51 protein-coding genes (2 of these 51 cut by a window edge) are annotated in these 56,910 nt (G+C 65.4%); 23 read left to right on the top strand and 28 right to left on the bottom strand.

Annotated features, from left to right (window positions below):
* From FXN65_RS08935 to FXN65_RS08925, 3 genes are all read left to right on the top strand, one after another.
* Positions 1 to 579 carry the 3' portion of a LysR family transcriptional regulator gene (locus FXN65_RS08935; RefSeq protein WP_151132729.1) on the top strand. Its footprint begins 366 nt before the window's first position, so only the last 579 of its 945 coding nucleotides appear in the window; its start codon lies beyond the left edge, outside the window; the stop codon is at positions 577 to 579.
* Between the two features lie 88 nt (positions 580 to 667).
* Positions 668 to 1,858, top strand: coding sequence for a sodium/glutamate symporter (gene gltS, locus FXN65_RS08930; RefSeq protein ID WP_151132728.1), 1,191 nt, complete (start codon positions 668 to 670; stop codon positions 1,856 to 1,858).
* Positions 1,859 to 1,860: 2 nt separating this feature from the next.
* Positions 1,861 to 3,339 carry a TAXI family TRAP transporter solute-binding subunit gene (locus FXN65_RS08925; protein ID WP_151132727.1) on the top strand — a complete coding sequence of 493 codons (1,479 nt, stop codon included), beginning with the start codon at positions 1,861 to 1,863 and terminating at the stop codon, positions 3,337 to 3,339.
* 91 nt (positions 3,340 to 3,430) lie between these two features.
* Here the strand turns inward: FXN65_RS08925 and FXN65_RS08920 are convergent, their stop codons facing one another.
* Positions 3,431 to 4,126, bottom strand: coding sequence for a lipopolysaccharide kinase InaA family protein (locus tag FXN65_RS08920; RefSeq protein ID WP_151132726.1), 696 nt, complete (start codon positions 4,124 to 4,126; stop codon positions 3,431 to 3,433).
* Positions 4,127 to 4,350: 224 nt separating this feature from the next.
* Here FXN65_RS08920 and FXN65_RS08915 point away from each other — a divergent pair, with 224 nt between their 5' ends.
* Positions 4,351 to 4,695 (top strand): cupin domain-containing protein, encoded by a 345-nt coding sequence (locus tag FXN65_RS08915; protein ID WP_151132725.1) that lies wholly within the window; start codon positions 4,351 to 4,353, stop codon positions 4,693 to 4,695.
* 71 nt (positions 4,696 to 4,766) lie between these two features.
* On the opposite strand, the gene FXN65_RS08910 is transcribed toward FXN65_RS08915, so the two are convergent.
* The 10 genes from FXN65_RS08910 to FXN65_RS08865 all read right to left on the bottom strand — a co-directional run bounded on the left by FXN65_RS08910 (position 4,767) and on the right by FXN65_RS08865 (position 17,236).
* Positions 4,767 to 5,564, bottom strand: a complete 798-nt coding sequence (locus tag FXN65_RS08910) for an SDR family NAD(P)-dependent oxidoreductase (protein WP_151132724.1) — start codon at positions 5,562 to 5,564, stop codon at positions 4,767 to 4,769.
* A gap of 393 nt (positions 5,565 to 5,957) precedes the next feature.
* The gene (locus FXN65_RS08905; protein ID WP_151132723.1) at positions 5,958 to 7,070 is read right to left on the bottom strand and encodes a class II histone deacetylase; all 1,113 of its coding nucleotides are present in this window, start codon (positions 7,068 to 7,070) and stop codon (positions 5,958 to 5,960) included.
* Positions 7,070 to 8,479, bottom strand: a complete 1,410-nt coding sequence (locus FXN65_RS08900; protein ID WP_151132722.1) for a purine-cytosine permease family protein — start codon at positions 8,477 to 8,479, stop codon at positions 7,070 to 7,072. The genes FXN65_RS08905 and FXN65_RS08900 overlap by 1 nt, the downstream gene beginning before the upstream one ends.
* A 136-nt stretch (positions 8,480 to 8,615) precedes the next feature.
* A complete protein-coding gene (locus FXN65_RS08895) occupies positions 8,616 to 9,998 on the bottom strand; it encodes an aspartate aminotransferase family protein (RefSeq protein WP_151132721.1) in 1,383 nt (460 codons plus the stop codon).
* A 202-nt stretch (positions 9,999 to 10,200) separates the two neighbouring features.
* Positions 10,201 to 11,037 carry an ABC transporter ATP-binding protein gene (locus FXN65_RS08890; RefSeq protein ID WP_151132720.1) on the bottom strand — a complete coding sequence of 279 codons (837 nt, stop codon included), beginning with the start codon at positions 11,035 to 11,037 and terminating at the stop codon, positions 10,201 to 10,203.
* Positions 11,025 to 11,828 (bottom strand): ABC transporter permease, encoded by an 804-nt coding sequence (locus FXN65_RS08885; protein WP_151132719.1) that lies wholly within the window; start codon positions 11,826 to 11,828, stop codon positions 11,025 to 11,027. Before FXN65_RS08885 ends, FXN65_RS08890 begins: the two co-directional genes overlap by 13 nt.
* Before the next feature lie 13 nt (positions 11,829 to 11,841).
* Entirely contained in the window at positions 11,842 to 12,828 is a 987-nt protein-coding gene (locus FXN65_RS08880; RefSeq protein ID WP_151132718.1) for an ABC transporter substrate-binding protein, read from the bottom strand.
* Between the two features lie 179 nt (positions 12,829 to 13,007).
* Complete coding sequence (locus tag FXN65_RS08875; protein WP_151132717.1) at positions 13,008 to 14,411, bottom strand: APC family permease; 1,404 nt, start codon at positions 14,409 to 14,411, stop codon at positions 13,008 to 13,010.
* Positions 14,412 to 14,552: 141 nt separating this feature from the next.
* On the bottom strand, positions 14,553 to 15,605 hold the full coding sequence (locus tag FXN65_RS08870; protein ID WP_151132716.1) for an ABC transporter substrate-binding protein: 1,053 nt from the start codon (positions 15,603 to 15,605) through the stop codon (positions 14,553 to 14,555).
* A 140-nt stretch (positions 15,606 to 15,745) separates the two neighbouring features.
* Positions 15,746 to 17,236, bottom strand: coding sequence for an aldehyde dehydrogenase (locus FXN65_RS08865; RefSeq protein WP_151132715.1), 1,491 nt, complete (start codon positions 17,234 to 17,236; stop codon positions 15,746 to 15,748).
* Between the two features lie 230 nt (positions 17,237 to 17,466).
* On the opposite strand from FXN65_RS08865, the gene FXN65_RS08860 reads away from it, so the two are divergent.
* Positions 17,467 to 18,387, top strand: a complete 921-nt coding sequence (locus FXN65_RS08860; RefSeq protein WP_151132714.1) for a LysR family transcriptional regulator — start codon at positions 17,467 to 17,469, stop codon at positions 18,385 to 18,387.
* A 139-nt stretch (positions 18,388 to 18,526) separates the two neighbouring features.
* On the opposite strand, the gene FXN65_RS08855 is transcribed toward FXN65_RS08860, so the two are convergent.
* The 3 genes from FXN65_RS08855 to FXN65_RS08845 all read right to left on the bottom strand — a co-directional run bounded on the left by FXN65_RS08855 (position 18,527) and on the right by FXN65_RS08845 (position 21,458).
* Positions 18,527 to 19,552: a sterol desaturase family protein gene (locus tag FXN65_RS08855; RefSeq protein ID WP_151132713.1), complete on the bottom strand. Its 1,026-nt coding sequence runs from the start codon at positions 19,550 to 19,552 to the stop codon at positions 18,527 to 18,529.
* Positions 19,553 to 19,832: 280 nt separating this feature from the next.
* On the bottom strand, positions 19,833 to 20,411 hold the full coding sequence (locus FXN65_RS08850) for a flavin reductase family protein (RefSeq protein ID WP_151132712.1): 579 nt from the start codon (positions 20,409 to 20,411) through the stop codon (positions 19,833 to 19,835).
* A gap of 129 nt (positions 20,412 to 20,540) precedes the next feature.
* Entirely contained in the window at positions 20,541 to 21,458 is a 918-nt protein-coding gene (locus FXN65_RS08845; RefSeq protein WP_151132711.1) for a LysR family transcriptional regulator, read from the bottom strand.
* A 107-nt stretch (positions 21,459 to 21,565) separates the two neighbouring features.
* On the opposite strand from FXN65_RS08845, the gene FXN65_RS08840 reads away from it, so the two are divergent.
* From FXN65_RS08840 to FXN65_RS08825, 4 genes are all read left to right on the top strand, one after another.
* A complete protein-coding gene (locus FXN65_RS08840) occupies positions 21,566 to 23,293 on the top strand; it encodes an amidohydrolase (protein WP_151132710.1) in 1,728 nt (575 codons plus the stop codon).
* Positions 23,294 to 23,380: 87 nt separating this feature from the next.
* Complete coding sequence (locus tag FXN65_RS08835) at positions 23,381 to 24,457, top strand: C45 family autoproteolytic acyltransferase/hydolase (RefSeq protein ID WP_151132709.1); 1,077 nt, start codon at positions 23,381 to 23,383, stop codon at positions 24,455 to 24,457.
* A 70-nt stretch (positions 24,458 to 24,527) separates the two neighbouring features.
* Positions 24,528 to 25,859, top strand: coding sequence for an MFS transporter (locus FXN65_RS08830; protein ID WP_151132708.1), 1,332 nt, complete (start codon positions 24,528 to 24,530; stop codon positions 25,857 to 25,859).
* A gap of 263 nt (positions 25,860 to 26,122) precedes the next feature.
* Positions 26,123 to 27,688 (top strand): BCCT family transporter, encoded by a 1,566-nt coding sequence (locus tag FXN65_RS08825; RefSeq protein ID WP_151132707.1) that lies wholly within the window; start codon positions 26,123 to 26,125, stop codon positions 27,686 to 27,688.
* A 211-nt stretch (positions 27,689 to 27,899) separates the two neighbouring features.
* On the opposite strand, the gene cmk is transcribed toward FXN65_RS08825, so the two are convergent.
* The 7 genes from cmk to mtnA all read right to left on the bottom strand — a co-directional run bounded on the left by cmk (position 27,900) and on the right by mtnA (position 38,396).
* On the bottom strand, positions 27,900 to 28,586 hold the full coding sequence (cmk, locus tag FXN65_RS08820) for a (d)CMP kinase (protein ID WP_151132706.1): 687 nt from the start codon (positions 28,584 to 28,586) through the stop codon (positions 27,900 to 27,902).
* Positions 28,583 to 30,814, bottom strand: a complete 2,232-nt coding sequence (locus FXN65_RS08815; protein ID WP_151138711.1) for a bifunctional prephenate dehydrogenase/3-phosphoshikimate 1-carboxyvinyltransferase — start codon at positions 30,812 to 30,814, stop codon at positions 28,583 to 28,585. Before FXN65_RS08815 ends, cmk begins: the two co-directional genes overlap by 4 nt.
* 4 nt (positions 30,815 to 30,818) lie before the next feature.
* A complete protein-coding gene (gene hisC / locus FXN65_RS08810; protein WP_151132705.1) occupies positions 30,819 to 31,931 on the bottom strand; it encodes a histidinol-phosphate transaminase in 1,113 nt (370 codons plus the stop codon).
* 79 nt (positions 31,932 to 32,010) lie between these two features.
* A complete protein-coding gene (gene pheA / locus FXN65_RS08805; protein ID WP_151132704.1) occupies positions 32,011 to 33,117 on the bottom strand; it encodes a prephenate dehydratase in 1,107 nt (368 codons plus the stop codon).
* Positions 33,117 to 34,202, bottom strand: coding sequence for a 3-phosphoserine/phosphohydroxythreonine transaminase (gene serC / locus FXN65_RS08800; RefSeq protein WP_151132703.1), 1,086 nt, complete (start codon positions 34,200 to 34,202; stop codon positions 33,117 to 33,119). The genes pheA and serC overlap by 1 nt, the downstream gene beginning before the upstream one ends.
* A gap of 98 nt (positions 34,203 to 34,300) precedes the next feature.
* Entirely contained in the window at positions 34,301 to 37,075 is a 2,775-nt protein-coding gene (gene gyrA, locus FXN65_RS08795) for a DNA gyrase subunit A (protein WP_151132702.1), read from the bottom strand.
* Positions 37,076 to 37,319: 244 nt separating this feature from the next.
* Positions 37,320 to 38,396: an S-methyl-5-thioribose-1-phosphate isomerase gene (gene mtnA, locus FXN65_RS08790; RefSeq protein WP_151132701.1), complete on the bottom strand. Its 1,077-nt coding sequence runs from the start codon at positions 38,394 to 38,396 to the stop codon at positions 37,320 to 37,322.
* Positions 38,397 to 38,508: 112 nt separating this feature from the next.
* Between mtnA and FXN65_RS08785 the strand changes: the two genes are divergently transcribed.
* The 5 genes from FXN65_RS08785 to FXN65_RS08765 all read left to right on the top strand — a co-directional run bounded on the left by FXN65_RS08785 (position 38,509) and on the right by FXN65_RS08765 (position 43,167).
* Positions 38,509 to 39,834, top strand: coding sequence for a TRZ/ATZ family hydrolase (locus FXN65_RS08785; RefSeq protein ID WP_151132700.1), 1,326 nt, complete (start codon positions 38,509 to 38,511; stop codon positions 39,832 to 39,834).
* Positions 39,835 to 39,855: 21 nt separating this feature from the next.
* Positions 39,856 to 40,554, top strand: a complete 699-nt coding sequence (ubiG, locus tag FXN65_RS08780; protein ID WP_151132699.1) for a bifunctional 2-polyprenyl-6-hydroxyphenol methylase/3-demethylubiquinol 3-O-methyltransferase UbiG — start codon at positions 39,856 to 39,858, stop codon at positions 40,552 to 40,554.
* 5 nt (positions 40,555 to 40,559) lie between these two features.
* On the top strand, positions 40,560 to 41,231 hold the full coding sequence (mupP, locus tag FXN65_RS08775) for an N-acetylmuramic acid 6-phosphate phosphatase MupP (protein WP_151132698.1): 672 nt from the start codon (positions 40,560 to 40,562) through the stop codon (positions 41,229 to 41,231).
* Between the two features lie 28 nt (positions 41,232 to 41,259).
* Entirely contained in the window at positions 41,260 to 42,000 is a 741-nt protein-coding gene (locus FXN65_RS08770; RefSeq protein ID WP_151132697.1) for a YciK family oxidoreductase, read from the top strand.
* Positions 42,001 to 42,240: 240 nt separating this feature from the next.
* Entirely contained in the window at positions 42,241 to 43,167 is a 927-nt protein-coding gene (locus FXN65_RS08765; RefSeq protein ID WP_151132696.1) for a GGDEF domain-containing protein, read from the top strand.
* A 107-nt stretch (positions 43,168 to 43,274) separates the two neighbouring features.
* Here the strand turns inward: FXN65_RS08765 and rluB are convergent, their stop codons facing one another.
* From rluB to FXN65_RS08750, 3 genes are all read right to left on the bottom strand, one after another.
* Entirely contained in the window at positions 43,275 to 44,603 is a 1,329-nt protein-coding gene (gene rluB, locus FXN65_RS08760) for a 23S rRNA pseudouridine(2605) synthase RluB (RefSeq protein ID WP_151132695.1), read from the bottom strand.
* Positions 44,604 to 44,714: 111 nt separating this feature from the next.
* Positions 44,715 to 45,503 carry an SMC-Scp complex subunit ScpB gene (gene scpB / locus FXN65_RS08755; protein WP_151132694.1) on the bottom strand — a complete coding sequence of 263 codons (789 nt, stop codon included), beginning with the start codon at positions 45,501 to 45,503 and terminating at the stop codon, positions 44,715 to 44,717.
* Positions 45,504 to 46,331: a segregation and condensation protein A gene (locus tag FXN65_RS08750; RefSeq protein ID WP_151132693.1), complete on the bottom strand. Its 828-nt coding sequence runs from the start codon at positions 46,329 to 46,331 to the stop codon at positions 45,504 to 45,506.
* A 136-nt stretch (positions 46,332 to 46,467) separates the two neighbouring features.
* Between FXN65_RS08750 and FXN65_RS08745 the strand changes: the two genes are divergently transcribed.
* The gene (locus FXN65_RS08745) at positions 46,468 to 46,824 is read left to right on the top strand and encodes a PA2779 family protein (RefSeq protein ID WP_151132692.1); all 357 of its coding nucleotides are present in this window, start codon (positions 46,468 to 46,470) and stop codon (positions 46,822 to 46,824) included.
* Between the two features lie 9 nt (positions 46,825 to 46,833).
* Here the strand turns inward: FXN65_RS08745 and FXN65_RS08740 are convergent, their stop codons facing one another.
* A complete protein-coding gene (locus FXN65_RS08740; protein WP_151132691.1) occupies positions 46,834 to 47,463 on the bottom strand; it encodes an L-threonylcarbamoyladenylate synthase in 630 nt (209 codons plus the stop codon).
* Positions 47,464 to 47,476: 13 nt separating this feature from the next.
* Positions 47,477 to 48,343, bottom strand: a complete 867-nt coding sequence (locus tag FXN65_RS08735) for a PHP domain-containing protein (RefSeq protein WP_151132690.1) — start codon at positions 48,341 to 48,343, stop codon at positions 47,477 to 47,479.
* 66 nt (positions 48,344 to 48,409) lie between these two features.
* On the opposite strand from FXN65_RS08735, the gene FXN65_RS08730 reads away from it, so the two are divergent.
* The 6 genes from FXN65_RS08730 (at position 48,410) to FXN65_RS08705 (ending at position 52,432) form a co-directional block, all read left to right on the top strand.
* Entirely contained in the window at positions 48,410 to 49,000 is a 591-nt protein-coding gene (locus FXN65_RS08730) for a septation protein A (protein ID WP_212632330.1), read from the top strand.
* An 8-nt stretch (positions 49,001 to 49,008) separates the two neighbouring features.
* On the top strand, positions 49,009 to 49,308 hold the full coding sequence (locus tag FXN65_RS08725) for a YciI family protein (protein ID WP_151132688.1): 300 nt from the start codon (positions 49,009 to 49,011) through the stop codon (positions 49,306 to 49,308).
* 44 nt (positions 49,309 to 49,352) lie between these two features.
* Complete coding sequence (locus tag FXN65_RS08720; RefSeq protein WP_151132687.1) at positions 49,353 to 49,805, top strand: hypothetical protein; 453 nt, start codon at positions 49,353 to 49,355, stop codon at positions 49,803 to 49,805.
* Between the two features lie 8 nt (positions 49,806 to 49,813).
* The gene (locus FXN65_RS08715; RefSeq protein ID WP_151132686.1) at positions 49,814 to 50,491 is read left to right on the top strand and encodes a response regulator transcription factor; all 678 of its coding nucleotides are present in this window, start codon (positions 49,814 to 49,816) and stop codon (positions 50,489 to 50,491) included.
* 111 nt (positions 50,492 to 50,602) lie between these two features.
* Positions 50,603 to 51,013 carry a Spy/CpxP family protein refolding chaperone gene (locus FXN65_RS08710; protein WP_151132685.1) on the top strand — a complete coding sequence of 137 codons (411 nt, stop codon included), beginning with the start codon at positions 50,603 to 50,605 and terminating at the stop codon, positions 51,011 to 51,013.
* A 93-nt stretch (positions 51,014 to 51,106) separates the two neighbouring features.
* The gene (locus tag FXN65_RS08705) at positions 51,107 to 52,432 is read left to right on the top strand and encodes a sensor histidine kinase (RefSeq protein WP_151132684.1); all 1,326 of its coding nucleotides are present in this window, start codon (positions 51,107 to 51,109) and stop codon (positions 52,430 to 52,432) included.
* On the opposite strand, the gene FXN65_RS08700 is transcribed toward FXN65_RS08705, so the two are convergent.
* Positions 52,433 to 52,990, bottom strand: coding sequence for a nitroreductase family protein (locus FXN65_RS08700; RefSeq protein ID WP_151132683.1), 558 nt, complete (start codon positions 52,988 to 52,990; stop codon positions 52,433 to 52,435). It lies immediately after the preceding gene.
* A 196-nt stretch (positions 52,991 to 53,186) separates the two neighbouring features.
* Here FXN65_RS08700 and FXN65_RS08695 point away from each other — a divergent pair, with 196 nt between their 5' ends.
* Complete coding sequence (locus tag FXN65_RS08695; RefSeq protein WP_151132682.1) at positions 53,187 to 54,641, top strand: TrkH family potassium uptake protein; 1,455 nt, start codon at positions 53,187 to 53,189, stop codon at positions 54,639 to 54,641.
* Between the two features lie 78 nt (positions 54,642 to 54,719).
* Entirely contained in the window at positions 54,720 to 56,174 is a 1,455-nt protein-coding gene (locus FXN65_RS08690; protein ID WP_151132681.1) for a TrkH family potassium uptake protein, read from the top strand.
* A gap of 84 nt (positions 56,175 to 56,258) precedes the next feature.
* Here the strand turns inward: FXN65_RS08690 and FXN65_RS08685 are convergent, their stop codons facing one another.
* Positions 56,259 to 56,910: the 3' portion of an AraC family transcriptional regulator gene (locus FXN65_RS08685; protein WP_151132680.1), read on the bottom strand. 359 nt of this gene lie beyond the right edge of the window; the window shows 652 of its 1,011 coding nt (coding positions 360-1,011); its start codon lies beyond the right edge, outside the window — the gene reads right to left on this strand; its stop codon occupies positions 56,259 to 56,261.

The following is a 56,910-nucleotide window of genomic DNA, read 5'->3' as shown; positions in this document are numbered from 1 at the left end:
TCGTTGCTGCGCCAGCGTCATCCGGGACTGGAAGTCTGGCTGGAACTGCTGGACCGGCGGGTGGACCTGATCGGCGAGAACTTCGACATCGACCTGCGCGTGGGCGAGGTGCACGAGCCGCACCTGATCGCCCACAAGATCGCCGAGAGCTACCGCATGCTCTGCGCCGCGCCGTCCTACCTGGCGCGACGCGGGCAGCCGCGTACCCTGGCGGACCTCGCGCAACACGACTGCCTGCTGTTCCGCGAGCGCGAACTGGGGTTCGGCGTCTGGCGCCTGTCCGGCCCGAATGGCGAGGAAACGGTGAAAGTCACCGGCCCCATGGCCTCCAATCACAGCGACGTGGTGCGCCAGTGGGCCCACGAGGGCCACGGGGTGATCATGGCCTCGGTCTGGGATGCCGCCCCGAGTATCCGCGCCGGCAAGCTGGTACGCGTGCTGCCGGCCTACCAGCAGAGCGCCGATGTCTGGGCGGTGACGGCCGCGCGAGCCTCGGGTTCGGCCAAGGTGAAACTCTGCATCGACTTCCTCAAGGAGCAGCTCGCCGAGGGGCCCCACGCGCTGGAGACCCGCCTCTGAGCGGGTCGACAAGCCCGCCAACCTTGGCTAGACCTCCAGGCATATGGTCCCGCCTGTTGCGGGGCAGTCCCTGGCAGGAAGCACCAACGTGACGCTGAGTCCCCTGGATACCCTTCTCCTGGCCGCCCTCGCCCTGCTGCTCGGACGCCTGGTCAACCGCCTGGTCCCCTTGCTGTCCCGCTACAACATCCCCGAACCCATCACCGGCGGCCTGCTGTTCGCCATCGCCCTGGCCATTGCCGGAGCGGCCAGCGACTTCAGTGTGGAATTCGACACCACCATGAAACCCGCCCTGCTGCTGGCGTTCTTCTCCGCGGTGGGGCTGTCGGCGGACCTGGGCATGCTCAAGCACGGCGGCAAGCGCCTGCTGATGTTCGTCATCGCCCTGATCCCCTTCCTGTTCCTGCAGAACATCCTCGGAATACTGGTGGCCTGGGGCCTGGACATGCACCCGCTGATGGGACTGGTGGGCGGCACCATCACCCTGGTCGGCGGTCATGGCACCGGGGCGGCCTATGCCGAGCGCTTCGCCGAGGTGAACAACCTGCAGGCGATCATGGAGCTGTCGATGACCTCCGCCACCCTTGGCCTGGTGGCCGGCGGCATCATCGGCGGGCCGCTGGCGCAATGGCTGATCAAGCGCCACCGACTGGCGGGGAGTGGCGCCACCGGCGAACACCACGAGATCACCGGTGAAACGGCCCCGCCGGTCACCGCGAGCAACTTCCTCAATGTGCTGGCGGCCACCATGGCGGCCCTGGTAGGCGGCCAGTTCCTGGCGGGGATGTTCGGCGAAGGCGCCGTGACCCTGCCGAGCTTCCTCTGGTGCCTGCTGCTGGGCGTGCTGATCCGCAACGTCCTGCCGGTGGCGGGCGTGAGGTTGAACGACGGCGCCATCGACCTGATGGCGTCGGTCACGCTGTCGCTGTTCCTGGTGATCACCATGATGGCGCTGAGCCTGGGCCACGTGGCCAGCGTGGCCGGGCCGCTGCTGGTGATGCTGATCGCCCAGTCGGCGCTGGCCATGGTCTACGGCGCCTGGGTGGTCTACCGCTTCACCGGCCGCGACTACGAAAGCGCCGTGCTATCGGCCGCCTTCTGCGGCTTCGCCATTGGCGCCACGGCCACCGCCGTCGCCAATATGCAGGCCATCGCCCACAAGTACGGCCCGGCGCCGGAGGCCTTCATCGTCGCGCCCCTGGTGGGCGCCTTCCTGATCGACCTGCTCAACGCACTGGTACTCACGGGCTTTCTCGCATTGCCGGGAATGGGAGGTTGACCATGCTGCGTGCCCTCCTCATCGCCCTCCTCGCCCTGGCCGTCACCGCCTGCTCCCGTGGCCCCGACCAGGCGACCCTGGAAACCGAGGTGCAGCAACGCCTGAAGCAGGCCTTCGGCAGCAGCGTGCTCAGCCTTGCCGAGTTGAAGCGGCGCGGTTCTGCCAGGGACGCCAACGCGCCGGAAGGCGAGAAACGCCTGGTGATCTACTTCGACAGCACCCTGAAAGTGGAGCGTGACCAGGACTTCGGCTCCTGGGATTCCCCCGGCGTCGCCAGCCTGATCAGCGCCCTCGGCGCCGGGCCACGCGGGATGTCCGGCATCCGCAATGAAGGCAACCGGCAAGGCGACCTGCTGAGCGCCCACGGCAGCCTGATCTACCGCGAGACGGACAGCGGCTGGGTGGCCGTCGTACCCCAGGGCTTCAAGGCGCCGCCAGCGCCCGAGACCATAGAGCCCGGCGTCGGCCAGACCCGCGAACAACTGGTGGCAGCCATCGGCACCGCGCTGAACCTCGCACCGGGCGGCACCGGGACGAAGGAGCGCGCCATCATCGCCGACGAGTTGAGCCGCTCGCTGAACAATATCCAGGGCCGCCTGAGCCGGCTGCAGGAGGGTTATCCGTTGGCGGGTGGCCCGGCGGCCGGCCAGTACGCGCGACTGGCCCAGGCCATGGCCAGCCTGATGCGGCCGAAGGGCCTGCAACTGACGCCGCTGACCACCGAAGGCGGCCTCGACAACCTGCGCATGCTGCGCCGGGGCGACGTGGTGGTGGCCCTGTCCCAGAGCGACATGGCGCAGTTGGCGGTGAGCGGCAGCGGCCCCTTCACGGAGGTCGGCCCCTACACCGGGCTGCGCGCCCTGGCCAGCCTCTATCCCGAGCCCGTGCATGTGCTGGTGCGCGGCGACAGCCCCATCCATGACCTGGCGGGACTGCGCGGCAAGCGGGTCAACCTCGGCCAGCCGGGCTCGGCCTCGCGGGATACCGCTGTCGCCGTGCTGGCGGCCCATGGCATCGGCACGGCGGACCTCGCGGAAACCACCAGCCTGGACCTGCAGCAGGCGCTGACCGCCATCCGTGACGGCAAGCTGGATGCCACCCTGCAGGTAATAGGCGCTCCCGCCGACAGCATTCGCGCCGCCAGCGAGGCCATGCAGCTGCGACTGCTGCCGCTGGAGGAGTTGGCCATCCGCCAACTGGAAACCAGCCGCCCCGGCACCTTCGCCGCCCAGGTGGCTGCCGCGACCTATCCCAACCAGACGGCGCCAGTGCCCACCATTGCCGTGAGCGCGCTCCTGCTGTGCGACGAACAACTGAGTGCAGGCGAAGCCGAACAGCTTGTGCAACAACTGTTCGCGCCAGACAACGACTGGCTGGCAGCTGGCAGTATCCAGGGCGAGCAGCTGTCCAAAGCCAACGCCCGGCGCGGGCTGGCGATTACGCTGCACGAAGGGGCGTTGAAGGCGTTGGAGAAGCCCTGACTGTCCGTGCCCTCCTGTGGAGGCGAATTCCTCCGCCAAACGGCCAGAGGAGCCGCCGCTGTGGGAGCGAATTCATTCGCGAAATGCCGGACTACGGCACGTAGTCACTCTCCATCACATCCCGATACGCCGTGGCGAAGGCTTTCCAGTCTTCATCGGGCATGGGTTTGCGGTGCTGCTTGAACAGCTCGAAATCGTGCTTGGACGCACTGTAGGCCGTCAGGCGGTGGTTGCTTTTGGCCAGGCCCAGCAAGGCGATCTCCACCTTCCTGTCCCGCTCGCCGCTGACCTTGACGAAGATGTTCTTCGGGTACAGCCGGCCATGCTCCCAGCCTGCCCGGTGCATGCGGCCGATGGTGTTGGCCAGTTGCTGGATCATCTGCTGGCGCAGGTCGGCGGCTTCCGGCTGGGCGTACCACTCTTCGAGGCTGATGAAGCCATCGAGGCTCTCGGTCACCAGCAGCGCCTGCCATTCGGTGTCGGTCTTGCGCGCGGCGCTGAACACCACCTTGGGCACACGGATACCCAGTTGGGCCAGGGCCTGCAGCACCTTCATCTCATGCAGGATGGTGGGCTCGCCGAAGGGATGGACCAGATCGCGGTGGAAGTGGTTGATCTGCCGCTTGCTGTACAGCACCTGGCCATCCGGGCCGTGCAGGCGCTGGATGCCGCTTTCGCCACTCAGGAGCTGGTCCTGGGAATCGAACCACTCGCCGTAGGTATCCCACCACTTGTCGAAGCTGCCTTCCGAAGCGCCGTTGTCGTGCCTGAACCACTGGGTGTTCATGAGAGCACCTCCTCGTGAAGCACCATCGCTCCACCGGGCTACTGCCGAGGCAACCCGACAAGGGCCGCCGCCTGGGACCGGGATAGGCCCCTGGATTCACGTTAGCGCCCTTTTGCCAACTTTGCCGGCGCGTTCCCAGACACCTGGGGGTCGAATCCAGACAACTCCCGGCACAGCGTTAGACCTATGGTGACGGACCTTTCATCAGATCGTTTGGAGCTGAAATGTCCGACTTCATCACCGTTCTGCGCGAAACCTGCCCCACCCCCGTGCTGGATGCCACCAAGTGGAAGCGCATCGGCGGCGATCCGCACACCGTGAACCTCAATGCCTACCTGTCGAAGGACGGCAGCAAGATCATGGGTACCTGGATCTGCACCCCCGGCAAGTTCGAGGTGAACTACGAGAAGTGGGAGTACTGCCACTTCCTGGATGGCTACTGCATCATCACGCCCGAAGGCGAAGCGCCCAAGCACCTGAAGGCTGGCGATGTGTTCGTGATCGAGCCGGGCATGAAGGGCACCTGGGAAGTGGTGGAGACGGTGCGCAAGTACTTCGTATTCGCCTGACCTGTGGGAGCGAACCCACGCGAAACAAAAAGGCCGGGCATTTGCCCGGCCTTTTCCATTCACGTTACCGATCAGGCCTTGTAACGATCCGCCGCCGACGAGCGCGACAGGTTCGGCGCCATGTGGAAGCGCGCGGCGGTGAAGCGGTCCCAGTCTTCTTTTTCCGGCAGCGAGGGAATGGTCACCAGCTCGCCCTGGTCCAGGCCGGCCAGCGCGGCGTCCACCATTTCGCCCACGTCCATGAGGATTTCCTGCGGGATGTTCTCGATGCCGGTGCCCGAGCGTTCCCAGATCTCGGTACGGGTCGCGCCCGGCAGTACCACCTGCACGCGCACACCCTTGTCCTTCACTTCCGCATTCAGCGACTGGCTGAGGTTCAACACGAAGGCCTTGGTACCGCTGTAAGTGCCGTTGAACATTTCCGGTGCCAGCGCCAGCACCGAGGCGATGTTGATGATGGTGCCGCGCCCCTGGGCGACGAAGTTGGCGGCAGCGGCGGCGGCCAGGTGGGTCACGGCCACCACGTTGAGCTGGATCATCGCGTCGAAGCGGTCCAGGTCGGTGTCCAGCAAGCTGCCGCTGATGGCCACACCGGCGTTGTTCACCAGCACGCTGATGGCGGCGTCGCTGCGCAGGCGCTGGGCCACGCGGGTCAGGTCGGCCCGGTCGGTCAGGTCGGCCTTCAGCACTTCCACCTTCACGCCCGCCTGCTCGCGCAGCTGGGCGGCCAGGGCCTCCAGGCGGTTCTGGTCACGGGCGACCAGCAGCAGGTCATGGCCCCGTTCGGCCAGGCGCTTGGCATAGGTGGCGCCGATGCCGGTGGATGCGCCAGTGATCAGGGCAACGCCTTGGTGCTTCTGTTCGCTCATGGTTCTGTCTCCAGGGAAAGGGCTTGGGGTTCCAAGCGATGGGCTTAAATTACACTCGTAATATTACGAGTGCAATATATCTTCACCAACCATTCGTCGTCAGGTCCCTATGGTGCTGATTTGCTGTGGGGGCGATTTCAATCGGCAAGGGTTGCGAAGCAACCCCGGGGGGGGCAGACCTTCGGCCTGCTTGGCGAATGAGTTCGCCCCTACAGGAAGTTGGTCGCACAAAGAATGCGGGCAATAAAAAACGGCGCGCGGGCAGCAATCCCGAGCGCCGTAAAACTGCCTAGCAGCTGTGGTGTCGGACCGCCGGCCCTGGTCGCCGGCAGTCCGTAGTGGGGCTGGAAACAGCCCCGACTTCCGCGCGGTGATTACCACCGCGATGTGCTTTCAGTTCAGCAGCACTGCCGCCATCCGGTCGATCGCCTGGCGCTGGAATGCACGGAACTCGGCATTGGGCTGCTGCCCTTCCAGCATCGGCAGGAAGGGGTCTTCGACTGCCGTCCGCACCCCGGCCAACTCTTCGATTACCGCATGGCCGCAGAACGGTACGTAGGCCTCCGCATAGCCCCCTTCGTGAACCAGCACCAGCCGCCCGCCACAGAGCCGGTCGGCCGCCTCCCGCAAAATGGCCGTCATCGCGCGGAACGATTCGCTGTGCAGCAGCATCCGCGCCAGCGGGTCCACGCCGTTGGCGTCGAAGCCGCAGGCGACCACTATCAGCTCCGGTTCGAAACGCTCCAGCGCCGGCACGATGACTCGCTCCATGGCGTAGCGGTAGGCGTCGTCGCCGCTGCCCGGGAACAACGGCAGGTTGAGGTTGTATCCAAGCCCGGTGCCGGTGCCCCGCTCCGCCACTGCGCCCTGACCGACAGGGAAGCAGTTGTCCTGGTGGATCGACAGGGTCAGCACATCGTCGCGGCCGTAGAAGATCGATTGGGTTCCGTTGCCGTGGTGTACATCCCAGTCCAGTACGGCCACCCGGCCGACACCGTGGCGGGCCTTGGCGGTTTCCACGGCGACAGCAATGTTCGCCAGGTAGCAGAACCCCATGCCGCGATCCGCCAGGCAGTGGTGGCCCGGCGGGCGCGACAGGGCATAGGCGTTGTCCAGCTCGCCACGCAGTACGGCATCTACGGCGGCAATGGCCAGCCCTGCCGACTGCCGGGCAATTTCATAGGTACCCGGCCCGACGGCAGCCTCCTCGCCCAGCTCACCGTGGCCAGCGTCACTCATGGCCTTGAAGCGCTCCAGGTACTGGGCCGGATGGACCCGCAGCAGGTCCTCCTTGGCTGCCATCGGCGCGCTGGATAGCACCAGTCGGTCACTCAGTCCGGACACGTCCATCAGGCTTTTCAGCCGGCGCTTGGTCTCCGGCGATTCGGCATGGCCGGAACCGCTTGGCGGCTGCAGCCACCCCCCCACCGGCAGCACCAGGCTATGCAGCCCGGCAGCGTGCCAGAAACAGCGCTCGTCGAAGAAAAATCCGCTACGACGGGTCATCAGGCACCTCCTTGAGCGGTCTGGGCCAGGGCACGGGTCCGGCCACCGAGGCGGCAGGCCAGGTAGTAAACCGGCGAGATCACACCCAGGCCAACGATCCAGGAAATATCGGCACCGTCCATGGCGCGTGCCACCGGGCCGGTATAGAGGGCGGTGGACATGAAGGGGATCTGCACGATGATGCCGAGCACGTAGCAGTTGACCGCCGTCCAATTGCAGCGACCGTAAAGGCCACCATCACGACGGAAGAACGACGGCAGGTCGTAGCGGCCGTGGGCCACCAGGTAGTAGTCCACCAGGTTGATGGCGCTCCAGGGCACCAGCACGTACAGCAGGAGGAGAATGAAGTTGGTGTAGTTGACCATGAAATCGTCCTGCCCCAGCAGCGCCAACGCCAGCGAGCCCGAGAACAGGATCAGCGAGATGAGGATGCGTGCACCGGCCCCGGCCGACCAGGACGGCACGAGGGTCTGCCCCACGGTGATGGTGGACAGGGCACCGCAGTACAGGTTCATGGCGTTGGTAGCAGCGATGCCGATGGAGAGCACCGCCACCAGCAAGGCACTGAGGCCGCCGGTGGCCTCGATCAGGCCACCCACCACGTCATCGCCGTCGATACTCAGGGCCACCATCACCCCCAGCAGCATGGGCAGAAGCGAGCCCAGGCAGCAGCCCCAGTAACTGGACCAGAAGGCGCTACGCGAACCCGTGGCTTCCGGCAGGTAACGGGAGTAGTCGGACACGTAGGGCGCATAAGCCAGTTGCCAGAGCGCAGCCACCGACAGGGTGCCGAGAAATCCGGCCAGGGAGGTTTCATTGCGCTCAAGGAAGTCCGCCGGCAGGCCGTGGCCGAACACCAGCCAGACGAAGGCAAGCAACAATACCGCGCCGGAAAGATAGGTCATGACGCGGGTGTAGGCGTGGATCAGGCGATAGCCCACCGACGCCGCCACCAGGCTGATGAAGCCCACCAGAAGGATGCCGACGTTGGTGTTGACGGCCGGGAAACGACCGTGCAGCGACTGGCCACCCAGCACCAGGTTCGAGGCGAAGAAGCCGAGGTACATCACGACGACGAGGGCCACCACCAGCAGGGAGCCGAAGGAGCCGAACTGGCCGCGGGTCTGCACCATCTGGGGCACGCCGAGTTGTGGCCCCTGGGCCGAGTGCAGGGCCATGAACACGCCCCCCACCAGGTTGCCCAGTACCAGCGCTGCCAGTGCGGAAAAGAAGGGCAGTTTGAACACGGTCACCGCGAGGGCGCCGGTAATTACGGTCAACAGGATCAGGTTGCAGCCGAACCAGATGGTGAACAGGTCCCGTGGGCGCCCATGGCGCTCCTCGGCGGAGATCGGCTGGATCGTACTCAGTTCCAGCGCCGGAGCCTGTGGATTGTCATTGTTATGCATGCCAGGTCTCGCACTCGTTTATTGGGGATGAGCGCCGCCCCGGCAGTCCGGAGCAAACCGAAGCACCGCCGTCGTCAGCGCAGATCCGGGAATGGCTGCCCCGGTCCAGATCCGGACCGGGGCAGTCGACAGGGACTTAGAAGCGTCCCAGTTCCTGCGCGGTGCGATCCACCGCGATTTTCGTCTTGCTCACCAGCTCGTCGATCTCGCCGCGAGTGGCTACCAGCGCCGGCGCCATGATCATGCGGCCGAGGGTGGAGCGGATGATCAGGCCTTCCTCGAAGCCGATGGTGCGGCAACGCCAGGCGATGTCGTTCTCGTTCTCGAAGCGCTTGCGGGTGGCCTTGTCCTCGGCCAGCTGCAGCGCGGCGACGAAGCCGGTGCCCTGGATATCGCCCACCAGCGGGTGGTTGCCGAAGACTTCACGCAGGCACTGCTGCAGGTAAGGGCCGGTGTCGTTCTTCACCTGGGTGACCACACCTTCGTCACGCAGCGCCTTGAGGTTGGCGATGGCCACGGCCGCCGCCACCGGGTGCCCGGAGTAAGTCAGGCCGTGAGCGAACACACCGCCCTGCTCCACCAGGGCTTCGGCCATGCGCTTGCTGAGGATCAGGCCACCCATGGGGATGTAGCCGGAGGTCAGGCCCTTGGCGATGGACAGGGTGTCCGGCTCGAAGCCGAAGTGCTGGTGGGCGAACCACTCGCCGGTGCGACCGAAGCCGCCGATCACTTCGTCAGCGCACAGCAGCACGTCGTACTTGCGGCAGATGCGCTGGATTTCCGGCCAGTAGGTTTCCGGCGGGAAGATCATGCCGCCCGCGCCCTGGAAGGGTTCGGCGACGAACGCGGCCACCTTGTCGGCGCCCAGTTCGAGGATTTTCTCCTCCAGCTGGCGGGCGGCACGCAGGCCGAACTCCTGCGGAGTCAGGTCGCCGCCGTTGGCGAAGTAGTACGGCTCGTCGATGTGCGCGATGTCCGGCAGCATGCCGCCCATTTCGTGCATGAACTTCATCCCGCCAAGCGCCGTGGCGCCCAGGGTGGAGCCGTGGTAGCCGTTCCAGCGGCCGATCATGATCTTCTTCTCGGGCTTGCCGAGGATCTGCCAGTAGCGGCGCACGGTGCGGATCAGCACCTCGTTCGCCTCGGAGCCGGAGTTGGTGTAGATGGCGTGGCTGTAGTGCCCCGGCAGCAGGCTGAACAGCAGTTCCGACAGTTCGACCACGGCCGGGTGGGTGGTGTGGAAGAACATGTTGTAGTACGGCAGCTGCTCCAGCTGGCGGGTAGCGGCAGCGGTGAGGTCCTTGCGGCCGTAGCCGAGGTTGGTGCACCACAGGCCGGACATGCCGTCGAGGTAGCGCTTGCCGTCGTTGTCCCAGAGGTGGAGGCGCTCGCCGCCAACGATCACCCGCGGCCCTTCGGCGTTCAGCGCCTTCTGGTCGAGGAAGGCATGGATGTGGTGGGCCGCATCGGATGCCTGGTAGTCACGGGTTTCGCGTTGGGCCTGGAATTGAGCGTTCATTGTTAGGGGTCTCCTCGTCCCGGTATTCAGTGGTACCGATGCTGGCTGAAGCTGCCGGGCAGCGAAATTACTAAATTTGTCTTCGGGCTATACGAAAAAGCTGCCCTGCCCGCCAGACGCCCTGGCGCCAGGCACCTGGCGGGGTGCAAGGCCGGCGGGCAGAGGCACGGGCGACGAACTGCACGCCGCCCGGCCAGTGGCCTCAGTGAGGCTTGTCCAGTTCGTTGTGCAGCAGCCCGAGGATCTCCCGCTTCATCTCGATGAACTGGCGCTCCATCACCATGTCCATGTCCCGCGGGCGCGGCATGGGCACCTCCATCTCGCGCTTGATCCGCCCCGGCCGCGCACCCATCACGTAGACCCGGTCGCCCAGCAGGATGGCCTCGTCTATGTCGTGCGTGACGAACACCACGGTCTTCTTGCTGTGCTCCCAGACCCTTAGCAGCAATTGCTGCATCTGCATGCGGGTCTGGCTGTCGAGGGCGCCGAAGGGCTCGTCCATCAGCAGGATCTGCGGGTCGTTGGCCAGGGCCCGGGCGATGGCCACCCGCTGCATCATGCCGCCGGAGAGCTGCTTGGGATAACGGTCGGCGAACTGCGTCAGGCCTACCTCGTTGAGGTAGAAGTCGACGATCTCCTCCCGCTCGGCACTGACCATGCCCTTGCGCTTCAAACCGAACTCGATGTTCTGCCGCACGCTGAGCCAGGGGAACAACGTGTAGCTCTGGAACACCATGCCACGGTCGGCGCCCGGCCCTTCCACCCGCTTGCCACCGACGCAGATGCTGCCCGAGGTGGGTTCGGCCAGGCCGGCGGTGAGGTAGAGCAGGCTCGACTTGCCGCAGCCGGATGGCCCCACCAGCACGGCGAACTGCTGGTCCGGAACGCTGAGCGAAACGTTCTCCAGGGCGGTGAAGGTCTGCCCGTCCGGTGTGCTGTAGCGCAGGCAGACCTGCTCCACCCGCAACCGGTCCTGCTGGTTGCCGGTTGCCGCCTGATTGACGGCCGCATCTCTGTGCATTGCGGTTACTGAGCCCATGAAGCCACCTTCAGTCGGAGCAGACGGAACAGCTGATCGGTCACCAGGCCGAGCAGGCCGATGATGGCGATGGCGAGGAAGATCACGTCCACCTGGAAGCCGCGCATGGCCTTCAGGCTGATGTATCCCAGGCCGCTGCTGGCGGCGACCAGTTCGGCCACCACCAGGTAGGTCCAGGCCCAACCCATGGTCACCCGCAGGGTATCCAGCACGCCGGGCAAGGATGCCGGGCCGAGGACGTGGAAGATCACGTCGCGGCGGTTCGAGCCGAGGGTGTAGGAGGCGTTGATCAGGTCCTTGGAAACGCCCTTGGACACGTCCGCGATCATCACCAGTTGCTGGAAGAACACGCCGAAGATGATCACCGTCACCCGCTGCTCCAGGCCGATGCCGATCCAGAGGATGAACAGCGGCACGAAGGAGGTCACCGGCAGGTAGCGGATGAAGTTCACCAAGGGTTCGAGGAACGCCTGGACGATGCGGAAACTGCCCATCAGGAGCCCCAGCGGCACCGCCACCAGGGACGACAGGATGAAGCCGATCAGCACCACTTCGACGCTGGCCAGCACGTGTTTGCCGAGGGTGCCGTCGGCGGCCAGTCGCCCGGCTGCCTCCAGTACCGCGCCCGGTGTCGGCAGGAACATCGACGGCACCAGCCCGCCGTAGGACAGCCCGGCCCACAGGCCGAGCACCAGCAGCCAGCCGAGGGTGCTGGCACTCAGTATCAGCCGCGCCGGCAGGTCGACCTTGGGGGTCAGACAGCGGCTGAGCCAGTTCTGCTTGGAAGTCATATCGGCTCTCCGCTCAGGGGGTGACGAACCGGGTATCGACCAGGTCGTCGTAGCTGACGGCAAAGGGCTTGCCCTGCAGGCTGCTCCAGGTTTCGTTGGCCAGGCGGATCACCTCCTGGATCTGCCCCGGCTTGCCGGGCGTGCCCAGCAGCGTCTCACTCATGGCCTGGTCGTAGAAACGCACGCCCTTGGCGGCGTTGGCCAGCTCGGCCGGGTCGGAGAGATAGCCGCCGACACCCTTGGCCATGATTTCGTGGGCCTTCTCGGGGTTGTCGCGGGTGAACTGCACAGCCTTGTACAGGCCCTTGACCAGCGCCTTCACATCCTCCGGCTGCTTCTCGATCACATCGCAGGACAGGGCCACGACGTCGACGATCACGCCAGGCGTCTCGGTGCTGTCGATCAGCACCTTGCCCTCGCCCTTCTGGCGCACCATCGACAGGTGCGGCTCCCAGGTCACGGCGGCGGGCACGCGACCGGCGATGAAGGCGGTCGCGGCGTCGTCCGCGGTCATGTTCTGCACGTCCAGGTCAGCCATGCTCATGCCGTTGCGCTTGAGCAGGTAGGACAGCCAGAACTGCGAGACGGAGCCTTCGTTGACCGCCACCGACTGGCCCTTCAACTCCTTCAGGCTGGTGACCTTGTCGCTCACCAGCACGCCGTCGCCGCCATAGCTGTCGTCGAGCGCGGCCACGGCCTTGAAGCAGAATTCGCCAGAGCGGTACTTGAGCACTTCGTCGATGGTCGATGCCGAGCCGGAGAGCTGGCCGGACGCCTGGGCGGCCATGTACATCGAGGCCTCTTCCATGGTGGTCAGTTCGACGTCCAGGCCCTGCTCCTTGAAGAAGCCGAGATCGCGGGCCAGGTACAGGGTGCCGTAGCCGACCCAGGTGGTATGGCCGATGGACAGGGTGCCGGCCTGCGCGCCAGTGACGACGCCTGCGGCCAGGGCGGTGCAGCAAAGGGGTTTGGTGATGTGTCGCAGCGAGGCTTTGAACATGGAACAGTCTCCCGCAGCCTGATGGCTTTGCTTGTTGTTGGATTGCAGGGCAGTTGCTGGCCAGAAGGCCAAGGTCGTTCCACTGCGCCGGCCTCTGGCGGGCCGGCGGCAGGCAGGGGCCCGGCACGCTGCCGGGCGGGATCGGGGCCGGACCGGCCCCGGGTGAATCGGTCACAGGGTCAGTGGGTGCCCTCCAGGGCTTCGGGGCGGAACAGGTCCTTGCGCATCACGACCTTGATCCAGACCAGCGCGATCACCGACACCAGCCCCAGCACGACGCCGGCGATGCCGAAGATCTTTCCGGTCATGTCCGGGCTCGGCGAGGCGTACCAGATGGCGTAGAGCATCCCGGCGATGCCGAAGAGCTGCGGCAGCGGATAGAACGGCGTCTTGAACGGGCGGGCGATGGCCGGATAGCGGCGGCGCAGGGCAATGACATCCAGGTGGACGATGATGTAGGCCAGCAGCCAGGCCAGCGCGGCGGCCAGCAGGAGCAGGTTGACCGAAGCGGCGTCCTGCCCCAGCACCAGGATCGGCAGGCCGGTGATGGCTGACACGAACAGCACCGACACCCAGGGGGTACGGGCGCGCGGGCTGAGGCGCTTGAAGATGGGGAAGGCCTGGCCGTTCTGCGCCATGCCGTAAAGCATGCGCGGAATGGACGCGAGCGAGGAGTTCAGGGTGCTGAAGGTGGCGGTCACCGAGGCGATCACCAGGAACAGCTCACCGGCCTTGCCGAACACCTTGGTGGCGAACAGATAGTGCGGCAGTGCGTCGGTGGTCAGCGCTTCCTGCGGCACCATGAACAGCGCACCCAGGCAGTAGAGGCCGATGGTGAGGAAGATCACCGTCAGGCCGATCATCATCGAGCGCGGGATGTTGCGTTCCGGCCGTTTGGTTTCCTCCACCAGCGGGCAGACGAACTCGGCGCCGACGAAACCCCACACAGCCAGCGCGGTGAGGGTCAGCACCCCGGCGCCCATGGGGTTCCAGTCGCCCTGGATCACGGTGCTGGCGGTGTCGCTCGGCGCACCTTCGACGATGGCGGCGATGCCCAGCAACAGCAGCACGAACACCATCACCACCGCCAGCGCGGTCTGCAGCTTGGCGAAGATGTCGATGCCCATCAGGTTGAGGATGGTGAACAGGCCGAGCACGCCGAATGCGATGCTGAAAGGCGGGAACACGCCGGGGTAGATCTTGCCGACGATCAGGTCGAGCAGCAGCAGTTCCGCCGACAGCGCGAACATGGCCACTACCACGTAGCCGGAGAAGGTCGCGAGGATGGCCGGGAAGTGCCCCAATGCCACTTCGGTGTAGCTGGAAAGACCGCCAGCGCGGGGAATCATCAGCGACAGTTCGGAGAAGGAACACGCGTAACTCAGGGCCAGCAGGTAGGCCAGCCCCAGCGGCACGATGAAGCCCAGGCCGGAGAAACCGGCACCTTGCAGCATCAGCACCATCACCCCCTGGGACACCACCAGGCCGATGGCGACGGACAGCAGCGCCCCCAGACCCAGCACCCGGCGGAAACCACCCGCCTCCGCCTGCCCATGGGCAGGAACGGACACACTTGCGCTCATGACACTCTCCAATCTTGTATTTGTTATGCGCCCGCCCGGCCGTGGATGCCGGCGGGCCTGGCAGTACCGGAAACGGCGGCGCCGTTCCCGTCAGTCACGCCGCTCCCGGCCGCCACGCGTGGCGGCCAAGGGGCGCGAATTTCAGCGTGCCGCCCAGGCGTTGAAGCGTTCTTCCAGCTCCTCGCCGTGGTTGACCCAGAACTCGGCGCTGACCAGCTGCGCCTCGGCCAGGTTGGCCGGTGCGGTGGGCAGTTGTGCCTGGGTTGCGGCGGGCAAGGCGGCCAGGGCGTCCTTGTGGACCGGGCCGTAGGGGATCTGGCTGGAGAAGGTCTTCTGGGTTTCCGCCTGGCTGGCGAAAGCGATGAAGCGTTCGGCGAGCGCCTTGTTCGGGCTGCCGCGGACGATGGCCCAGTGGTCCGGGTCGTAGAGGTTGCCGTTCCAGACGATGGCGAGCTTCGAACCTTCCTTCTGCGCGGCAGCGATGCGGCCGTTGTAGGCAGCGGACATCACCACGTCACCGGCCACCAGCCATTGCGGCGGCTGGGCGCCGGCTTCCCACCACTGGATGTGCGGCTTGATCTCATCCAGCTTGCGGAAGGCACGCGCCACGCCATCCGGGGTTTCCAGTACCTTGTAGAGGTCTTCGCGCTTCACCCCGTCGGCCAGCAGTGCCGCCTCAAGGGTGTACTTGGCTCCCTTGCGCAGGCCGCGCTTGCCGGGGAAACGCGAGACATCCCAGAAGTCCGCCCAGGAGCTGGGCGCACTGGCCAGTTTGTCGGCGTTGTAGGCCAGCACCATGGACCAGACGTAGCTGGCCACGCCGCACTCGCTGACCGTGCCGGGCATGTAGCTGGCGGACTGGCCGAGCACGGCCGGGTCCATGCGCTCGAACAGCCCTTCCTCGCAACCGCGCAGCAGTTCGGGGCTTTCCACTTCCACCACGTCCCAGGTGACCTGGCCGATGTCCACCATGGCTTTCACCTTGGACAGCTCGCCGTTGTACTCGCCAGCCACCACCTTGCCGGCGCCGCTCTGTTCGAAGGGTTTGAAATAGGCCTCTTCCTGCGCGGCCTTGGTGGCGCCGCCGAAGGAGATCACGGTGAGGTTGGAGGACTCGGCCAGGGCTGGCGCGCTGGCAGCGGCCAGCAGGGCGATACCGAGGGTGGCACGGATGCACGGTAAGGACTTGAGCATGGAAACTCCCTCACTACTTGTAAGTTGTGGTCAGTTGCTGAGGCAGTCATGAGCCCGCGCGTGGCACCACGCGGCAGGATGTGTTTCTTGTTATGGGCGGTCGCGCACTGCAGTGGCACGCGGCCGGTTGAACAGGTTGTTTAACGAAGCTGGAACCAGGTGGTTTTCAGCTGGCTGTACTTGTCGAAGGAATGCAGCGAGAGGTCGCGGCCGAAGCCGGACTGCTTGCCGCCGCCGAAGGGCACGGAGACGTCCAGGGCGTCTACCGTGTTCACCGATACCGTTCCCGCCTTGAGCGCACGGGCGACCCTGTGGGCGCGGTGCAGATCGTCGCTCCACACCGAAGCGGCCAGGCCGTAGATGCTGTCATTGGCCAGACGCAGGGCTTCTTCTTCGGTATCGAAGGCACTGACGGCCAGCACCGGTCCGAACACTTCGTCTCGCGCCAACTGCATATCGCTGTGCACGTCGGCGAAGACGGTGGGTTCGACGAAGTTGCTGGAGCCGTTGAAGGTCAGGCGGCGACCACCTGCGAGCAGCCGCGCGCCCTCGCCTTGCGCCCCTTCGATGAAGGTCATGACGCGGGCGGTCTGCCCGGCATCGACAATGGCGCCGGCACGGCTGGCCGGGTCCAGCGGATCACCCGGCATCCAGTCGCGGGACTTGGCCAGCAGGCGCTCGATGAATTCGTCCTGGATGGAGCGTTGCACGTAGAGGCGTGAGTTGGCCGAGCAGACTTCGCCCTGGTTGAAGAAGATGCCGAAGGCGGCCTTCTCGGCGGCGAGGTCCAGGTCGCGGCAATCCTCGAAGATCAGGTTCGGGCTCTTGCCGCCGCATTCCAGCCAGACCTGCTTGAGGTTCGACTGCGCCGAGTACTGCATGAAGTATTTGCCCACCTGGGTGGAACCGGTGAACACCAGGCAATCCACGTCGGGGTGCAGGCCGAGGGCCTTGCCGGCGTGCTCGCCCAGGCCCGGCACCACGTTCAGCACGCCTTCCGGCAGGCCCGCTTCCAGCGCCAGTTCGGCCAGGCGCAAGGCGGAGAACGGCGACTGCTCGGCGGGCTTGAGCACCACGCTGTTGCCGGCGGCCAGAGCCGGCGCCAACTTCCAGGCCGCCATGTCGAGGGGGAAGTTCCAGGGCACCACGGCGGCGACCACGCCCAGCGCTTCGCGGGTGATGGTGGCCAGGGCGTTTGGCGCGGTGGGAGCGACCTGGTCGTAGAGCTTGTCCAGCGCCTCGCCGTACCAGGCGAACACATGGGCCGCGCCCGGTACGTCGATGTTGTAGGCATCCATCACCGGCTTGCCCATGTTCAGCGAGTCCAGCAGGGCCAGCTCCTCGCGGTGGGCGAGCATCAGCTCGGAGAGGCGCAGCAGCACTTTCTTGCGTTCCACCGGTGCCATGCGTGCCCAGGGGCCTTCGTTGAAGGCGCGGCGCGCAGTAGCGACCGCCAGGTCCACCTCGGCCTCGCCACAGGCGGCGACGCGGGCCAGCAACTGGTTGGTGGCCGGGTTGATCGAGTCGAAGGTTGCGCCAGAGGCGGCGGACACCTGGCGACCGCCGATCAGCGCCTTGTCAGTGAATGCTTGCCGGGCAGCTCGCTGCTGCCAATAGCCGAGATCGAACACGCTGCACTCCCAGATCGACCGTCTGCGCGGTCACGTTGTTATTCGGGTCGAGGCAGATGGTGCGCCAGCTTCCGGCAGAGGAAAATTATTAAAAATATGCTCGAGTCATATGAAAAAACTCGGCAGCTCGTGCGGCCTCGCAGGTGCCGCCTGCGGTAAGGTTCACCCCATAACGACAAGCACAGAGAGCCCCCTCGCGCGTGCGCAGGCGGCCAACGACAGAGGTGCCCGTGGCTACCTATACCTTGCGACAACTGAAGTATTTCGTGACGACCGTGGAGGCCGGCAGCGTGGCCGAGGCCTCACGCAAGCTGTACATCGCCCAGCCGTCCATCTCCACCGCCATCAAGGGCCTGGAAGAGAGCTTCGGCGTGCAGCTGTTCATCCGCCACCACGCCCAGGGCGTGTCGCTGACGCCCAGCGGCACACGCTTCTACGAGAAGGCCCAGGAGCTGCTGCGGGTAGCCCGCGAGTTCGAACAGAACGCCCTTGCCGACAACGACATCGTCGCCGGGCAGATCGACATCGGTTGCTTCGAGACCGTCGCCCCGCTCTACCTGCCCCAGCTCATCGCCGGCTTCCGCGAGCAGTATCCCGGCGTGGACATCCGCATCCGCGACGGCGAGCAGCAGGAGCTGGTCCAGGGCCTGACCGCCGGCACCTTCGACCTGGCCTTCCTCTACGAACACGACCTGGACAGCACCATCGCCACCGAACCGCTGATGCCGCCGCAAAAGCCGTACGCCCTGCTGCCGGAGAACCACCGCTTCGCCAGCCAGGCCCAGGTGTCCCTGCGCGACCTCTGCCTGGAGCCGATGATCCTTCTGGACGTGCAGCCGAGCCGAACCTACTTCGTCAGCCTGTTCCACGAGCTGGGCCTGACGCCCAACATCGTGTTCAGCTCGCCGTCGATCGAGATGGTGCGCGGCATGGTCGGCCAGGGCTTCGGCTTCTCCCTGCTGGTCACCCGTCCCCATTCGGAGTGCACCTACGACGGCAAGAAGGTGGTCACCGTCGACATCGCCGAACCCGTCGCCACCTCCGGCCTGGTCGCCGCCCGCCTCAAGCGCGGCCAGCTCACCAAGCCAGCGCAGCTGTTCGTGGACTTCTGCCGCGAACGCCTGGCCCGGAAGACCCACGACGTCCCGTAGGTTGATCAGAGCGCAGCGAGGCCCAACGACTTTGCAGGATGTGGTTGAGCAATACGGTCCCTATCGGCCTTGATCGATGGGTATCGCAAGCTCCACCCATCCTGCGAGCAGCGCCAACGCCTGCAAGAGAGGCGCAGGCTCAGCCATTGCGCAATGGAATCCGCTGCGGGCGCCTTTCCCGGGCGAGCCTGCGGGCGGTGTCCACGAAGGGCGTGACGATCAGGCCGTAGATCGTCAGGTAGCGCTCGCGGTCCTGTTCCCCGGTGCCGAAGCGGACTGCCTCGGGCTTCGAAGTGGTGACGTAGAGGGTGCCGAACATCCAGTCCCAGAGCGACAGGTTGGTACCGAAGTTCTTGTTGAAGTGCCGGGGCGCGTCGCTGTGGTGAATCTGATGCTGGGCCGGGCTGTTCAACACATGCTCGACCAACGGCCCGAACGACAGCCAGACATGGCTGTGACGCAGGTTCGCCGCCAGGCCATTGAAGATGAACACCAGATAGGTCACGCCGAACAGGGTGTAGCGGCTGACCTCCCCGCCGCAGGCGTACCAGAAGACTCCGGCATAGAGACCGAGAAGAATGCCAACGGCCAGCTTCTCGACGATCTTTTCCAGGAAGTGCACCCGGCTCGCGGTCGCCGGCACCAGCACGGGCGCCGAATGATGAACCTTGTGGAACGCCCAGAGCCAGCGGGAATGGAAAGCCCGATGAGCCCAGTAATGCGTGAAATCCTTCAGCAGGAACACCCCCAGCCCGTAGAGCAGGGAGAGCGAAAGGTTCTGGCCGAGCTGCGGACGCGCGCCCCACAGGTTGCTGAAGAAGGCGATGTAATCCCCGGATTTCAGGATGTACGGGTCCACCAGGCCAACGATGGGCACGACCAGCGCAACCTTCAGGATCGCGCGCACGAAGTAGTAGCGGTAATCCAGCCAGGCCGAGCGGTGGAAATACACCCGGCTCCCGCCGATGAACTGCCAGAACGAACGCGCGTCCGTGAGCCCCCGATGCCTCCGGTAGCGGAACAGGCCGTAGGCGATGCTGTAGGACAGGAGAAGAAACAGAACGCCGAGACGGCCGTTCAGGTCGAAGATCCCGAGAAACTGCTCGGCGACCGGCTCGATGACCAGTTCGGTCAGGCGCTCATAGGCAAGCGAGAGAACGTCCATGAACGACTGACCTTCGGGGATGGGATTGGGTATTTGGAATCGTGTGGTAATTGCGAAGCATTTATACCCGATACCGCCTACAGAAGTGGAGCTTTCGTAGACGAAATGGAGCCAAGGCGAGTCGGGAGGTTGGGCTGAGCCCGGAATCGGTGCACGTGGTGTTCAGCCGGGTAGCGGCGTTGCGTGAACTCCTTCGCCGCGTCGTGCGGGTCTTTGTCGTTGTGGGAGAGAATTCATTCGCGATTGAAATCCTTCCCACATTGAGCGGTCCGCAACCCTCTCACGGCTCCCGCACTACCGCCGCCTCGCCGATGGCATAGAAATGGCCGCCGGCGATGTAGTGCAGGCTGCGCCAGCGCGCGTCGGCCTGTTCGAACTGCCAGTGGCCGTCCTTGAACACACGGGTATCGGCCCAGGCGCCGACCACCTCACCGATGAACAGGTCGTAGGCCTGCTGGTTGTGGGGTTCGGGGATCAGTTTGCAGATCAGCCAGGCAGAGCTGCCCTCCACCAGGGGCACGTCGAAGCCCTCCATGCGGAACAACTCGACGCCGCTCTGCGCCAGCTTGTCCGGTAGCTCATTGAGGCTGCGGGTGCCGACCTTGTAGGTGAGCTCCAGTTGGCCGAGGTTGGGCACCTGAAGGGCAAAGTAGCCACTCTTTTCCACCAGCGCGCGGGTGCGGGTGGCCTTGTCCAGCACCACGGTCACCTTCGGTGGCGAGAAGTCCAGGGCGCAGGACCAGGCGGCGGCCATGACATTGTCGACGCCGTCGTGGCTGGCGGATACCAGCACGGTGGGGCCGTGATTCAGCACGCGATAGGCGCGGTCCAGCGCCACCGGCGCGATGTGTTCGTTCATGGATAACCTCGTTCGGGAAGGTGCCGACTGCATGCCGCAGCCTGCTCGGGCAGTGCGCGAATTATGCGGATTGCAGGGCGCGCTCACCACACGCGGCATCCATCCGAGTCCGGCGCCCCACCCCGTCGCTCAGCCTTCGATACCACTGTCCCGCCAGTACGCCTTCAAGTGCTCGATGAACACCTTCACCTTGCGCGTATTGCGCCGGTGGGTGAGGTAGAGCACGTAGACCTGCGGACCGAAGCCGCTGGGCTCGCGCCAGTATTCGGGCATTACTTCCACCAGTTCGCCGCTTGCGAGGTAAGGAGCGGCGCTCCATTGCGGAATGAATTGCAGGCCCAGGCCATCCAGCAGGCAGGCCAGCAGGAAGTCGTAGTTGTCGCTGGCCAGGCGCGGCACCGGTTGGCTGAGACGGATGCGCTGGTCGCCCTTGGTCACCCACCAGAAATGCCGGTTGAGCAGCGGGTGGCGAAAGATCAGCCAGTCGTGCTGCAGGTAGTTTTCCAGGGTCACGTCCCCGCCTCGCTGCGCCAGATAGCGGGGGCTGGCGCAGAGGGTGATGCGGTTTTCCACCAGGGGCTGGGCGATCACGCCGGGCAGGTCGGTGGGCCCGTCGCGCAGGGCCAGGTCGTAGCCGCCATCCACCAGATCCACATAGGTGTCCGAGAGGTCCACCTCCAGGTGCACATGCGGGTATTCGCGCAGGAAACGGCAACACACGGCATTGAGGAAGGCCGGGCCGAAGGATGGCGGCGCCGTGATGCGCAGGCTGCCGCGCAACTCGTGCTGCAACTGTTCGACGCCCTCGCCGGCCAGTTGCAGCTGCATCAGCGCCTGGCGGGCGCCCTCCAGGTAGATGTGCCCGGCCTCGGTGAGGGACATCCGACGAGTGGTGCGCTCGAACAGCTTGGTGCCCAGCCCCTCTTCCAGTTGCGCCACGGCCTTGGTCAGGGACGACGGCGTGGTGCCGAGCTGCTCGGCGGCGCGGCTGAAATTGCCCTGTTCGGCGGCGGCCACGAACATGCCCAGCGCGGTCAATCGGTCCATTTTTATTTCCACTTCAGAAAAGAAGTTATGCCGCCCCCGGCGTTATTCCCGGCGCGGCGACTGGGTAGTCTTCGCCTCAGACCAACAAGAATCAAGGCCAACACCCCATGAAGCCGATCGTCTCCCTGGCGCTCTCAGTCGCCCTCGCCTTTTCTTCCATGGAAACTATGGCAGCCGCCGATCTCATCCTGCACAACGCCAAGGTCTACACCGCCGAACCGGGCCAGCCGCTGCAACAGGCGGTCGCCATCGAGAACGGCAAGATCGTCGCCGTGGGTTCCGATGCCGAGGTGCTGTCACTCAAGCAGGCGGATACCCGATTGCTCGACCTGGGCGGCAAGGTGCTGATGCCCGGCTTCATCGACTCCCACGCCCACGTGGTCAAGGGCGGCCTGCAGATGCACCAGGCCAACCTCAATGGCGAGGAGCTCCCGCTGGACGAACTGGAGCAGCGCCTGCGCCAGTGGCGTGAAGATGGCAAGGCCAAGCGCGGCGACTTTCTGGTGGTCGGTGGTGTACCCACCAGCTACTGGGACCAGCTCGATGCCTTCGAGCAGCGCTTCAATGCCGGCGAGTGGGCCGACACGCCCATCCTCTTCGCCGGCTGGGACTACCACACCGGCTGGGCCAACCGCGCCATGCTTGAACGCGCCGGTATCGACGCCGCCAGGGTGAAGTCGCTCAAGGGCGAAGAACTGGCCACCATCGGCCACCACGAGAACGGCCAGCCCAACGGCTTTCTGGTGGACGCGGGCCTCTACGCCGCCCAGGAGCTGATCCCCCTGCCCTCCCAGGCCGAATTGCTGACCGCCGCCCGCGATGCCCTGCACTATTACAACAGCCTGGGGATCACCGCCTGGATGGACCCGCTGGCCAACGAGATTCCCGGCGGCCCCATCGACAACAGCTCCGTCGGCGTGCTGCCCACCTACAAGGCGATGGCCGACTCCGGCGAGCTCAGCGCCCACGTCGCCGCCCTGCTGATGGCCGACTCGAAGGCCACATCCAGGGACCTGGACGAGCTGGACAAGGTGCGCCGGCAGTTCCAGGACGTGCCCAACCTCACCCTGCCGGGCATCAAGGTATTCGCCGATGGCGTGGCGGAGCACCCGGCACAGAGCGCGGCGATGCTGGAGCCCTACAAGAACTCCCGAAAGAGCGGCGAGCTGCTGTTCGACCCGGTCCGGTTCGGCGAACTGGTGAATGCGGCGGACGCCCGCGGCTGGCTGGTGCATGTCCATGCCATCGGCGACCGCGCGGTGCGCGAATCCCTCAACGGCATCGAGCAGGCGCGCACGGCCCGCAACAGCGGCATCCCCCACTCCATCACCCATCTGCAGATGGTCAACCCGAAGGAGTTCGCCCGCTTCAAGCCGCTGGATGTGATCGCCTCCATGCAGCTCTACTGGGCCAGCGCCGACGAGCTCAGCGTCGATCTCGTCCAGCCCTACGTCAGCGCCATGGCCTTCCAGTACCAGTACCCGGCCCGCTCGCTGTTGAAGAACGGCGCCACCATCGCCGGCGCCAGCGACTGGCCCATCACCACCCCGGAACCCTGGAAAGCGATCTACCAGGCGATCAGCCGCAAAGGACCTAAAGGTGTGCTGAACGCGACCGAGGAGATCGACCGCGAGACCATGTTCCAGGCCTACACCCTGAACGCCGCCCGCGCCATGCGCCTGGACGATCGCATCGGTTCGCTCAAGCCCGGCAAGCAGGCCGACCTGATCCTGCTCGATCGCGACGTGTTCCAGGTCGAGCCCGAAGCCCTGCGCGACACCCAGGTATTGAAGACCTGGTTCGCCGGACGCGACGTCTACACCCGCAACCGCTGACTCCGCTTCTCCCGTCCCGGGGCCTCGTCCCGAGGCGCCGGGCCGCTTCACGCCCATAACAATCCAATGCTGAACAGGTAACTCGCAGTGAAAGTCCATACCTTCGTCACCGACACCCAGAACCCGCAGATTCGTGGCCGGCAGATCGGTGAACGGTGGGCGGAGCAGATCCGGCAGACCGTATCGCTCTACCTCGATTTCTTCTCCCAGGTGGATGTCGATCCAGCCACGGTGCGCAGCATCGGCGAAGCCAGCCTCGGCGCCCTCGAAGCCTGGAGCCCGTCCCTGGCCCTGGAAGTGGTCGCCACCGCCGAAGCTGCCGGCCTGCCGCTGTGGCAACTGGCGGCGCTTAATGCACGTACGGAAATCCTCGCGGTGATGCCCACGCCGCCCGAAGGCGAGTGCTCCACCGCCGTGTTCGCCCCTCCGGGTGCCAATGCCCCGCGCACCATCCAGACCTGGGACTGGCACGACGCCCTCGTGCCCCACGGCATGATGCTGCAACTCACCGGCAGCGCCGGCCTGGGCGTCAAGCTGTTCACCGAGTTCGGCATGCTCGGCAAGATCGGCGTGAACAGCGCTGGCCTGGGCTTGCACTTCAACATCCTCCACCACGCCAGCGACGACGACAGCGCCGGCGTGCCGGTGCATGCCATCGCCCGCCGCCTGCTGGAAGAAGCCCGCAGCGTGGACGACGCCATCGCCCTTGCCCGCTCCGCACGGGTGAGCGCCTCCACCGTGCTGACCGTTTTCTCCCGTCACGACGCATCGCCCCGCGCCGCGAGCATCGAGCTGTCCCGCCACGCGACTGCCGTGGTGCTGCCGCGCGAAGACGGCTGGATCACCCACACCAACCACTTCCTCGCACCTGAACTGGTACCCGGCGAACGCACCCTGGATGTCTCCACCACCTACGCCCGCCTGGACCACGTCAACGGCAACCTCGACGCCATGACCGGCAAGACCCTGGCCTCGCGCGCCGGCGCCATGTGCGGCGAGCCGGGCGAGCAGGCCCCCATCTGCTTCCATCCGGACCTGAGCCTGCCGCCGAAAGAGCGCTGGGAAACCCTGCTCACCATCGGCATCGACACCGAGGCGTTCGAACTCGAATACGCCGAGGGCAACCCGGTGGTGCTGGCCCGCTCGGGCAGCGTGCGCTTCTGACCGCAACGGCGGCAGGCAGCCACCTGCCGCCAGCAGCTCCCTCCAACAACGACAAGACGAGCAAAGGCAAATGGCAAATCAACCTTCCCCGGCAACGGGATCGCAATCGGCGCTCCGGACCTTCTTCGTCTCGGGTCTGGGCACCGCCCTGGAGTTCTACGACTTCGTCATCTATGGCGTCGCCGCCGCCCTGGTCTTCCCCCAGGTATTCTTCCCCGACCTGGACCCGCTCACCGCCACGCTGGTCGCCTTCGGCGCGTTCGGCGTGGGCTTCTTCGCCCGTCCGCTGGGCGGCATGGTGTTCGGCCATTTCGGCGACAAGGCTGGCCGCCAGAAAGCGCTGGTGGTCACCCTGCTGCTGATGGGTTTCAGCACCCTGGCCATCGGCTGCCTGCCTTCCCACGAGAGCATCGGTGCTGCGGCGCCTGTCCTGCTGGTGCTGCTGCGCCTGGTGCAGGGCTTCGCCGCCGGCGGTGAATGGGGTGGCGCGGCCCTCTTCGGCATCGAATCCGCCCCGGCCGGAAAGCGCGGCCTCTGGGGCAGCTTCACCAGCATGGGCATCGGCATCGGCGGCATCCTCGGTTCCGCCGTGTTCGCCATCGTCAGCGCCGCCTACGACGACAACCTGGCCGACTTCGCCTGGCGCATCCCCTTCTGGCTCGGCGGTGTCCTGGTGCTGATCGGCCTCTACGCGCGCCTGTCGAATCCCGCCAGCAAGCCACTGCAACCGCAAGAGAACACCCGCCTGCCCCTGGTTGCCGCCCTGCGCTCGCGCCCTCGCGAGATGCTGCTGTGCACCGGCATCGCCTTCGGCTACGTGACCATCGCCTATATCGGCAGCACCTTCTTCCTCGCCTACGCCACGCAAATGGGCTACGGCAGCACCGAAGCACTGCTGTTCGACGTGTCCCTGTCCGTTGCCATCGTCATCAGCGCCCCGCTGTTCGCCAGCCTCTCCGACCGCCTGGGCCGGCGCACCGTGATGATTCTCGGCGCCTTGCTGATGGCCGTCGGCTTCTTCGTCTTCTTCACCCTGGTGGGCCGCCACAGCCTACCCATCGCCTGCATGGCGTACGTCATGGTCGGCGCATTGATGGGCGCGACCCAGGGCCCGATCCCCGCCTTCCTCGCCGAACAGTTCCCGCGCCACATGCGCTACTCCGGCATGTCCGCCGCCTACCAGATAGGCGCGGCCTTTGGTGGCGGCACGGCGTCCAGCCTGGCCACGGCGATTCTCATCGCCACCGGCAGCCCGTTTGGCGTGGCCGCCTATGGCGCTGCTGCGCTGGCGCTGGTGGCGGTGTGCTCGTTCCTGCTGAGGGAGACGGCGCATCTGGGGATGAAGGAGATCGATGCGGATTCTGGAGTCGAGACGGGTGCGGAGATTCTGCGCTCGGTATGAGTGATCTGAAGGAAGCGATTCTTGTCCAAACGAAAACGGGCCCTCAGGGCCCGTTTTGCTTCTTGGGCGTCGAATGACCGTCTATCTTCGGCGTCAGCGCCAACGCGACCGACCGGTCGAAGTCTGTCGCAATTGGATCGGCGGGCATCGTCCACGCACAAGAAGCGGTTCACCGGCCACGCGACCATTACGGGGCTCTGACTGTCGCTCGCACGGCAGGTTTCACACTTACAAGAAAAAGCACGCAATGCTTGAGGAGGCCCATGCGCAAGACACCCAAATCACCCGTCGACAAGGTCGTTTTCTGGGGGGCTGTCGTGATATCGGCCTCGTTGGTCGCTGGAGGAGCACTCTGGCCCAAGGCCTTGTCGACTGCGGCGCAGGCTCTGCTGGACAAGATCATCGACTGGTTCGGCTGGAGCTTCGTCCTCTCCACCGCCTTCTTTCTGGGCTTCGCCCTGTTCCTGGCATTCAGCCGCTTCGGCCGGATCAGACTGGGCAAGGACGATGAACAACCCGAGTTCAGTACGTCGTCGTGGATCGCGATGATGTTCAGCGTCGGCATGGGCATCGGGCTCATGTTCTGGGGCGTGGCCGAGCCCATCACACACTTTTCGACAATTCCGCCCGAACTGGCGCCGGCGCACTCCCGGGAAGCGGCCAAGATCGCAATGGGATACGCCTACTTCCATTGGGCATTCCACCCCTGGGCGATCTACGCCATCGTCGGTCTGGTCATCGCCTACTTCTCGTTCCGCAAGGGACTGCCCAACCTGATCTCCAGTGCCTTTACACCGCTGATTGGCGAGGCGGGCGTGCGCGGGCCACTGGGCAAGTCGATCGACATACTGGCGGTCCTGGCCACGCTCTTCGGCACCGCCACCTCGCTCGGCCTGGGTGCGCAGCAGATCAACAGTGGCCTGAACTACCTCTGGAACACCGGCGAATCGAACAACATTGCGTTGGCGATCATCGTGGTGATGACGGTGTTCTTCATCCTTTCCGCCATTTCCGGCGTGGGCAAGGGGGTGCAGTTCCTGAGCAACCTGAACATGGTGGTCGCGGTGGTGCTGCTGTTGTTCCTGGCGGCAGTGGGCCCGAGCGTCTTCATCGTCAATACGCTGGTCGCTTCGATAGGCGAATACCTCCAGGAACTGGTGCCGATGTCGTTCCGCACCGCGGCGTTCAGCGATGGCAAGTGGCTCGCCGGCTGGACCATCTTCTACTGGGCCTGGTGGATTTCCTGGGCGCCGTTCGTGGGCACCTTCATCGCGCGCATTTCGCGCGGCCGCACCATTCGCGAGTTCGTGATCGGCGTGATCGTCATTCCCAGCGGGGTGACGATGGTGTGGTTCGCGATCATGGGCGGCTCGGCGCTGTACTCGGAGCTGGCCGGTGCGGGCGGCATCGCCACGGCCGTGAAGGACCAGGGACCGGCGGTGGCGCTGTTCATGCTGCTGGCCCAGTATCCGGCCGCGGCGCTGACCTCATTTGCGGCCATTCTGCTGGTGGGCGTGTTCTTCATCTCCGGGGCAGATGCGGGCTCCATCGTCATGGGCATGCTCTGCGCCCACGGCAACCTGAAGCCGCCGAGCTGGCTGGTGGCGCTGTGGGGCGTGTTGACCAGCGCAGCCGCCTCCGTGCTGCTGGTGATGGGTGGCCTCAATGCACTGCAGACCGCCGCCATCATCTTCGCCGCGCCGTTCCTGCTGGTGATGGTGGGATTGTGCGTATCGCTGTGCAAGGCGCTGATGAATGACCAGCCGATTGGCGTCGCGCACAACTCGCTTGCTGCTCTGCGCAATCCGGTGCGTGCCGCTGCGGATTGAGGTTCCAGGGTGCTGCTTCACGGCGGCACCTGTTTCCTCGCTATCGCTGAACAGCCGGTGCGCACGGCTCACCTCGCGCCATTCAGAACAGGTGCTGGATCCCAGGGTGCGCTGCGCGCACTGATTGCGCGAAACGACCGATACGACCTCCCCGCTCCACAAACAAAAACGCCGCAGTCGGTGACTGCGGCGTTTTCGTCGAACCGGGACTTCAGTCGTCCAGGCCGAGGGCGGCGAAGGCTTCGAGGATCTTGTCCTGAACTTCGTCGATGCTGAGGCTGGTGGAATCCAGAATGATCGCATCCTCGGCCGGCTTCAGCGGGGCCACGGAACGCTGGCTGTCACGCTCGTCGCGTTCCTGGATTTCCGTCAGCAGGGCAGCCTGGTCGGCTTCCATGCCCTTGCCCTTGAGCTGCAGGTAGCGGCGGCGGGCGCGCTCTTCGGCGCTGGCGGTGAGGAATATCTTCAGCTGCGCCTGCGGGAACACCACGGTGCCCATATCGCGGCCGTCGGCCACCAGGCCGGGGGCTTCGAGGAAAGCACGCTGGCGTTGCAGCAGGGCTTCACGCACGGCGGGCAGCGCGGCGACCTGGGAGGCGCCGGCACCGACCTGCTCGGAGCGAATCACGTCGGTGACGTCTTCACCTTCCAGCACGATGCTCTGGCCGCCACCGGCCTTCGCGTTGAACTGCACGTCCAGGTGCGCCGCCAGGACCTTGAGGGATTCCTCGTTGGTCAGGTCGACACCGTGGTTACGCGCGGCGAAGGCCAGCAGGCGGTACAGCGCGCCGGAGTCCAGCAGATGCCAGCCCAGGCGCTTGGCCAGACGGCCAGCGACGGTGCCCTTGCCGGAACCGCTGGGTCCGTCGATGGCGATTACGGGCAGGTTGGCGTTCATGCCTTGCCCTCTTCCGCGACACGGATGCCGGACTGGGCCGCGAGGCCGAGGAAATTCGGGAAGGAAGTTGCAACGTTGGCGCAATCGTGGATGCGGATCGGCGCGCTGGCACGCAGCGACGCCACGCTGAAGGACATGGCGATACGGTGGTCGCCGTGGCTCCAGACTTCGCCGCCGCCCATGGGGCCGCCTTCGATGACGATGCCGTCCGGGGTCGGCTCGGCCTTCACGCCCAGGGCAAGCAGGCCGTCGGCCATGACCTGGATGCGGTCGGATTCCTTCACCCGCAGTTCTTCTGCGCCACGCAGCACGGTGCGACCTTCGGCACAGGCAGCGGCGACGAAGAGCACGGGGAACTCGTCGATGGCCAGCGGAACCAGGTCTTCAGGGATATCGATGCCCTTCAGCTTGGCCGCACGTACACGAATATCGGCCACCGGCTCGCCGCCCACTTCACGCTGGTTTTCCAGGGTGATGTCGCCGCCCATCAGCTTGAGGATGTCGATCACGCCGGTACGGGTCGGGTTGATGCCGACGTGTTCCAGCACCAGTTCGGAGCCTTCGGCGATGCTCGCGGCCACCAGGAAGAAGGCAGCAGAGGAGATGTCGGCCGGCACTTCGATGCGACAGGCGGAAAGCTTGTGGCCACTTTCAACGGTGGCGGTATTGCCGTCAACCTTCACCGGATAGCCGAAGCCTTGCAGCATGCGCTCGGTGTGATCGCGGGTCGGGGCCGGCTCGGTCACGGAGGTTTCACCGGCGGCGTAGAGGCCGGCCAGCAGCAGGCAGGACTTCACCTGGGCACTGGCCATGGGCATTTCGTAGCTCATGCCGGTCAGGCGCTGGCCCCCACGGATGGTCAGCGGCGGACGACCTTCAGCGCCGGTCTCGATCACCGCGCCCATTTCGCGCAGGGGCTTGGCCACGCGATTCATCGGGCGCTTGGACAGGGAGGCGTCGCCAGTCAGGGTGGTATCGAACGGCTGGGCCGCCAGCAGGCCGCTGAGCAGGCGCATGGAGGTGCCGGAGTTACCGAGGTACAGCGGGCCGGGCGGCGGTTTCAGACCGTGCAGACCAACGCCGTGGATGGTCACGCGGCCGTGGTGCGGCCCTTCGATGACCACCCCCATGTCGCGGAAGGCCTGCAGGGTCGCCAGGGCGTCTTCGCCTTCGAGGAAGCCTTCCACCTCGGTGGTCCCGATGGCCAGGGAGCCGAGCATGATGGAACGGTGCGAGATGGACTTGTCGCCCGGAACGCGAACACGGCCGGCGAGTTTGCCACCCGGCTGAGCCAGGTAAATCAGATCGTTATTGTGCATGGCGTCCACATAGGCCCTGCGGGCCAGGATTTTGCTGAAATGCTCGCGGGCGAAGCGGGCGCGAGTGAACACGCCCAGCAATTCATGCCCGTCCCCTGCGTCGACCGCGCCGCGCAGGGCGTCGAGGTCATCGCGAAATGCGTCCAGTATGCGCAGCACGGCGTCGCGGTTGGCGAGGAAGATGTCGTGCCACATTACCGGGTCGCTGCCGGCGATACGCGTGAAGTCACGGAATCCACCAGCGGCATAACGGAAGATATCCAGATTCTCGCTGCGCTTGGCCAGCGAGTCGACCAGCCCGAATGCCAGCAGGTGCGGCAGGTGGCTGGTGGCAGCGAGCACCTCATCGTGATGCTCGACGTCCATATGTTCCACATCAGCACCGAGGGCTCGCCAGAGCTGGTCGACGCACTGCAGGGCAGATGGATCGGTGTTTCCCACCGGGGTGAGGATGACCTTGTGGCGGCGGAACAGGCTGGCGTTGGCGGCTTCCACCCCGCTCTTCTCCGATCCGGCGATGGGATGGCCGGGTACGAAACGCGCCGGCATGCCATCGAACACCCGGCGCGCGGCGCGAACGACATTGCCCTTGGCGCTGCCGACGTCAGTCAGCACGGCGTCGCCCAGGTCAAGGATGGCAAGTTCGGCGAGGAGTTTTTCCATGGCGAGGATGGGCACGGCCAGCTGGATCACATCGGCACCGTGGCAGGCCACTGCGAGGTCACTCTCGCAACGGTCGACCACGCCTGTCTCGACAGCGATACGGCAGGACTCGTGGTCCCTGTCCACACCCACCACTTCGGCGAACAGGCCCTTCTCGCGCAGCCCCTTGGCGAAGGAGCCACCGATCAGGCCGAGGCCGATCACCACCAGGCGCCCGAAGATAGGGGCGCCCTGTTGCACGGTCATGACATCAGCCACGGCCGAGCACCTTGGCCAGCGCTTCCAGGCAGCGGGCGTTCTCGGCCGGCAGGCCGATGGAGACGCGCAGGAAAGTCGGCATGCCGTAACCAGCCACCGGGCGCAGGATCACGCCTTCGGCGAGCATGCCCTGGTTGATCGGGGAGGCATCGCGGCCGAAGTCGACAGCGATGAAGTTGCCCTTGGAGGGAATCCAGGTCAGCCCCAGGGCGCGGAAGCCCTCTTCCAGCTGGGCCATGCCGGCATCGTTGACACGGCGGCTTTCGGCCAGGTACTCGGCGTCATCCAGGGCGGCGCAGGCGGCGGCCAGGGCCAGGCTGTTGACGTTGAAGGGCTGGCGCACGCGGTTCAGCACGTCGGCCACCCGGGCGCTGGACAGGCCGTAGCCCACGCGCAGCGAAGCCAGGCCATAGGCCTTGGAGAAGGTACGGGACACCAGCAGGTTCGGATAACGGGCCAGATAGTGAAGGCCGTCGGGGAGCTCTTCACCCTCGGCGTATTCGATGTAGGCCTCGTCCAGGACCACCAGTACATTTTCCGGGACCCTGGCGAGGAAGTCTTCCAGCGCGGCCGGGCCGAACCAGGTGCCGGTGGGATTGTTCGGGTTGGCGATGAACACGACGCGGGTGTCGGCGTCGATGGCCGCCAGCATGGCCGGCAGGTCATGGCCGAAGTCCTTGGCCGGGACCACCTTGCCGGCAGCGCCCACGGCCTGGGTGGCGATGGGGTACACGGCGAAGGCGTGCTCGCTGAACACGGCGTTCAGGCCGGGAGCCAGGTAGGCACGGGCCACCAGGTCGAGAATGTCGTTGGAGCCGTTGCCCAGGGTGACCTGGGCCGGGGTCACGCCACAGCGCTCGGCCAGGCGACGTTTGAGCTCGAAGCCGTTGCCGTCCGGGTAGCGGGTCAGTTCGGCAAGTTCGTTGCGGATCGCTTCGAGGGCCTTGGGGCTCGGACCGAGGGGGTTCTCATTGCTGGCCAGCTTGACGATGCCGGCCGGGTCGAGGTCCAGCTCACGGGCCAGCTCGTCCACCGGCTTGCCGGGCACGTAGGGCGAAAGTTTCTGCACGCCCGGTTGGGCAAGGGCGAGGAAGTCACAGCTCATGGGTTCAGCCTCAACTACGGGCTAGGGGCCACCGTGGCGCGCCCCAACCCTGGCTGGAGCGCGGCGGCCCGTCGCGAATTCAAAGCACCGCTTTGGGGTAGGAACCCAGCACCTTCAGGGCAACGGCTTCCTGGTTGATCTTCTCCAGCACGTCCTTGATCAGCGGATCGCGGTGGTGGCCTACGAAGTCGATGAAGAACACGTAGGTCCACTTACCACTGCGGGACGGGCGGGTCTCGATGCGGGTCAGGTCGATGCCGTTGTTGTGGAACGGCACCAGGAGTTCGTGCAGGGCGCCCGGCTTGTTGCGCATGGAGACGATGATGGAGGTCTTGTCGTCGCCGGTGGGCGGCACTTCCTGGCTGCCGATGATGAGGAAGCGGGTGGAGTTGTCCGGACGATCCTCGATTTTCTCGCACAGCTTGGTCAGGCCGTAGAGGTTGGCCGCCATGTCGCCGGCAATGGCCGCCGAGTTCCACTCGCTCTTCACCCGCTTGGCGGCGTCGGCGTTGCTGGACACCGCCACGCGCTCGACATTCGGGTAGTGGGCGTCCAGCCACTTGCGGCACTGGGCCAGGGACTGGGCGTGGGAGTAGATGCGGGTGATGTTGTCGGTCTTGGTGTTCTCGCCCACCAGCAAGTGGTGGTGGATGCGCAGTTCCACCTCGCCGCAGATCACCATGTCGTGCTCGAGGAAGCTGTCGAGGGTGTGGTTGACCGCACCCTCGGTGGAGTTCTCCACCGGCACCACGCCGAAGTTGACCGCACCGGCGGCCACTTCGCGGAACACTTCGTCGATGGCGGCCATGGGGGAGCTGATCACCGCATGGCCGAAATGCTTGAGCGCCGCGGCCTGGGTGAAGGTGCCTTCCGGCCCAAGGTAGGCGACCTTGAGCGGCTGCTCCAGGGCCAGGCAGGAGGACATGATTTCGCGGAACAGCCGCGCCATCTCTTCGTTGTCCAGCGGGCCCTGGTTGCGTTCCATGATGCGCTTGAGGATCCAGGCCTCACGCTCGGGACGGTAGAAGATCGGCTTCTCGCCCTCGGGCAGGGAGGCCATCTTCACACGGGCCACGTCCTGGGCGCAGCGAGCACGCTCGCTGATCAGCTCGAGGATCTTCTCATCGAGGCTGTCGATGCGCAGGCGCAGCGCCTTGAGTTCTTGCTCGGAGATTACATCCGTCATCAGCCATGCTCCTTCTCGAACTCCGCCATGTAGGCCACCAGGGCTTCGACAGCATCGAGGCCGACGGCGTTGTAGATGGAAGCGCGCATGCCGCCCACGGAGCGATGGCCCTTGAGATTCAGCAGGCCACGGGCGTCGGCACCAGCCAGGAACGGCTTGTCCAGGCGCTCATCGGCGAGGCGGAACGGCACGTTCATCCAGGAGCGGGCGTTGTGGGCGATGGGGTTGGTGTAGAACTCGCTCTTGTCGATGTAGCCGTAGAGCAGTTCCTTCTTCGCCTTGTTGCGCTGCTCCATGGCCTCGACACCGCCCTGCTCCTTCAGCCACTCGAAGACGAGGCCGGAGAGGTACCAGGAGAAGGTGGCCGGGGTGTTGTACATGGAGCCGTTATCAGCGGCGATCTTGTAATTCAGCATGGTCGGGCAATTGGCGCGGGCACGGCCGAGCAGGTCTTCGCGGACGATGACCACCACCAGGCCGCTCGGGCCGATGTTCTTCTGTGCGCCAGCGTAGATCAGGCCGAAACGGGATACATCCAGCGGCCGGGAGAGGATGTCGGAAGACATGTCCACCACCAGCGGTACGTCGCCCACTTCCGGAATCCAGTCGAACTGCAGGCCGCCGATGGTTTCGTTGGAGGCGTAGTGCAGGTAGGCGGCGTCTTTCGACAGCTGCCACTCGTTCTGGCCGGGGATGGCGAAGTAGTCGTAGCCCTTGGCGCTGGCGGCGACGTTGACGCGGCCGAAGCGGCTCGCTTCGTCGATGCTCTTCTTCGACCAGATGCCGGTGTCGATGTAGTCGGCGACGCCGTTCTCGGGCAGGAGGTTCAGCGGAATCTCGGCGAACTGCTGGCTGGCGCCGCCCTGGAGGAACAGCACCTTGTAGTTCGAGGGAATGGACAGGAGGTCGCGCAGGTCCTGCTCGGCCTTTTCGGCGATGGCGACGTACTCATCGCTGCGGTGGCTCATTTCCATGACGGACAGGCCTTTGCCCTGCCAGTCGAGGAGTTCCGCCTGGGCGCGTTGCAGAACAGCTTCCGGAAGCGCGGCGGGGCCGGCGCAGAAGTTAAAGGCTCGCTTGCTCACATCCATTCTCACTGGGTAGCGCGGGGGCACCAGTGCCCCCGCCGATTGTCATCTACCGAATGGACAGGCCGCCGACGGCCTGCCCGTTTTTACAATTATTACTCTTCAGTCACCGGCTGGGCGTCGTCCTGCGCAACGTCGCTGGCCTCGGCATCGGCCACGGCGTCAACGCCCGCCTCTTCCCCTTCCAGCTCTTCGTCCTCGTCACCGCCGGACGGCTCCTGGACGCGTTCCAGGCCCACCAGGGTTTCATCCTTGGCCAGCTTGATCAGGGTCACGCCCTGAGTGTTACGGCTGGAGCTGGAGACTTCGTCCACGCGCGTCCGCACCAGGGTGCCCTGATCGGAAATCAGCATGATTTCCTCGCCGTCCTGCACCTGTACGGCGCCGACCAGCTTGCCGTTGCGCTCGTTGGTGACCATGGCGATCACGCCCTGGCCGCCGCGGCCACGACGCGGATAGTCTTCCAGCGGGGTGCGCTTGCCGTAGCCGCGCTCGGAGGCAGAGAGGATCTGCGCGCCCGCTTCCGGGATCAGCATGGAGATCAGGCTCTGGCCTTCCGGCAGACGCATGCCACGCACGCCACGGGCGGTACGGCCCATGGTGCGGACGTGTTTTTCCTTGAAGCGAATGACCTTGCCACCGTCGGAGAAAAGCATGACTTCCTTGGCGCCGTCGGTGATGGCGGCGGCGATCAGGGTGTCGCCCTCTTCCAGTTTCAGGGCAATCAGGCCGGCGGTACGCGGCTTGCTGAACTGCACCAGCGGAGTCTTCTTCACAGTACCGAAGGCGGTAGCCATGAAGATGTAGGCGCCGGTGGGCTCGTCCTGCTCGTCGTCAAGGTCGGCGCCTTCATCGTCACCGGTTTCGGCTTCGATCACTTCGCCTTCGATCACCACGCCTTCGTTCTCTTCCAGGTCCTCGTCGGCGCCTGCGCTCTGCTGCAGGGCCTCCAGGTCGATCTGGAGCATGGCGGTGATACGCTCGCCCTCATCCAGCGGCAGCAGGTTGACCAGCGGGCGGCCGCGCGCGGTACGCGAGGCTTCCGGGATTTCGAAGGTGCGCAGCCAGTAGACCTTGCCCTTGCTGGAGAACAGCAGGAGGGTGGCGTGGCTGTTGGCGACCAGCAGGTGTTCGATGTAGTCCTCGTCCTTCACGCCAGTGGCGGACTTGCCCTTGCCGCCGCGACGCTGGGCCTGGTAGGCAGCCAGCGGCTGGGACTTGGCGTAGCCGCCGTGGGAGATGGTGACGACGCGCTCTTCTTCGGTGATCAGGTCGGCGATGGTCAGGTCCACCTGGGACGCGACGATCTCGGTGCGGCGGGCGTCGCCGAACTCGGCCTTCACCTTTTCCAGTTCCTCGCGAATGACTTCCATCAGGCGCTCGGGGCTGGTGAGGATGCGGATCAGCTCACCGATCAGGGTGAGGATTTCCTGGTACTCGGCCAGCAGCTTCTCGTGTTCCAGGCCGGTCAGGCGGTGCAGGCGCAGCTCCAGGATGGCCTGGGCCTGCTCGGGGGACAGGTAATACTTGCCGTCACGCAGGCCGTATTGCGGGTCCAGGTCTTCCGGACGGCAGGAATCGGCGCCAGCGCGCTCGACCATGGCTTCCACGGCGCTGGATTCCCAGGCGGTGGCGATCAGGCGTTCCTTGGCCTCGGCCGGGGTCGGCGAGGTCTTGATCAGCTCGATCACCGGGTCGATGTTGGACAGCGCGACGGCCTGGCCTTCGAGGATGTGGCCACGTTCACGGGCCTTGCGCAGCTCGTAGACGGTACGGCGGGTCACCACTTCGCGGCGGTGACGAATGAACACTTCGAGCATGTCCTTCAGGTTCAGCGTGCGCGGCTGGCCATCCACCAGGGCCACGACGTTGATACCGAAGACGCTCTGCATCTGGGTCTGGGAATAGAGGTTGTTCAGCACCACCTCGCCCACTTCGCCACGACGCAGCTCGATCACCACGCGCATGCCGTCCTTGTCGGACTCGTCGCGCAGTTCTGTGATGCCTTCGATCTTCTTCTCTTTCACCAGCTCGGCGATCTTCTCGATCAGACGCGCCTTGTTCAGCTGGTAGGGCAGCTCAGTGACGATGATCTGCTGGCGACCACCGCCCTTCTCCATGTCTTCGATTTCGGCGCGGGCGCGTATATAGATGCGGCCTCGACCGGTACGGTACGCCTCGATGATGCCGGCGCGACCGTTGATGATGCCCGCGGTGGGGAAGTCCGGGCCCGGGATGTACTGCATCAGTTCATCGACCGTCAGCTCGGCGTTATCCATCAGCGCCAGGCAGCCATCGATGACTTCACCGAGGTTGTGCGGCGGGATGTTGGTGGCCATGCCCACGGCGATACCGCTGGAACCGTTGACCAGCAGGTTCGGGATCTTGGTCGGCATGACCGCGGGAATCTGTTCGGTGCCGTCGTAGTTGGGCACCCAGTCCACGGTTTCCTTGTCCAGGTCGGCCAGCAGCTCATGGGCCAGCTTGGCCATGCGCACTTCGGTGTATCGCATGGCTGCGGCGTTGTCGCCGTCCACCGAACCGAAGTTGCCCTGGCCGTCCACCAGCATGTAGCGCAGCGAGAAAGGCTGGGCCATGCGGACGATGGTGTCGTAGACCGCGGTATCACCGTGCGGGTGGTACTTACCGATCACGTCACCCACCACACGGGCGGACTTCTTGTAGGGTTTGTTCCAGTCGTTGCCCAGTTCGCTCATCGCGTAGAGCACGCGACGGTGTACCGGCTTCAGGCCGTCGCGCGCATCCGGCAAGGCGCGCCCGACGATCACGCTCATCGCGTAGTCGAGGTAGGACTGTTTCAGCTCGTCTTCGATATTGACCGGGAGGATTTCTTTGGCCAGTTCGCCCATGAGAAGCCTGGTTCCTTTTTCTGATGAAACTCCGCCCCTCTCATCCTGAGCGGCGCGAAGCTCGTCACTGCGGCCAGATGCTGCAGCGACTCACGACAAATCAACGAGTTAAGCCAAGGATCTGTGCAATTGGGCCGCCTCGATGGAGGGGCGGCAATAACTGCCGGAGCTTACCACAGTCACCGCCTTGCACCTACCCCGCCGGGCGCCCCGCCGGCAGGGTGAAAATGCCGCACCAGCGCTATCAATGGAGGCGCTTGCGGCACATCAATTGCGCCATCTTGGCGGCGTCGGGACGCTCCACCACGCCCTTCTCGGTCACGATGGCATCGATCAGGTCCGCCGGAGTCACATCGAATACCGGGTTCACCGCATGGACTTCCGCCGCGACACGACGGCCGCCCAGGTCCAGCAGTTCGGAACCGTCACGCTCCTCGATCGGGATATCGTCACCGCTTTCCAGGGACATATCGATAGTGGAGCTGGGCGCCACCACCATGAAGCGCACGCCGTGGTGCATGGCGTTGACCGCCAGCTGGTAGGTACCGATCTTGTTGGCCACGTCGCCGTTGGCGGTGATGCGATCGGCACCGACTATCACCCAGGTGATCCCGGCGGTCTTCATCAGGTGGGCAGCGGCGGCGTCGGCGTTGAGGCTCACAGGCACGCCTTCGTTGGCCAGCTCCCAGGCGGTCAGGCGCGCGCCCTGGAGCCAGGGGCGGGTTTCGTCGGCATAGACACGCTCCACCAGGCCATCCAGGTGGGCGGCGCGGATCACGCCGAGGGCTGTCCCGAAGCCGCCGGTAGCCAGGGCGCCGGTGTTGCAGTGGGTCAGCAGCGCCTGGGGGCTGCCCTGGTGCTTGCGGATCAGCTCCATGCCGAGCTGGGCCATGGTCAGGTTGGCTTCGCGGTCGCTCTCATGAATGGAGACAGCCTCAGCCTCCAGAGCCTGCAGCGGCGTCTCGCCATCACGCACCCGTTCCAGGCGCTCGCGCATGCGGTTCAGCGCCCAGAACAGATTGACCGCCGTCGGCCGGGATTCGGACAGCACCTTGAAATCGGCCTCCAGCGCCGCGCGCCAGTCGCCGCCAGCGGCGATACGCGCCCGAGCGCCCAGCACCACACCATAGGCGGCACTGATACCGATGGCCGGCGCACCGCGCACTACCATCTGACGGATGGCCTGGGCCACGCCTTCGGCAGAGTCGTAGGACAGCCAGGTTTCCTCGGCCGGAAGCAGGCGCTGATCGAGCAGATGAAGCATGCCGTCACGCCAGTCGATTGCCTTGACCTTCTCGGCTGCTAACAATTGTTCACGCATCGACCACCTCGCCACCCGTAACTCGCGGAAAAACCGCAGATTATAGCGAGCCGGAGCCCTTCTGGCTCGGGTATACTGCCGCCACTTCAATCTGCGCCCAGGATGCGCCGCCATGCCCAGTTCCAACGCCCCGCTCGACCTGCTCCTGCTCCCGTCATGGATAGTCCCGGTGGAACCAGCCGGCGTAGTGCTGCGGGATCACGCGCTGGGTATCCGCGACGGTCGTATCGCCCTGCTCGCCCCGCGAGACGTGGCGCTGCGCGCCGAAGCCCGCGAGCGCCGCGAACTGCCGGGCATGCTGCTGGCCCCCGGCTTGATCAACGCCCACGGCCACGCCGCGATGACCCTGTTCCGCGGCCTGGCCGACGACCTGCCGCTGATGACCTGGCTACAGGAGCACATCTGGCCTGCCGAGGCCAAGTGGGTCAACGAGGCATTTGTTCGCGACGGCACCGAACTGGCCGTGGCCGAGCAGATCAAGAGCGGCATCAGCTGCTTCTCCGACATGTATTTCTTCCCGGCACAGGCCAGCGCCGTCATCCATGCGGCCGGCATCAAGGCGCAACTGGCGATTCCGGTGCTGGACTTCCCCATTCCCGGCGCCGTCGACTCTGCCGAAGCCATTCGCCGCGGCGTCGAGCTGTTCAGCGACCTCAAGCACCATCCACGCATCAAGGTCGCCTTCGGCCCCCACGCCCCGTACAGCGTCAGCGATGACAAGCTGGAAAACATCCGCGTGCTGGCAGAGGAGCTGGACACCGGCATTCATATGCACGTCCAGGAAACCGCCTTCGAAGTCCAGCAGAGCCTGGAGCTGCGCGGCGAGCGCCCGATGGCGCGCCTCTCCCGCCTCGGCCTGCTGGGCCCGCGTTTCCAGGCCGTGCACATGACCCAGGTGGACGACGCCGACCTGGCCCTGCTGGTGGAAAGCAACAGCAACGTGATCCATTGCCCCGAATCCAACCTCAAGCTGGCCAGCGGCTTCTGCCCGGTGGAACGCCTGTGGCAGGCCGGCGTGAACGTCGCCGTCGGCACCGATGGCGCAGCCAGCAACAATGACCTGGACCTGCTCGGCGAAACCCGTACCGCCGCCCTCCTGGCCAAGGCCGTATCCGGCTCGGCCAGCGCCCTGGATGCCCATCGCGCCCTGCGCATGGCCACCCTCAATGGCGCGCGAGCCCTTGGTATCGACCAGGACACCGGCTCCCTGGAACCGGGCAAGGCCGCCGACCTGGTAGCCTTCGACCTTTCCGGGCTGGCCCAGCAACCGGTCTACGACCCGGTTTCCCAACTCATCTATGCCACCGGGCGCGATTCGGTGCGGCACCTCTGGGTCGACGGCAGGCAACTGCTGGACGACGGCCGCCTGACGCGCCTGGACGAGGAGCGCCTGGGCGCCACTGCCCGCGCCTGGGGCGATCGCATCGCCGGCCGCTGAATTCTGTTTCGAGGACATTCCATGACCAACGTCGATCACGTCGAAATCGCCAAGTTCGAGGCCCTCGCCCACCGCTGGTGGGACCGCGAGAGCGAGTTCAAGCCCCTCCACGACATCAACCCGCTGCGGGTCAACTGGATTGACGAACGCGTCAGGCTGGCCGGCAAGAAAGTGCTGGACGTCGGCTGCGGCGGCGGCATTCTCAGCGAGTCCATGGCCCAGCGCGGCGCCACCGTAACCGGCATCGACATGGGTGAAGCCCCTCTGGCGGTCGCCCAGCTGCATCAACTGGAATCCGGCGTGCCGGTAGAGTATCGCCGCATCACCGCCGAAGCCCTGGCCGCTGAAATGCCCGGCCAATTCGACGTGGTGACCTGCATGGAAATGCTCGAACACGTACCGGACCCTGCCTCGGTGATTCGCGCCTGCTACACCCTGGTCAAGCCGGGCGGACAGGTATTCTTCTCCACCATCAACCGCAATCCCAAGGCTTATCTCTTCGCCATCGTCGGTGCCGAGTACGTGATGCGTCTGCTGCCGCGCGGCACCCACGACTTCAAGAAGTTCATCCGCCCCTCCGAGCTGGGCGCCTGGAGCCGCGCCGCCGGCCTGCAGGTGAAAGACATCATAGGCCTGACCTACAACCCGCTGACCAAGCACTACAAGCTGGAAGCCGACGTAGACGTCAATTACATGATCCAGACCCTGCGCGAGGAGTGACCGGCATGCGACTTCAAGCGGTACTTTTCGACATGGACGGCACCCTGCTCGACTCGGCGCCGGACTTCATCGCCATCTGCCAGGCCATGCGCGCCGACCGCGGCCTTCCGCCTCAGGATGAGAAGGCGATTCGCGACGTGGTTTCCGGCGGAGCCCGCGCCATGGTCGCCACCGCCTTCGAAATGGATCCGGAAGCGCCTGAATTCGAGCCGCTGCGCCTGGAGTTCCTGGAGCGCTACCAGAACCACTGCGCCGTGCTCACCCGCCCCTTCGACGGCATCGACGAACTGCTGGCGGACATCGAGCAGGCCAAGCTGATCTGGGGCGTGGTGACCAACAAGCCGGTTCGCTACGCCGAACCCATCATGGAGCAACTCGGCCTCGCCGGCCGCTCCGCTGTACTGATCTGCCCGGACCACGTGAAGAACAGCAAGCCGGACCCGGAAATGCTGCTGCTGGCCTGCAGCCAGCTGAACCTGGACCCGGCCAGCGTGCTCTTCGTCGGTGACGACCTGCGCGACATCGAGTCCGGACGCGCCGCAGGCACCCGCACCGCGGCGGTCAGCTACGGCTACATCCATCCCAGCGACAACCCCGCTCACTGGGGTGCCGACGTGGTGGTCCACCATCCGCTCGAACTGCGTGCCGTGCTCGACCGCGCGCTGTGCAGCTGCTGATACCGGCAGCGCCCCGAAGGAGACTCAAATGTTCCAGTATTCCGCCCGCCCCGACCTGCTCAAGGACCGGGTGATCCTCATCACCGGTGCCGGCCGAGGCATCGGCGCCGCCGCCGCCAGGACCTTCGCCGCCCACGGTGCCACCGTGCTGCTGCTGGGCAAGACCGAAGCCAGCCTGAACGCTGTTTACGACGAGATAGAAGCCGCCGGCCATCCGCAGGCCGCCGTCATCCCCTTCAACCTGGAAACCGCCCAGCCGCACCAGTACGACGAGCTGGCGGCGACCCTGGAAGCGGAGTTCGGGCGCATCGACGGCGTACTGCACAACGCGTCCATCCTCGGCCCGCGCACGCCCCTCGAGCAGCTTTCCGGCGATAACTTCATGCGCGTCATGCAGGTCAACGTCAACGCCGTGTTCATGCTGACCAGCACCCTGCTGCCGCTGCTGAAGCTGTCCAAGGATGCCTCGGTGGTGTTCACCTCCAGCAGCGTTGGTCGCAAGGGCCGTGCCTACTGGGGCGCCTACGCGGTATCCAAGTTCGCCACCGAAGGCCTGATGCAGGTCCTGGCCGACGAAGTGGACGGCATTGCCAGCGTGCGCGCCAACAGCGTGAACCCCGGCGCCACCCGTACCAGCATGCGCGCGCAGGCCTATCCGGGTGAAAACCCCGAAAACAATCCGGAACCCGCCGCAATCATGCCTGTCTACCTCTATCTCATGGGGCCGGACAGCGCTGGTGTGAACGGCCAGGCTTTCGACGCACAATGACCTCCCTCCGCGGCGGTCATCCGACCGCCGCAGCCTCCGCCAGTTTTCCGGCGGCTTCTCCCTGTGAACGGCATCACATTGCCATTATTTCGCCATCAAACCGGCAAAGGCTTGCCGCGAGAGCTGGCGCCAGCAATCTAACTCATTGAAATTAAAGCGATTGCAAGGGATCGCGAACTCCTGGCACGGAAATAGCTCTATGCCTGGTGTCGTCGCATTTTGCGTCAGAGGTTCAACTCAATGGTTCCTCCCATCCAGACCAATACCATCGATTTCGACGCGGCCAAGCTGCAGCGCCTCGGCTTCTCCGGCAAGCGCCAGCCCAAGCTGCGCCCCATCAGCCTGGCGGAGCTGCGTCGTCAGCTGACCCTGCAACTGCAAACCAGTCTGGAGGTGGAGCGCATCGTCAGTCTGTTCTTCAGCGAGGTTCAGCGCCTGGTGCCCCTGGACGCCCTGGGCTACCAGCACCAGAGCAGCGACCTGCGCCTGGAGTACGGCAGCCGTTCGAACCATTCCGCCGGCTATCGCCTGACCCACGAAGGCGAGTACCTGGGCGAACTGATCTTCCGCCGCAACCAGCGCTTCGACGAGCACGAGCTGAACCAGTTGGAATCCCTGCTCGCCACCCTGCTCTTCCCGCTGCGCAACGCCTTGCTCTACCGCGCCGCCATCCAGAGCGCCCTGCGCGATCCGTTGACCGACACCGGCAACCGCATCGCCATGGAGCAGACCCTGCAGCGCGAAGTCGACCTCGCTCGGCGTAACCTGCAACCGATGTCGGTTCTGATGCTGGACATCGACCACTTCAAGCGCATCAACGACGAGTTCGGCCACGGCACCGGCGACGAAGTCCTGAAGGCGGTAGCCAATACCCTCAAGACCCGCCTGCGCAACGTCGACATGGTGTTCCGCTTCGGCGGTGAGGAATTCCTCGTGCTGCTCTCCGGCACCTGCCGAGAAGCCGCCGCCCTGGTAGGCGAACGCCTGCGCATGGGCATCCTCGAACTGCAGCACCTGGTGCAGGGCCGCCCGCTGGACCTGTCCATCAGCCTCGGTTGCGCCACCCTGCTGCCGGCGGAATCGGTGGAAAGCCTGCTGCGCCGGGCGGACAACGCCCTGTACGTGGCCAAGCGCGAAGGCCGCAACCGCCTGTCCATGGCGGGGTAAGCGCCGCCACAGCCCATTGTCGGGGCGATTTCAATCGCGAATGAATTCGCTCTCACAGAACTAAAAAGAAGGGGCTCATACGAGCCCCTTCTTCATTTCACCTGCTATCAGCGCTTGCGACCGAACCCCGGACGCTGGCCTTCGCCGCCGGCCGGGCCGCTGCGCTTGTGCTGCGGACGCTGGGGCTTGCGAGCCGGACGATCGGCCAGTTCGACGGCCGGACGCTCGCCCTGGGGCTTGGCCGGGCGCTTCTTGTTCACGTCGCGCGGACGATCGGCAACCGGCGTGCCGCGCGGAGCACGGGCTGGACGCTCGTCACCCTCGCGACGCGGGCCACGAGCCGGACGCTCGTCACCCTCACGACGCTGACCGCGTGCAGGACGCTCATCGCCCTCGCGACGCGGGCCGCGAGCCGGACGCTCATCACCTTCACGGCGCTGGCCACGGGCCGGGCGCTCGTCGCCTTCGCGACGCGGACCACGAACCGGACGCTCATCGCCCTCACGACGCTGGCCACGTGCAGGACGCTCATCACCCTCGTGGCGCGGACCACGGGCGGGGCGCTCGTCACCTTCGCGACGCGGAGCCCGGGCGCCCGTCGGCTTCGGCGACTTGCGCTGCAGACGGTCGAGCTTCTCGCGGAACTTGCCCTTCATGGCCGGCAGGGCCACAGGCTTGAGACCGACTTCGGCACTAAGGATGTCCACCTCGGTCTGGCTCATTTCGCGCCAGCGCCCCATGGTCAGGTCGGAAGTGATGAACACCGGACCGAAGCGCACGCGCTTCAGGCGGCTGACCACCAGCCCCTGGGACTCCCACAGGCGGCGCACTTCACGGTTGCGGCCTTCCATCACCACGCAGTGGTACCAATGGTTGAGGCCGTCGCCGCCGGGTGCTTCCTGGATGTCGGTGAACTTCGCCGGGCCGTCTTCCAGCATCACGCCGTGCTTGAGATTCTCGAGCATTTCCTCGGTGACCTCGCCACGCACGCGCACCGCGTACTCGCGGTCCATCTCGAAGGAGGGGTGCATCAGGCGGTTGGCCAGTTCACCATCGGTGGTGAACAGCAGCAGGCCGGTGGTGTTGATATCCAGGCGGCCGACGTTGATCCAGCGGCCAACCTTCGCACGCGGCAGGCGCTCGAAAACGGTAGGACGGCCTTCCGGATCGTCGCGGGTGCAGACTTCGCCTTCCGGCTTGTTGTAGATCAGCACGCGACGGACGCTTTCGGCTTCCTCTTCGCGCTTGAGCAGACGGCCGTCGACGCTGATGGCGTCATGGCTGTCGACGCGCTGGCCCAGGGTGGCGGGCTCGCCGTTGACCTTCACTCGGCCTTCCGTGATCCAGGCCTCGATATCGCGGCGAGAAGCCAGCCCCATGCGGGCCAGGACCTTCTGCAGCTTCTCCCCTGCGGGGCTGTATTCGACTTCACTCATCTGGGCACCTCCCGGTGTAGCAGTAAAAAGGCCGCGCATCATACGCGGCCACTGGCACTCAGGCTAGTTGAGCAATGCCCGGACGTCAGCCTGGCCGCTGACCGGTGGCGCTCAATGCAGGGTTTCGTCCGGCAGCGACTCGTCGTCTTCTTCCGCGGCGACCTCGGCTGCATCGTCATCCTCGGCGAGCAGCAGGTCGTCGAAGTCGGTCTTCAGGCCTTCTTCCATGATGTCCAGTTCGGCCAGCAGGCTGCGGAAGCTGGTTTCTTCACGCGGTTCGGCGGGCAGCTCGGCATCGGCCCGCGCCTGCAGCCCTTCCGGCACCGGCTCTTCGCCATCTTCCAGGGCCAGCACCGGCTCCGGCTCGAGCTCGCGCAGGGCTGCCAGTGGCGGAAGTTCTTCCAGGCTCTTCAGGTTGAAGTGGTCGAGGAAGGCGCGAGTGGTGGCGAACATGGCCGGCTTGCCGGGCACATCGCGGTAGCCGACCACGCGAATCCACTCGCGCTCCAGCAGCGTCTTGACGATCTGGCTGTTGACCGCCACGCCACGGATGTCTTCGATCTCGCCACGGGTAATGGGCTGGCGGTAAGCCACCAGTGCCAGGGTTTCCAGCATGGCGCGGGAGTAGCGCTGCGGGCGCTCCTCCCAGAGCCGCCCGACCCAGGGGGAAAAGCGCTCGCGCACTTGCAGGCGGTAACCGGAAGCTACCTCGCGCAGCTCGAATGCACGCTTTTCACAACTTTTGCCCAGGATGGCCAGAGCGGAACGGATCACCGACAACTCGGGACGCTCGGCCTCTTCGAAGAGTTCAGCCAAGCGCTCCAGCGACAGGGGTTTTCCGGATGCCAGGAGAAAGGCTTCCAGCAGCGAGGCGAGTTCCTTGGGATCGTTGAGGTTCATCTACTCGGCCCTGGCGCGTACATGGATGGGGGCAAAGGGTTCATTCTGCACCAGTTCCACCAACTGTTCCTTGATCAGCTCGAGCACCGCCATGAAGGTAACGACCACGCCAAGACGCCCCTCCTCCACCGTGAACAGGGCGACGAAGGGCACGAACGCGCCGCCCTTCAGCCGTTCCAGCACCTCACTCATGCGCTCGCGGGTGGACAGCGCCTCGCGGGTCACCTGGTGGCTCTCGAACATATCGGCACGGCGCAGCACTTCGGCCATGGACAGCAATACTTCTTCCAGCGCCACGTCCGGCAGCAGTTTGCGCGCCCGCGCGTCCGGAGCATCCAGGCGCGGCACGATCAGGTCGCGCCCAACCCGCGGCAGTTCGTCGATGCCTTCGGCGGCGGCCTTGAAGCGCTCGTACTCCTGCAGGCGGCGGATCAGCTCGGCGCGCGGGTCCTCTTCCTCTTCTTGCGCCTCGTTCGAGCGCGGCAGCAGCATGCGCGACTTGATCTCGGCCAGCATGGCGGCCATCACCAGGTATTCGGCGGCAAGCTCCAGGCGCACCGACTTCATCAGCTCGACATAAGCCATGTACTGGTGGGTGATGGCGGCCACGGGGATGTCGAGGATGTCGATGTTCTGCTTGCGGATCAGATAGAGCAGCAGGTCGAGCGGGCCTTCGAAGGCTTCGAGGAACACTTCCAGCGCATCCGGCGGGATATAGAGGTCCTGCGGCAACTCGGTCACCGCCTGGCCGTAGACCAGGGCGAAAGGCAGCTCCTGCTGGGCGCCCGCCTGGGGATCCGGCGACTCGGTTGGCGGTGTTTCGTGCATCAGGGTCTCTCGATCAGGCCTGCCGGCAAAGACCGGCCGGCGGGAAAGCGGGCAAATTAGCACCATGTGCCAGACTAAAAAAGTACGACGCAGCACCCCTGGTCAGGTTTGGAGCAAAGCGCTCAAGGAGGTTCAAATGAAACTCGTCACCCTGATGTTCAGTGCCGTCCTCATGTTCCTCTTCCTCACCCTGGTGCCGGCGACAACGGCACAGGCGGGAATGATTGGCACCGACGAAGCGGTCTCCGCCCAGCAGCAATCCGGAGATCGAGCCCGAATCGATGCCTTTCTGAGCAAATCCGAGGTTCAGGACCAGATGCGCGCGATGGGCGTGGATATCGCCACGGCCCGCGCCAGGGTACAGGCACTGACCAACGAGGAAGCCGCCCAGCTGGCGCAGAAGATGAATGTAGCGCCCGCGGGCGGGAACATCAGCAGCACCGACTTCATCATCATCCTGCTGGTGATCATCCTGGTGGCGATCCTGCTTTAGGCGGCGCCCTCAGTCCTCGTCCAGGAAGGGCTGCGGGTCGCCGCAGCCCACACGCAGCACTTCGGGCTTGCCTTCGGAGAGGTTGATCACGGTGGAAGCCGCCATCCCCCCATGGCCGCCATCGATGATCAGGTCCACCTGATGCTCGAGGATTTGCCGCATCTCGTACGGGTCGCTCATGGGCAGGTCTTCGCCCGGAAGGATCAGGCTGGTGCTCATCAGGGGCGCGCCCAACTGCTCCAACAGCGCCAGGGCGATGGGGTGGTCCGGCACCCGCATGCCGATGGTTCGCCGCTTCGGGTGCATCAGCATGCGCGGGACTTCGCGCGTGGCGCTGAGAATGAAGGTGTAGGGGCCGGGCGTATGCGCCTTGATCAGGCGAAACGCGGCGGTATCCACCTTGGCGAACACACCGATCTCCGACAGATCCCGGCACACCAGGGTGAAGTTGTGCTTCTCATCCAGCCGGCGCAGTCGGCGAATGCGTTCGACCGCGCCCTTGTCGCCAATCAGGCAACCCAGGGCGTAGGACGAGTCGGTGGGATAGACGATCACCCCGCCCGCCTTGACGATCTCCACGGCCTGCTTGATCAGGCGCGGCTGTGGATTCTCCGGATGAATCTGGAAAAATTGACTCACGACGTCTCCCTGTTCAGAGGGCAGCAGTAGGGCTGTGTGCATGGCGGAAGCGCCCCCAGATCGGCGGCAGGTCATCCGGCAAGGGTCGGTACATACCCAGATCCGACCAATCGCAGGGTGCATGGAAGTCACTACCGGCACTGACCAGCATGCCGAATTCTCGCGCCAGCACAGCCAGGCTTCCCACCTGGTCCGCAGGCTGCAGGCCGTTCACCACTTCCAGTGCGTGACCGCCAGCCTGAATGAAATCTGCCACCAACCGGCGCCGCTTGGCCCCGGTGAAGTTGTACTGCCAGGGGTGCGCCAGGCTGATCCAGGCGCCCGCGGCACGCAGGGTATCCACGGCTTCGGCCAGGGTCGGCCAATGCTGCTTCACGTCCCCCAGCTTTCCAGCGCCCAGCCATTTGCGGAAAGCGTCGGCGCGATCGCTGACATAACCCGCGCGAACGAGGAACTCGGCGAAGTGCGGGCGCGCCGGCGCGTTGCCGCTGTCCCCCAGCTCCTTCTGCACTGCCCTCGCGCCTTCCAGAGCGCCCGGCATGCCCTTGGCGGCCAGGCGCCGGGCGATTTCCTCGGCACGCGACCAGCGCCCTTGATGCAGGCTGCCGATGGCCTCGACCAGGGCCGGTGCGTCAGTGGCAAAGGCGTAACCCAGCACATGGATGGTGGCGCCACCCCAGGTGCAGGACAGCTCGATGCCGTTGATCAGCTGCATGTCCAGCGCTTCGGCCGCTGCACGGGCTTCGTCGAGGCCTTCCACGGTGTCGTGGTCGGTCAGCGCGAGCACGCGCACGCCGCGCTCATGGGCACGGGCGACCAGGGCCGCGGGGGCCAGGGCACCGTCTGAGGCCGTACTGTGGCAATGCAGGTCGATCTGCATGGGGTCTGCTTTCGCTAGGGGAATGGTTTGTTATTATGCCGCCACATCCCGCTTCTGGCTGCCGCCGTGAAACAATTCATCGACTTCATCCCGCTTATCCTTTTCTTTATCGTCTACAAATTGGAACCACGCGCCGTCGAGCTGGCCGGGCATACCTATATGCTAGGCGGTATTTTCAGCGCCACAGCGGTTCTGATCATCAGCTCGGCGATCGTCTACGGCGCCATCTTCCTGCTCCAGCGCCGCCTTGAAAAAGGCCAGTGGCTGACCCTCGTGGCCTGCCTAGTATTCGGCGGCATGACCCTGGCGTTCCACAGCGAAACCTTCCTCAAATGGAAAGCGCCGGTGGTGAACTGGCTCTTTGCCCTGGCCTTCGCCGGCAGCCACTTCATCGGCGACAAGCCCCTGATCCAGCGCATGATGGGCCACGCCCTGAGCCTGCCGCCGGCCGTCTGGGTACGCCTGAACCTGGCCTGGATCGTGTTTTTCCTCGTCTGCGGCTTCGCCAACCTGTTCGTGGCCTTCACCTTCCACGAGTTCTGGGTGGACTTCAAAGTCTTCGGCAGCCTCGGCATGACCGTGCTCTTCCTGGTCGGTCAGGGCGTCTACCTGGCCCGCCATATCCACGACGGCGAAACCGAAAAGCCCCAACAGTAAGGATTGCCATGCTCTACGCCATCATCGCCACCGACGTTGCCGGTTCCCTGGAAAACCGCCTCGCCGCCCGCCCCGCGCACCTCGCCCGCCTGGAGCAGTTGAAAGCCGAAGGCCGCATCGTGCTGGCCGGCCCACACCCGGCAGTGGACAGCAATGATCCGGGCAGCGCCGGCTTTACCGGCAGCCTGATCGTCGCCGAGTTCGAATCCCTGGAGGCGGCCAGGGCCTGGGCCGACGCCGACCCCTACCGCGCCGCCGGCGTCTACGCCGACGTGGTGGTCAAGCCGTTCAAGCAGGTCCTCCCCTAAGGCACTACTCTCCAGCCGTCCCACGCCAGGAAAAAGGAGTTCCCATGCACGTCGGTCGATTGCCCCTGCTGTTAACCGCCGCGCTGCTCTGCAGCCTGGCCCAGGCTGAAGAACCCCAACCTACGGCGCCGACGGCGGAAATCGCTCCGGCGCTTGAGGATGCACCCGCCGCGCCGGCGCCGGCCAGCGACGCCCTGGTCGCCCAACTCGACCAGCTCAAGCGCCAGCTCGAAGACAGCGAGCGCCAGCGCAGCGAGCTGAACAACCGGCTGGAAGCCGCCAGCGGCGAGCGTGAGAATGCCCAGCTCGCTCGCCTGCGCCAGGAAAACCAGCGCCTCAAGTTGCAGCTCAAGGAAGCTCAGGCTTCCCAGGCTCCGCGCCTGCTGAGCGAACAGCAGACCTGGTTCGCGGTGGGCGGCGGCGTCGCCCTGCTCTCCCTGTTTACCGGCCTGATCGCCCGTGGTGGGCGACGCCAGCGCCGTCAATGGATCAACTGACCCGCACCATGAGTGAACTGCTGCTTATCGACGACGACCAGGAACTCTGCGAGCTCCTGATCAGCTGGCTCAGCCAGGAAGGCTTCCACGTCCGCGCCTGCCATGACGGCCATTCGGCGCGCGCCGCCCTGGCCGAGCACGCCCCGTCGGCAGTGGTGCTCGACGTGATGCTGCCCGACGGCAGTGGCCTGGAGCTGCTCAAGCAACTGCGCAGCGACCATCCCGAGCTGCCGGTGCTCATGCTTTCCGCCCGTGGCGAACCCCTGGACCGCATCCTCGGCCTGGAACTGGGTGCCGACGACTACCTGGCCAAGCCCTGCGATCCCCGCGAGCTCACTGCGCGGCTGCGCGCCGTGCTGCGCCGCAGCCAGCCGCCACAGCCTTCCAGCCAGTTGGAGCTGGGTGACCTCTGCTACAGCCCGGTGCGCGGCATCGTCACCGTCGGCAGCCACGAAATCAGCCTGACCCTGTCCGAAGGCCGCCTGCTCGAAGCCCTGCTGCGCCAGCCCGGCGAACCGCTGGACAAGCAGCAACTGGCGCAGTTGGCCCTGGGCCGCAAACTGACCCTCTACGACCGCAGCCTGGACATGCACGTCAGCAACCTGCGCAAGAAGCTCGGCCCCCATGCCGACGGTCGCCCGCGCATCCTGGCCCTGCGCAGCCGCGGCTATTACTACAGCGCGTAGGCCGGCACCGTCTTTACCGAGGCTTTACCCAGCCCTGACCGCCCTTGACCTTGCCATCCCTAGACTGGGCACATCCGGCAACCGGCCGGAATCGAGACTAGGAGAACCACCATGCGCAAGACCCTCACCGCCCTGCTGCTCGCCGCTACCCTGCCGGCCATGGCCATGGCCATGCCGGAAGGCGGCCCGCGCCACGAGCGCGGTTTCGGTGGCCACATGTTCAGGGAGCTGAACCTGACCGAGGAACAGCGCCACGAGATCGGCAGACTGATGCGCGACCAGATGAAGGCCCGCCACGACATCACCGAGCGTTACCTGGACAAACTGCCGGCCGCCGAGAAGAAAGCCATGCAGGACGAACTCAAGGCCGCCGAAACCAGGAACCGCGACGCCATCCGCGCCAAGCTGAAGCCCGAGCAGCAGAAAGCCTTCGACGACATCCAGAAGAAGATGGAAGAACGCCGCGCCGAACGCGCCGAGTTCGAAGCCTGGAAAGCCGAGAAGGACAAGAAGGCCCAATAATCGCCGGGCGGCCGCGGCCGCTGGCATCCATCCCGACACCCACCAGGTCATCCCCTCCCGGCCTGGTGGGTTTTGCCGTTCAGGAGCTACTCCGTGCGTTCACTCTTCTGGCGAATTCTGGCGACCCTGTGGCTGGCCCTGGCCCTGGTGGCCGGCCTGTCCATCCTGCTGGGTCGTGCCCTGAACCAGGATGCCTGGATCCTCAGCCATCACCCAACCCTCCAGGGTTTGGCCGAACGCCTGGTGCAACGCTATGAAGAACAGGGGCCGAAGGACACCCAGCGCTACCTGGAGCATTTCCGCCATCGCGCACGCATCGACATACAGATCCTCAATGACACCGGCCAACCCGTGGTCGAAGGTACGTTCCCACCCCGTGCCGCGGCCTTCGAAGCCCGCCATAAGAACCCACGCCGCCTGCCCTGGCGTCGCCTGACCGAGGAATTCACCAGCCCGACCAGCGGCGAGTCCTATCTGCTCATCTACCGCATCCCCTACCCTGAGCTGGATGCCTGGCATCGTGGCAGTCTGCTCTGGCCCATGAGTGCGCTGGGCATCGCCCTGGTGGTGCTGACCCTGTTCAGCCTCGCGCTGACCCTTTCCATCACACGGCCACTGGATCGCCTGCGTCGCGCCGTCCACGACCTCGGCCAGACCGCCTACCAGCAAGACAGCCTCGCCCGCCTGGCGCGGCGCCGGGATGAACTGGGCGTCCTGGCCGGTGACTTCAACCGCATGGGCCAGCGGCTGCAGGGACTGATCGGCAGCCAGCGCCAGTTGCTGCGTGACGTGTCCCACGAACTGCGCTCGCCCCTGGCGCGCCTGCGCATCGCCCTGGCCCTGGCGGAGCGAGCCGAACCGCACCAGCGGGAAGCCCTCTGGCCACGCCTGGGCCAGGAATGCGACCGCCTGGAAGCGCTGATCGCCGAAATCCTCGCCCTGGCCCGACTGGACGCAGAACCGGGCGCGCGCCAGACCATTGCCGTGCGGCCGCTGTTGGCGAAACTGAAGGAAGACGCCCGGCTGCTGGCGCCGGAACAGGACGTACGCATCGACTGCAGCGGCGAGCCGCAGCTCGAAGGCTGGCCGGACATGCTGGAACGGGCACTGGACAACCTGCTGCGCAACGCCTTGCGCTTCAACCCGCAGGGACAGCCGGTGGAGGTGACGGTGACGGAGCAGGACGCCGGCCTGGCGATCAGCGTCCGCGACCACGGCCCGGGCGTCGCCGCCGAACATCTGGCGCAGTTGGGGGAACCCTTCTTCCGTGCGCCGAACCAGACGGGCGCCGGCCATGGCCTGGGGCTGGCCATCGCCCGCCGGGCGGTGGAACGCCTCGGGGGAAACCTGCGGCTGGACAATCATCCCGGGGGCGGCTTCATCGCCACCCTCGAATTGCCTGCCGCACTGAAAGCCTGATCAGCCCCAGGTCTGGACGAAGTCCGCTGGAGCCAGCTCCGGCGCGGTGCGGCGCTCACCTTCGACACTGCCCAGGTAGAGGAATCCGACCACCCGCTCGTTCTCCGCAAGGCCGAGGCCTGCAGCGACGGTGCGGTCGTAAGCCATGTCGCCGGTACGCCAGATGGCGCCCAGGCCCTGAGCATGGGCGGCCAGCAGGATGCTGTGGGCAGCACAGCCGGCCGAGAGCAGTTGCTCCACCTCCGGAACCTTGTGGCCGGCCTGCAGCCTGGCGATCACCACCACCATCAGCGGCGCCCGCATCGGCATATTGCGTGCCTTGGTCGTCGCGGCTTCCGGGGCTTGCGGGTCCTTGGCCAGCACGGCGGAAACGAACAGCTCGCCAAGCTTCTCGCGCGCCGCACCCTCGATGCTGAGGAAACGCCAGGGGCGCAGGTAGCCGTGGTCCGGCGCGCGCAGGGCGGCTCGGAACAGCACTTCGCGCTGGGCGGCGTCCGGCGCCGGCTCCTGCAAGCGAGCCAGGGATACGCGATTGAGCAGAGCGTCGAGAGCCTCCATCGGCCACCTCCAGAAATCAGGGAGCCGGCATTCTAGCCGATAACGCAACTCAGTCTCGTAAGTGCCACAATCAGACCGGCTCAAGGGCAACATTTCTCTTCAGCGCTGACTTCTATGAAGCCCCCTCCATCAGGGCGTTTCAGGGGTTTCAAAGGCCGGATAGAATGCCGGGTCCGAACACCGTCCAGAGAGCTCCATGTCCCTGCCGACACTACGCATTCTCGGCTTCATCATCGGCCTGTTTCTCATCACGCTGGCGGTCAGCATGGTCATCCCCATGCTCACCCTGCTGCTCTTCGAGCGCACCGACGATATCTTCGCCTTCCTCTGGTCGAGCCTGATCACTTTCGTCGTCGGCCTGGCGCTGGTTGGTCCCGGACGCCCTGAGCACACGCAACTGCGCCCGCGCGACATGTACATGCTGACCACGGCGAGCTGGGTCATCGTCTGCTGCTTCGCGGCGCTGCCCATGGTGCTGATCCAGCACATCAGCTACACCGACTCCTTCTTCGAGACCATGTCCGGCATCACCACGACCGGTTCCACGGTGCTCACCGGCCTGGATCACGCCTCACCAGGCCTGTTGATCTGGCGCTCCATGCTGCACTGGCTTGGTGGTATCGGCTTCATCGGCATGGCGGTGGCGATCCTGCCACTGCTGCGGGTCGGCGGCATGCGTCTGTTCCAGACCGAGTCGTCCGACTGGGGCGATAAGGTCATGCCACGCTCGCACATGGTGGCCAAGTTCATTGTGCTGGTTTACATCGCACTAACCCTGCTGGGCGCCCTGGCCTTCTGGCTGGCCGGGATGACCCCGTTCGACGCGATCAACCACTCCATGGCCTCGATTTCCACCGGTGGCTTCTCCACCTCGGATTCGTCCCTGGCAAACTGGAAACAACCGGCGGTGCACTGGGTCGCCGTGGTAGTGATGATCCTCGGCAGCCTGCCCTTCACCCTCTTCGTCGCCACCCTGCGCGGCAACCGCAAGGCGCTGCTGCGCGACCATCAGGTGCATGGCTTCATCGGTTTCCTGGTCGTCTCGTGGATGGCCGTCGGGACCTGGCTCTGGTTCAACTCCGACAATACCTGGCTCGACGCGGTGCGCATCGTCGCGGTGAACATTACCTCCGTCGTCACCACAACGGGCTTCGCTCTGGGCGATTACACCCTCTGGGGCAGCTTCGCGGTGATGCTGTTTTTCTACCTGACCTTCGTCGGCGGCTGCTCCGGCTCCACCGCCGGCGGGTTGAAAATCTTCCGTTTCCAGGTGGCCTGGCAACTGCTGATGGCCAACCTGCAGCAGCTGGTGCACCCGCGCGCGGTGATCAAACAGCAGTACAACAGCCACAACCTCGACGACGACATCGTCCGCTCGCTGATTACCTTCTCGTTCTTCTTCACCACCACCATCGCCGTGATCGCCCTTGGCCTCTGCCTGCTGGGCCTGGACTGGGTTACCGCCCTCACTGGTGCCGCCACAGCGGTATGCAACGTGGGGCCAGGGCTGGGCCCCATCATAGGCCCGGCGGGCAACTTCTCCACCCTGCCGGATTCAGCCAAATGGCTACTGACCATCGGTATGCTGCTCGGCCGCCTGGAGATCCTCACGGTGCTGGTGCTGTTCACACCGAAGTTCTGGCGGCACTGAAGCCACCATGCCCTGGTTTACAGGACGCGGCGCAGGGTTAGAATTGCGCCTTTCGCCCCCCTGCCTGAAACGGACCCCATGGCCCTGCCGACACTTCGCATCATCGGCTTCCTCAACGGTATCTTCCTGATCACCTTGGCGGTCAGCATGGCCATTCCCGTGCTGACACTGGTGGTCTACGACCGCCCAGGCGACATCAACTCCTTCGTCTGGTCGAGCCTGATCACCTTCATCGCAGGGCTGGCCCTGGTCATTCCCGGGCGCCCTGAGCACGTCCACTTGCGTCCTCGCGACATGTACCTGCTGACGGTGTCGAGCTGGATCATCGTTTGCGTGTTCGCGGCCCTGCCCTTCCTGTTCACCCAGCACATCAGCTACACCGATGCCTGGTTCGAGAGCATGTCCGGCATCACCGCCACCGGCGCCACGGTACTGAGCGGCCTGGACGGCATGTCGCCGGGCATCCTCATCTGGCGCTCGCTGCTGCACTGGCTGGGTGGCATCGGCTTCATCGGCATGGCGGTAGCGATCCTGCCGCTGCTGCGCATCGGTGGCATGCGCCTGTTCCAGACCGAATCATCCGATCGCTCGGAAAAGGTCATGCCGCGCTCGCACATGGTGGCCAAGTACATCGTCGCCATCTATGTGGGATTCACCCTGCTCGGCAGCCTGGCCTTCTGGGCGGCGGGCATGGGGCTGTTCGATGCCGTCAACCACGCCATGTCGGCGATCGCCACCGGCGGTTTCTCCACCTCCGACCAGTCCCTGGCCAAGTGGGACCTGCCGGCGGTGCACTGGGTGGCCGTGGTGGTGATGATCCTCGGCAGCCTGCCGTTCATGCTCTACGTATCGGTGCTGCGCGGCCATCGCATGGCGCTGTTCAAGGATGAGCAGGTGCAAGGTTTCCTCGCGCTGCTGGTGGTCATCTGGCTGGTGCTCGGCACCTGGTACTGGATGACGACCAAACTGCACTGGCTGGACGCGCTTCGCCACGTGGCGGTGAACACCACCTCGGTGCTGACCACCACCGGTTTCGCCCTGGGCGACTACAGCCTCTGGGGCAACTTCTCGCTGATGCTGTTCTTCTACCTGGGCTTCATCGGTGGCTGCTCCGGCTCGACCGCCGGCGGCATCAAGATCTTCCGCTTCCAGGTCGCCTACATCCTGTTGAAGGCAAACCTGACCCAACTGGTACATCCACGCGCCGTGATCAAGCAGGTCTACAACGGCCATCGCCTGGACGAAGACATCGTTCGCTCGATCCTGACCTTCTCGTTCTTCTTCACCATCATCATCTGCGCCATCGCGCTAGGCCTGTCGCTGATGGGGCTGGACTGGATCACCGCGCTCACCGGCGCCGCGGCGACGGTTTCGGGTGTCGGTCCCGGCCTGGGCGAGATCATCGGCCCGGCCGGCAACTTCTCCAGCCTGCCCGACGGCGCCAAGTGGCTGCTGACCCTCGGCATGCTGATGGGCCGCCTGGAAATCCTTACCGTGCTGGTGCTGATGACGCCGTATTTCTGGCGGCACTAAGGGCCGCAAGGCGCGCTGTGCGGGACGCCCAACTGTGGGAGCGATTTCAATCGCGAATGAATTCGCTCCCACAACGGGAGCGAATCAGACCTCTTCCAGCCGCGCGCGGTACTCGCCGGGGGTGCTGTCGAACCAGCGGCGGAAGGCGCGGAAGAAGTTGCTCGGATCGGCGAACCCCAGCAGATAGGCAGTCTCCAGCAAGGTCAGGTTGGGTTGCGCCAGGTACTGCTCGGCCAGTTCGCGGCGGGTGTCGTCCAGCAGTTGCTGGAAGCTGACTCCCTCCTCCTGCAAGCGGCGCTGCAAGGTGCGCTGCGACAGATGCATCAGGCTCGCCACCACTTCACGCTTGGGCTCGCCCTGGGGTAGCAGGCGGCAGAGCACCTGCCGCACCTGGTGGGTGACACGCGTGCCGGAAAAGCGCGCCAGGTAATCGCCAGCGAAGCGATCGTGCAACTGGGCCAGGGATTCGTTGGCGGTGGGCAGCGCCGTGTCCATGTCGGCACGGCTGAACAGCAGCGCGCAGTGCTCGGCATTGAAGCGCAACGGTGCCTGGAACACCTGGCGATAAGGCTCGAGATTTGCCGGCGCCGCCCCCTGGAAACGAATCTCCAGCGGGTTGATCGGTCGCCCCGTCATCCAGCGGCAGAACGCCAGGCAATAGGCCATGGAGGCCTCCACGCTCTGCCGGGCAGGGGGCAGGCGGTCGCCGTGGATGGACAGGCGCAACTCATAGCCT

It is taken from the genome of Pseudomonas lalkuanensis, assembly GCF_008807375.1.
GTDB lineage: Bacteria > Pseudomonadota > Gammaproteobacteria > Pseudomonadales > Pseudomonadaceae > Metapseudomonas > Metapseudomonas lalkuanensis.
This window is presented reverse-complemented; position numbering and strand designations above follow the sequence as displayed.

Coding starts and splice junctions, on each gene's coding strand:
- FXN65_RS08750 (WP_151132693.1), bottom strand. CDS start 46,331: ATGCACGAAACACCGCCAACCGAGTCGCCGGATCCCCAGGCGGGCGCC.
- FXN65_RS08905 (WP_151132723.1), bottom strand. CDS start 7,070: ATGACCCGTCGTAGCGGATTTTTCTTCGACGAGCGCTGTTTCTGGCAC.
- FXN65_RS08920 (WP_151132726.1), bottom strand. CDS start 4,126: ATGAACACCCAGTGGTTCAGGCACGACAACGGCGCTTCGGAAGGCAGC.
- FXN65_RS08700 (WP_151132683.1), bottom strand. CDS start 52,990: ATGGAGGCTCTCGACGCTCTGCTCAATCGCGTATCCCTGGCTCGCTTG.
- FXN65_RS08720 (WP_151132687.1), top strand. CDS start 49,353: ATGCACGTCGGTCGATTGCCCCTGCTGTTAACCGCCGCGCTGCTCTGC.
- scpB (WP_151132694.1), bottom strand. CDS start 45,503: ATGAACCTCAACGATCCCAAGGAACTCGCCTCGCTGCTGGAAGCCTTT.
- FXN65_RS08765 (WP_151132696.1), top strand. CDS start 42,241: ATGGTTCCTCCCATCCAGACCAATACCATCGATTTCGACGCGGCCAAG.
- rluB (WP_151132695.1), bottom strand. CDS start 44,603: ATGAGTGAAGTCGAATACAGCCCCGCAGGGGAGAAGCTGCAGAAGGTC.
- FXN65_RS08880 (WP_151132718.1), bottom strand. CDS start 12,828: ATGTTCAAAGCCTCGCTGCGACACATCACCAAACCCCTTTGCTGCACC.
- cmk (WP_151132706.1), bottom strand. CDS start 28,586: ATGAACGCCAACCTGCCCGTAATCGCCATCGACGGACCCAGCGGTTCC.
- gyrA (WP_151132702.1), bottom strand. CDS start 37,075: ATGGGCGAACTGGCCAAAGAAATCCTCCCGGTCAATATCGAAGACGAG.
- FXN65_RS08725 (WP_151132688.1), top strand. CDS start 49,009: ATGCTCTACGCCATCATCGCCACCGACGTTGCCGGTTCCCTGGAAAAC.
- FXN65_RS08890 (WP_151132720.1), bottom strand. CDS start 11,037: ATGGGCTCAGTAACCGCAATGCACAGAGATGCGGCCGTCAATCAGGCG.
- FXN65_RS08695 (WP_151132682.1), top strand. CDS start 53,187: ATGTCCCTGCCGACACTACGCATTCTCGGCTTCATCATCGGCCTGTTT.
- FXN65_RS08815 (WP_151138711.1), bottom strand. CDS start 30,814: ATGACCGTGCAACAGGGCGCCCCTATCTTCGGGCGCCTGGTGGTGATC.
- FXN65_RS08690 (WP_151132681.1), top strand. CDS start 54,720: ATGGCCCTGCCGACACTTCGCATCATCGGCTTCCTCAACGGTATCTTC.
- FXN65_RS08855 (WP_151132713.1), bottom strand. CDS start 19,552: ATGGACGTTCTCTCGCTTGCCTATGAGCGCCTGACCGAACTGGTCATC.
- FXN65_RS08885 (WP_151132719.1), bottom strand. CDS start 11,828: ATGACTTCCAAGCAGAACTGGCTCAGCCGCTGTCTGACCCCCAAGGTC.
- FXN65_RS08915 (WP_151132725.1), top strand. CDS start 4,351: ATGTCCGACTTCATCACCGTTCTGCGCGAAACCTGCCCCACCCCCGTG.
- FXN65_RS08840 (WP_151132710.1), top strand. CDS start 21,566: ATGAAGCCGATCGTCTCCCTGGCGCTCTCAGTCGCCCTCGCCTTTTCT.
- FXN65_RS08710 (WP_151132685.1), top strand. CDS start 50,603: ATGCGCAAGACCCTCACCGCCCTGCTGCTCGCCGCTACCCTGCCGGCC.
- FXN65_RS08770 (WP_151132697.1), top strand. CDS start 41,260: ATGTTCCAGTATTCCGCCCGCCCCGACCTGCTCAAGGACCGGGTGATC.
- FXN65_RS08845 (WP_151132711.1), bottom strand. CDS start 21,458: ATGGACCGATTGACCGCGCTGGGCATGTTCGTGGCCGCCGCCGAACAG.
- mupP (WP_151132698.1), top strand. CDS start 40,560: ATGCGACTTCAAGCGGTACTTTTCGACATGGACGGCACCCTGCTCGAC.
- FXN65_RS08825 (WP_151132707.1), top strand. CDS start 26,123: ATGCGCAAGACACCCAAATCACCCGTCGACAAGGTCGTTTTCTGGGGG.
- FXN65_RS08875 (WP_151132717.1), bottom strand. CDS start 14,411: ATGAGCGCAAGTGTGTCCGTTCCTGCCCATGGGCAGGCGGAGGCGGGT.
- pheA (WP_151132704.1), bottom strand. CDS start 33,117: ATGACGGATGTAATCTCCGAGCAAGAACTCAAGGCGCTGCGCCTGCGC.
- FXN65_RS08910 (WP_151132724.1), bottom strand. CDS start 5,564: ATGAGCGAACAGAAGCACCAAGGCGTTGCCCTGATCACTGGCGCATCC.
- FXN65_RS08745 (WP_151132692.1), top strand. CDS start 46,468: ATGAAACTCGTCACCCTGATGTTCAGTGCCGTCCTCATGTTCCTCTTC.
- FXN65_RS08895 (WP_151132721.1), bottom strand. CDS start 9,998: ATGAACGCTCAATTCCAGGCCCAACGCGAAACCCGTGACTACCAGGCA.
- FXN65_RS08715 (WP_151132686.1), top strand. CDS start 49,814: ATGAGTGAACTGCTGCTTATCGACGACGACCAGGAACTCTGCGAGCTC.
- FXN65_RS08785 (WP_151132700.1), top strand. CDS start 38,509: ATGCCCAGTTCCAACGCCCCGCTCGACCTGCTCCTGCTCCCGTCATGG.
- FXN65_RS08850 (WP_151132712.1), bottom strand. CDS start 20,411: ATGAACGAACACATCGCGCCGGTGGCGCTGGACCGCGCCTATCGCGTG.
- hisC (WP_151132705.1), bottom strand. CDS start 31,931: ATGAGCTGTGACTTCCTCGCCCTTGCCCAACCGGGCGTGCAGAAACTT.
- FXN65_RS08925 (WP_151132727.1), top strand. CDS start 1,861: ATGCTGCGTGCCCTCCTCATCGCCCTCCTCGCCCTGGCCGTCACCGCC.
- FXN65_RS08830 (WP_151132708.1), top strand. CDS start 24,528: ATGGCAAATCAACCTTCCCCGGCAACGGGATCGCAATCGGCGCTCCGG.
- FXN65_RS08735 (WP_151132690.1), bottom strand. CDS start 48,343: ATGCAGATCGACCTGCATTGCCACAGTACGGCCTCAGACGGTGCCCTG.
- FXN65_RS08870 (WP_151132716.1), bottom strand. CDS start 15,605: ATGCTCAAGTCCTTACCGTGCATCCGTGCCACCCTCGGTATCGCCCTG.
- ubiG (WP_151132699.1), top strand. CDS start 39,856: ATGACCAACGTCGATCACGTCGAAATCGCCAAGTTCGAGGCCCTCGCC.
- mtnA (WP_151132701.1), bottom strand. CDS start 38,396: ATGCGTGAACAATTGTTAGCAGCCGAGAAGGTCAAGGCAATCGACTGG.
- FXN65_RS08900 (WP_151132722.1), bottom strand. CDS start 8,479: ATGCATAACAATGACAATCCACAGGCTCCGGCGCTGGAACTGAGTACG.